The sequence below is a fragment of the Ktedonobacteraceae bacterium genome, from assembly GCA_035653615.1.
Taxonomy (GTDB): domain Bacteria; phylum Chloroflexota; class Ktedonobacteria; order Ktedonobacterales; family Ktedonobacteraceae; genus DASRBN01.
This window is the reverse complement of record DASRBN010000019.1, coordinates 1-57,671: the sequence shown is the minus strand read 5'-3', so window position 1 is coordinate 57,671 and position 57,671 is coordinate 1. Positions and strand designations below refer to the sequence as shown.

The following is a 57,671-nucleotide window of genomic DNA, read 5'->3' as shown; positions in this document are numbered from 1 at the left end:
GCAGGATGTCAATGGCGATTTTAAGACGGCGCAGACGATCACGGATGCGAGCGGTGCGCAGAAGACAGGGACCAGCTTCCACTTCACGCAATTGCCTAACGGCGACCCCAACCTGGTCACACTGTTGAACAAGTATCACGTGAGTTACAAGGCTGTTCCACAGCCTGACAATTCAATCCTGTCCAACATCTTGATCGATGTCTTGTGGATTGTCCTGTTTGGCGCTGTCTTCCTCTTCCTCTTCCGTCGCGCCTCCGCGGGGCAGCAGAACATCTTCAGTTTCGGCAAGAGCCGGGCGAAAGTTGTGTTGGAGGATAGGCCGGGTACCACATTCGCGGATGTGGCGGGCGTGGATGAGGCGAAAAATGATCTCATCGAGGTCGTTGAGTACTTGAGGACGCCCAACAAATTCCAGCGGCTCGGCGGCAAGATTCCACGCGGCGTGTTGCTGGTAGGCCCTCCGGGAACCGGCAAGACATTGCTTGCGCGCGCGGTTGCCGGTGAGGCAGGCGTGCCTTTCTTCTCCATCAGTGGCTCCGAGTTTGTAGAAGTGCTGGTGGGCGTTGGCGCCAGCCGCGTGCGCGACCTGTTTGAACAGGCTAAGAAAGCGTCGCCCAGCATCATCTTCATTGACGAAATCGATGCCGTGGGTCGCCAGCGCGGCTCGAGCATCAATAGCAACGATGAGCGCGAGCAAACACTGAACCAGTTGCTGGTGGAAATGGATGGGTTCGATGTACGCCAGGCCGTAGTGGTGATCGCGGCCACCAACCGCCCGGACGGTCTTGATAAGGCGCTCCTGCGCCCAGGTCGCTTTGACCGGCGTGTGACGGTGGACCGCCCCGACTGGAATGGCCGGCTGGCGATTCTGAAAATTCATACGCGTAACGTGCCACTGGCAAGGGATGTTGATCTGATCACCATCGCTCGCGCGACTCCTGGTATGGTCGGCGCCGATCTTGCCAACCTGGTGAACGAAGCAGCTCTGCTGGCGGCCCGCCGCAATCTGGATGCTGTGACGCAGACCTGCTTTGATGAGGCCCTGGATAAGATCCTGCTCGGCGCGGAACGCCCACTGGTGTTGAGCGACCAGGATTTGAACGTGGTGGCCTATCACGAGGGCGGTCATGCCCTGACCGGCCTGCTGACGCAGTATGTCGATCCTGTCAGCAAGGTGACGATTGTGCCACGCGGCCAGGCGCTCGGCGTAACGCAGTATACGCCACTGGATGATCGCTATAACTACTCGAAGGAGTATCTCGAGGCGCAGTTAGTGACTGCCCTGGGCGGTCGTGCCGCCGAGGAAGTGGCAATTGGTCATATCACGACGGGCGCGGAGAACGACCTGCAGCGCGTCACCGCCATTGCGCGCCAGATGGTCACGCGCTGGGGTATGAGCGAGCGTTTGGGCACTATCTCCTTCAGCGAGCGCGAGGACCCATTCGCGGGCACGGCGCTGGCCAATGGCTCCCGGGAGTACAGCGAGAAGACCGCGGCGATTATCGACGAAGAGGTCAATCGTATCGTGAAATGGGCCTATGATCGCGCCGTCGGTTTGCTGTCGGAACACCGCGAGACGCTGGACCGCATTGCCCGTGCCCTGCGCTTGCAGGAGACGCTCGACGCGAAGCAACTGCGGCAGATCATGGAGGAGACGGGCGCCATCAACTCGGCCCCGGCCTCGTACAGGTAACGCAGGGTTGTAAAAAATCGCGGGCTGGTTGACCAGCCCGCGATTTTTTTATACACACCTGTCTTATGTGCTGCTGCCGGTCACCTGGGCAATAATCTCCTCGTCACTGACGTTTGATTTGATTGTTGCCTGACCAACAAAGAAGAGTACCGCGCCTATCAGCAGCGACAGAACGCCGATACCCCCAATCCACAGGTCCCACTGGCTGTTGGTGAGCAGACCAGTCCAGGGATTGGTAAACGTCACATAGACCCCGAAGCCCGTCGCGAACAGGCCGACGACCGAACAGACATAGAATACCCAGTCGGGCGCGAGCCGGATGCGGCTGAAAACATCGTGGTATTTGTAGCGAATGATGACCACGTCGATGAACAGCATCACCATCGATACACACCAGATGACTGTGACTGCCGCTTGCAGGATATCATAGACGACAGTTGAAAGATCAGCGGGTTTGAAGCCGGTCTTCAGAGTATACGGCATAATGATGAACGCGAGAGCAGTAAAGAAGGCGGAGATGATGCTCTGGATCAGTACTGCTACCCAGGGAACGCGGTTGGCATTCACTTTGCTCATGACCGTCGGCAGGCGGCGGTCCAGGCCGGAGACGAAGAGCAAGCGGCCAAACGAATAGTTGTAGACGACGGTGTTGAAGATGAAGAAACCGATGAAGATCAGGTTGACAAGCACACCAAGTACTTTACCGGCCCCACCGAAGCCGAGTTGCACGGCTTCCGCGATGGCCGACGGATTGGGCTGATCTTTGATGGGCACAGCGATTTGCACGCCGAATGTGCCGATCAGATAGGCGGCCATCACGACCACCGATCCCCAGAGCAGGTAGCGAGTGATTGAACGGGAATCGTTGATCTCAACGCCCATGTTCAAGGGTACTTCGATGCCCAGCAGGGCCAGGATGATCAGGCCGTAGAGCGAGGCGGTCGAACCGCTGGGCAGCCAGCTGGTTGAGAAGTTCGTATTTGAAGCGTGGCCCGTCACCAACCAGAGAACAGCTGCCAGGCCGATCAGCACGATCGCGCCCCCATAGGCGACGAAAACGATGTTGACGAAGTTCTGCGTGACCCGGAAGCGCAGCACGGACATAAAGAACGAGAAGGCGATCACCAGGATGATCACCAGTCCCTGCGACCAGGGGTCCGCCAGCAGGCTTGCGTTGAACTGACCACCAAGCTGCTGGATCAGTGAGACGACGACATCACCGGTGGCGATCATCACCAGCACGCCCGGCCACCATGCGCAGAATCCGGCGAAGAAGCCCAGGAACGCTCCGAAAGCTTTGTTCGTCCATACATAAATAGAGCCTTCGCCGGGGAACATCAAACCAAGTTGCCCGGTAACGATGGCGCCGGGGATGAGGAAAGTGATAAAACCCAGTATCCAGTAGACGTAGGCGGCTCCTCCGGTGGGAGACCCATTGATCGCGGTCGCCACTGCCGAGTTACTGATAAAAAGGACGATTGCTACGAAGATAGCGACCATGTCGAAGGAATTCAAGACCTTGGGGAGAATACCGCCTGCGATGCGCTCGGAACGCAGGACTTCGCCGCTGCCACTGCCGCTTTCAGCAGTTGTTGCCATGTGTGAAACCTCCTGAACAATTCCGTAAAGCTGACAAAATGTCATTAACGCTCAAATGAACGAAATCAATACACGCGAGATTGACACAGGTAGATGAAAAATGCGGGGTAAGGTTTTTCGTCTCTCCTTTCTAGCTAAGCTGACGTGTAAATGCTCCATTTCGACCGGTACCCGCCGGTCGAAATGGAACAGGCAGAGATATTATTCCTAATGGTAACTTGTGTACTCTTGTAAGTCAAGTAGCGACAGTGGCCTGTCCCTGTTCCCTGCCTGGTGCCTGTCCTGAAACTCCGGAGAGGACAAGGACAGGCCATTGTCCTTACAGTCCTGACGTAGAACCCCGAGGGGACAAGGACAGGCCATTGTCCCTACAGTATTCTCCTTGAGTCGGAAAATTTCATCCGCGTAGAGAACGGGGCGCTATTTTTTAGGTGTCGATGAGGGTTTTGGCGTTACAGTTGGAGTCGCCTGGCTGTTGAGGAGCGCCTGCTCTTGCTGGAGCTTTTTCTGTAAGGCTCGCAAGTAAGACTGGGCGCCGTCCAGGTCCGTATCCGTAGCAGCCTGCCAGTGCTGAGGCAGGTTGTGGGCTTGCTTGACCCAGCTATCGACGACCGTTTGTAGCGCGTCGAGCGTTGCGCTGCCGTAATTGATTTTATTCAACCAACCCCGGCCAGTCTGGAGCGCCAGGCTGAGGGCTGAAAGAAAATCTCCGGCGATGGTGGCGGAAAGCGTGACGATGGGAGAGACAAACACATCATACGCGGTGCGCGTAAGTCTGGCTGCTCCAATAGCGGCATCGAGGGAAACACCTTCAAGATCATCCAGGGCATTGATGAATTCTTTGCGCACTGCCTCTCCACCGGCGGCGACTCCACGATTGAAGGCATCCTGAATCTCGTGTTCAATATTTGTTCCAGCGTTCTCAAGTGCGGTAGGTATATGGGGCGCCAGTTCGTAGGCCGCGACGGCAGTCCCGCCAAGCGCGATGGCGCCGATCAGCAGTTTGCGCCTCGAGACTGACTTCTTTTTCTTTTTGCGAGGTGCTGGCCGGTCTTCTATCTCTTCACCGGCGTAGTCTTCTTCATACTCGTCGTATTCAACCGGTGCGCTGCGCCGTCTTCCTCGCTCGTAAGGCTCAGGCGCATACTCTTCATCGATGCGGCGAGAAGGTGTCCTGCTGCGCTGCGACTCAGGCCGCATCAGGCGGCGTTCAAGCGGATCTTCATCTCTATATTCGTCTTCTTCGATACCAAGGTCAGGGTCAAGATACTCAGGGACGCCAGCATCATACTCGCTCTCGACCATATCCTGCCTGGTCTCAACGTAGCTTCCGGCGCGAGGATGAGAGGGATATACCTGAGCAGAACGGGCACGGCGACTGCTATACAGCGTGTCGTCCTGTTCATCGTCGTACATATACTGATTATCATTCGGCGAGAGATGATGAGTCTGTATGTCAGGGACAAGCTGATCCGTTTCAACCAGCGGGGCCGATTTTGATTTGCTGGCGAGGATATTCTGGCGCAAAAGCTGGCGCGTGCGGCGCGGATCAGGACGGGGAGCCAGTAGTCCCGTTGTGCGAGGACCGGCGGAAGCGCCCGCAGCTGCCTGAGAAGACCATGCATCGCGTTGTGAGAGAACATCCGTGTGTTCTATTTGACCGGAGCTATTCTGCCCGGAAGAATGTAGTGGATCATACTCGTAGCCATATTGCCGGCCCGGACTTCTACGATACATTCTTCTCTCAGCGCGATCTCTAATCATGGGGTCCTTCTCCTCAGAGGTAAAAAAACAGCCAGTTGAAAGTTAAAATACGCTTTTTACGTATTCTACATTACTTCCGACAGAATTTCAACTGTTTGCCACTGAAAGCCAGTTCGGACTTGTCATTCTGAGCGCAGCGAAGAATCTGAAGCAAGTCCCTGATCGACGTGGCTCCTTGCAGATTCTTCCGCGTTCGCTGCGCTCAGGGCTTCGGCATTTTTCGCTCAGAATGACATGCCTGCGGCTGGTCGCGTGCCTGTTCAGGCGGTGGGATAGAGATTCTTCGCTGCGCTCAGAATGACATGCCCCGGAGACAGCCGGCTGTCTCCGGGGCATGTCATTCTGAGCGCAGCGAAGAATCTCCGGCCAACTTCCGTGTAACTAGCAGTTTAGCCGGATACATTTGTGTCTCGTGGCGAGAAGCATAAGCATTTCGTTACCTATTTTTCGCCTTAATCTTTGAAAAAAACCCTTGATTTCTCACTTGACTAAGCCGGAGAAGTCTGTTGATTGCCTCTGCCCGACCCAAAAAGCATACCCACACCTCCATTTTATATAATCTCTTCATTATGAATCATATAGCCTATTTCTCCTATTTTCAGACTGCTTCATTGTGTTTCATCGTGTGTATGCTACTATATGCAGCGTTGTCTATGCGACGCGATTGCGGGTTGTTGGAGTTTGTATCCTGTAATCGTGGAGCAGAAATGCAACAGCTTGCGGGTGCAAGTTGTAAATCAAAGGAAAGGTACAATGCAAAAATACCAACAATGGTTGGGGCTATTTGTCAATCGTAGTGCGTCGAGTTTTGTAGCAAAGTGTAGTGTAGCAGCTATACTGGGACTGCTGTTTCTGGGAGTCACGCTGGGTGCGAACACGGGTAAAGCGCATGCGCAGTCATTCGCGACCTGTGGCAGCGGTGATCGAACTTACATAGTCGTTGGGGGAGATACCCTTGCAGGGATTGCCGGCCGGTATGGCACGACCTATATGAATCTGGCGTCCTACAATCATATCTCCAACCCCAATCTCATATATGTCAACCAGGTTATTTGCATTCCTGGTGCAGGCTCAAATGGCGGAAGTTCCTCCAATCCGCCGGTCAGTCAACCTCCCACCTATAGCCAGCCGTCGAATAATAATCCGCCCGTGGGTGGTTCGTACAACGTTTTCCCCTATGGTAGCTGCACGTGGTGGGCAAATGAGCGATATCGCCAGATGCATGGCTACTACGTGCCATGGACCATTAATTCCGAAGCCTGGGAGTGGACGGCGCGCGCGTACCAGTTTGGCTGGCACGTTTCCAGCCTGCCCACGGTCGGCGCTATCGTCGATCTGCAGCCGTGGGTAGAAGGCGCTTATGGTGGCGGCCACGTGGCAGTCGTCGAGCAGGTGCTGCCGGGCAATCGTGTCATAGCCAGCAACATGAGCTGGGGCAGCGATCCCTGGCAGGTCGTCGATGTCCAGTTTACGCCAGGACCTGGCGTGACGTTCATCACCCGGTAGCGCAATTTTCTGACTCCATCTGAGCCAGAATCTCCGGCCAGTGAGATACTTACGTACTTGAGCAAGTACGTCCGGCATCCGTAGGGACCGATTGATCGGCTCCGGTAACCGGAATCTCGTCACAGTACATAAGATCGTTAAGCAGGCACCCGTAAGGCAAGGGCCGGCTCTCCATAAGGGGTAGCCGGCCCTCCTACATTTTTGGCAGAGGTACTATTAAGTTATGCAGCGTTTTCGAGTGAGGAAAGCATCCCTCATTTGAAAAAGAGCGATTGACTACAGTTGACAGTAAGCACATCATCAAAGAGCTGGGCGAATTTTTCAATTGGAAGTGGCTTTTTGAGTTGTCCGGCCTTTGGCTCCCAGAGCAAGAGACTGCCATCTTCATTGATTTGAAGGATGACATACTGGTGGCTGTCCTTAATCTCATACGCTTCATCCAGGAAATTAGTATCGTTCTTGCTTTTAATCAAACTTCCTGCGACGAGGATAGCGTCGGCATTCTTGCTGGCTTCGCGTAATACCAGCAAGAGGTCCGCCGGGTCTACATTTGGCAACTCCGCTTTCATCTTGTCTTTCATTTCGTCTTCTTGCTCTTCGAAAGCAAAGGTTCTATTATTCCATGTTATTTTTGCCTGCTTTGTCGAGGTGGGATTCCAGTGCAGAGAACGTGGCTCCAGGCCTGTGAGATGAGCAATCGCCCGTGAACAGGCCTGGTTATCTAAGCCCTTGTATCCGTCGGGGTCCCACTGAGCATATGCCTTTTCCAGAACGGCTGGCCAGATAGGAATGCTCGTATCGTGGATTGGCTTTGCGGGACAATAAAGAAATGTTGCTGGTTTTGAGTTGTCGCTACTGGCAAGAGGAAACCAGCTATCTACTATCACTGAATCCTCTTCCTGGTTGAGATACACTTTATTTTTAGAGTTGATGTTACAAAATGTGACTTGAAACAGACCCGGAGCCTTTGGTCGGAGCATGGCCATTATGAGTTTTTTCCCATCAAGCGTATTCGCTATTGCTGCCAGCGGAGCGAGAAAGTAGCAATCGCCGAGGTTCCCTTGCCGCACGTCATCCGGGTCGGGGGCACCATTCTTTCCGTAAAGAGGGCCATTGCTCTTCGACCATGTAATCTTTGTCTGTGCGGGTTGAGGTTGGAAGGCCACGTGTGCAACAGGCATCCATCCATTGAACTCTGGCCTTTGCACCTGGCACCATGCTTCCTGGATTTGCGAAACCTTGACTGCCTGTCCAATCGAAGCCTTCGTCGCTGGCTCTCCTTGTCGACGGTCATAGACAGGGACCTCTTTTGCTTCAGGGTGCTCTGCATCGCCCACTACAATGTAGTAGCCCGTTTGGGGAGGTGCGTGCGAACCTGATACTTTCGTTGGTTGCTGGTTGATGATGCCTTTCTTGTCGTCCATTATAGGTCTCCTGTCTATGCTCTGATAGCTGTTTCAATCATGGAAGTGGACAAATATCCTGATGACTACCTCGGCCTTTATTCCTTCATCAAGAGTATAACCGGGAATCCCAACAAAGATCAAGTAAAAATCAAACGAATAACTTGAGCATCTGAAAGAAGGTAGCGAGGTGCTTCGAGCAGTACTTGCGCATGCAGGTAGAAATGTGGATAAGTATGTGGACAAATGTTCTAAATTGTGGAAAAGTACACACATTGAAGCAGCGTTGACTTCTATGGTAAAATTGTGGTGCCGGGGCTGTAGCTCAGTGGATAGAGCAACGGTTTCCTAAACCGTGTGCCGGAGGTTCGAGTCCTCTCAGCCCCACTTGTCGAATCCAGCACTATACTACCTCGTTTTACCTTTGAGGCTGATATTACAAGTAGCGGCCAGACAATCTGGGATATCAAAGTTTGAGAAGCTGGGAAGATATGTAGCGGAATGTTGCAACCTTATTGAGCAACATCCCCATAAATAAAGGGTCGATGAGCGTTATAGAGGGGATGCGTTCACCGACCCGGTTATCGTAAATGAGTATGTGATAGTATTGCTTAAAGCTCCTCGTATTCAATCCGATTAACCACCTCCAGGACTTCCAACCCCGGTCTCTCCATCACGACGAACGACGGCATCCCTAACCCTTTCCAGAACGCAAACGACTCTATCTGCGCGTGAGCGGCCACGAACAGCGTCATCACGGTCCCGTGTGCCACAATCGCAACGTTGCTATCTGGGTACTTTTCAAGCACACCCTCGATGGCTCGCGAGAAGCGTTCCCGCGCCTGGGCAGCCGTCTCGCGTCCGAAGACCAGTTCCGTGGGTTGCTGGAAGAAAGTGGCAACCGATTGCTCGAATACCTGGGGAGAATAGAAAGGCACGTTGCTTCGATCATGCTCGTGCAGTCCTTCGACGATCTCGAAAGGCCTTTGTAAGCGTTCGGCAACGATCCTGGCGGTCTCTACCGCTTTAGGTTCGGTACTGGAAACGATCACGTCCGGCTCGTATGCCGCTAATTTATTCGCCAGTGTCCGGCAGAGCAGTTTGCCTTCTGGTGAGAGAGGCCATTCGCGCGCCGGCATAAAGGGGTCAATTTGTGGTTGGGCATGTTTTACGAGTATCAGTTTTGGCAATTTGCTCTCTATCTTTTCTTAGAGGGATACAAACCAGGGCAACCACCAGGGGCATCCCCTGGCGGTCGCCCTGGTTTCTGTCGACCTTAAGTATCATCAGGTTACAGGCAATAACTTTCCACTTTTCACGTCATAGATGAAGCCGCTGATGTCGATGTTCTGAGGAATGAACGGCGAGTTTCTGAGAAACGCAACGTCATCGCGCACCGACTGTTCCAGGTCGCTAAACGGCAGGAAGTCGATGTTGCCGGCATCGGCGTGCAGGTCCTGTTTCACTTTTGCCTGCAGGTCTGCATTGCTGAAAGTGAGCATACCACAGTCTGTATGGTGAATAACGACGATCTCGGTAGTGCCGAGCAACTGTTCGGAAATGATCAGCGAACGAAGCGCTTCTGAGGCACGCCCACCGGCGTTACGGATAACATGCGCGTCTCCCTCTTCAAGACCGAGGGCGCGGGCGGGATCGATGCGCGCATCCATACAGGTAAGCACCGCTACATGCCTGGCAGGCGGCATAGCTAAATCACCTTTCTGGAAATTGGCGGCATAAGATTCGTTTGCTTTCTGAAATTCCTGCGCTGCTGACAAGTTATTTCTCCTTTGCTAATCGAGACGAACGAAATAAAACAGCTTCCCGGCGCTATTCCACTCACGAAGAGGCCTGAAAGCCTGTCTTGAGATAGAGCCATCTCATTTACGAGGCCGAACTTCTGTGAAGAAGGCTTTGCCTCTCAGATAACAATACCATAGTCTGTTACATTCTTTCAAGTTATTGGTTATATTTATTTTTGTTATGGTTAAGATTATTCTTCCCTCACTATCCTCCCCTCCACCAGTTCCCACACTTTCCCCCCGAACCGCTGTATGAACCAGCGATCATGTGAAACCGCGATTACCGGACCGGGAAAGATCAGAAGCGCGGATTCGAAGGCTTCCAGCACGTCCAGGCTGATGTAGTTGGTTGGTTCGTCGAGCAGCAGCACATTTGGGCCTTCGGCCATCAGGCAGGCGATCTCCAGCTTGCGACGCTGGCCGGCGCTTAACTGGCCGACTTTCTTTTGCATGTCCTCAAGCCGGAACAGGCCATAGCCGATCAGCCTGCCTACGAATTCGGCCTCGTAACCTACCTGGCCGTAGCGATACGTCTCGATCACCGTTTTGTTGAGGTCCATCTCCGGGTCCTGGGGAAGGTAGCCGATGCGGGCGCTGTCTACTACACGCACTTCGCCGCCGTCGGGCTGTTCCTGGCCGGTGAGTATCTTGAGCAGCGTGGTCTTGCCCGCGCCGTTGGGGCCGAAGAGCAGGATACGCGCATCAGAGGCTATCGTGAAACTGACATCGCGGAGAATGCAGTTGCTGCCCCAGCATTTCGTGAGTTTCTCGGCGCTGATGACGACCTGGGATTGCAGCGGCTCCACGTTGAAGTTCGGGCTGACCTGCATCAGCTTCGGCGGCTTCGGGATGGGATTGGCTTCGATGCGCTGCAGCTGTTCCTCGGCGGCCCGCACGTTGCGCGAGATGGTGTTCTGGACGCGCCCGCCGAAGAAATCATAGGCCATTTTATCGCCATCCCGGGGTGGGCGATTATGAGCAACATTGCGCGCCGTCTCGCGGATGCGTTTGCGCAATTCTTTGATTTCTTCCTGCTGCCGCTCGTAGTCCTCCTCCCATTTCGCGCGTTCAGCCGCCTTCGCCTGTACGTAGGCATCGTAGTTGCCCTCGTACTTTTTCAGGTGGTGCGAGTATTCATCGATTTCGAAAATCGCGTTGACGGCGCGGTTGAGGAATTGCCGGTCGTGCGAGACGAGCAATATACCACCTTTGTAGCGCGCGAGATAGGACTCGAGCCATTCCAGGCTAGCGACATCCAGGTGGTTGGTCGGCTCGTCCAGTAATAGCAGATCCGGCGATCTCAGAAGTAGCGTTGCCAGTCCTACCCGGGCCTTCTCGCCGCCCGAAAGCGTCTGCATCTCGCGATTGCGCGGCAGGTAGGAGATGCGCAGCCCATCCAGGATAGTGTCGATCTTGTGGTCAAGTTCGTAGCCGCCGCGATCCTCGAAACGCCCTGAGATGAGGGCATATTCTTCCATCAAGGCGGCGAGTTGCTCTTCGCCGGCGGTGGACATAGCGGTTTCAAGCTCGCGCATGCGCTCTTCCAACTGGCGCAAATTGCCGACCGATTCCAGGATCAAATCCTGCATCGTGTGCCCGTAAAATTCGGGCGTTGTCTGTGGCAGGTAGCCAATTTCGGTTGAAGGCGCGAAAGAGAAGGAACCCGAGTCGGCGCTTTCCTGTCCAATCAAGATTTTGAGCAGCGTTGATTTGCCGACTCCGTTGGGGCCAACGAGACCGGTGCGCTCGCCTTCATTGAGGACGAAGGAGACATCCTCGAGTACGGTGATGGCCCCGTAGAATTTTGAGATGTTGCGCGCCTGCAATAGCATAGCATACCTCGCATATCAAAAAGTTCGTGCGTATGCCATGCTACTGCTGCTGAAAAACAACAAGGGTTTCCTGTTCAGGAAGCAGCGGGGGATGCGCGGGCCGGGGCAATTGGTCGATGAGAAAGGAAGGAGCCTGCTCAATCCCACGAGCACGGCATACGGCAGTAAAAAGAAAATCTCGCAAATTGCGGCGAAACTATGATCCGCTTATCTATAAAAGCGGTCTACAAGTTTTCCGCCATGAAGTGATAGCGTTACTGCCTGTATGATGTGCCCGTGTCTTTCAAGGGTGTCTCCTTTTTGGTGAGATGTGATTGTTTATGATTGGAGTATAAATCATGCAGGATGGGGAAGTCAATGAAACTTTGTTCTGCATGTAGCGTGGGGCGTGATTGTCAAAGAATGGTTCCCAGGAATTTGTGGGTGGCATAGATATCTCAAATTTTATAAGTTATTGCCAAAGAGTTACCTCTTGAGCAGGTAGCTCCTGTTGTACTTTAAAGCAGCCCCCCCCCATCTGATAAGATCAGTATCAATTATAGGGAAGGCAGAAAAATCCTTGAATAGAGAAAAAGTTACGATCTGGTTGAGATTAAATAGGAATCTTAATGGTTTGAGTGATTAGCCTGGGTTACCACCCGAATCATACAGCGCCCGCCCCGTCTTCGCCACAATCAATGACAGCAACGCGCGCAAGAGAAACCAGAAACGTTGCGAACGGAGCGTTGTTAGAGCAGGATTGGCAAGAAGTAGATTTCTATCACGAGGAAAATCTTTACTATCCACGTTTCACCGGTCCGCATTCAAAAACAAAATATACAGCAGAGGCAATATATGCTGCCTCTGCTGCTTACTACAACATTTAATCCATGCCAAAAATCACGCCTGGATTATTCGTCGGCGTGGCATTTGCTGGTGGGGTGATCGTCACGGGTGTGTTGAAGTTGCTCAGGTCGACGATTGTATCGAGGGTAATCGTCGCGTTCGACGGCAGTTTAACGCCGTTCTGGGTATCGGGAGTAGCCAGGGAACTCAGGTCGGCATTCGCGTTGACCTTCAGTTCCGTGCGATGAACGTAGAAGTGAGTCTCGTCAATCCAGAGGTCCAGGGTCGAATTGAACGATCTGGTGGAGTTGAGAATTTTATCGATGTTCTGCTTACCGATGGCATTGCTGAGCTGGCTGTTGGTGGTCAGAATCTGTTGCAGCGCGTTTTTGTCGAGTGTCGCGGTGATGTGGCGCAGGCTTTGCCCGTTTAGCATCTGATCGCCGTGGTCGGTAAGCTTGACCTGCTCTAGAATGGACATCAAGGTGTTCATGTTGAACAGATTGCTGCCGTTCAACAGATCGCCCGATTGACCTTTCAAATCGCTTTTATTCAGCACATACCACTTTCCCTGTGTATTCTGGACGTAGACCTTGTCGGCTGTCACGACTTCAGCTATGTTCATCATATTGTTCAACGAAATTTGTGCCTGCTCATTCGGAGACTGCTGGTCGCCGGTCGCCTTCAAGTTGACGGTGATAGCGCCTGGAGACGATGCGGATGACGATGATGAGCCTTGAAAAGAGGCCTTTGTCGTTGTATTAAAGTGGACGGACTTGAGATTCTGCATCGCCTTCGCGCTGTTCTGCAACACCTGCATTACAGTGAGCGAACTACTGTTACTACTACCGGTGGTACCGGGCGCGCTGCACGCGCTCACTACCAGCAGTATTATTGCCAGCGCCAGGCCGATAAAAATCGAAGAGATTTTATATGTTTTCAACGGAACCCTCCTTTGTTCTGCAAAGCACACAACAACAACTACCCACTACATGTTATACGAGCAGTCAGGGTTTCAAGTTGCTGAATTTGGTGGGAATGAGGAGCGAGCGGGGCGCAGCAAAAAATCCACCCGTGTAAGGCCCCATTGTGGCCCTCTATGAGAGAAAGCTAGCGGCCATGAATTATGCTCGTACTGTCTCCTTTTGACCGCGTTCTGTGGCTGGAGCATTCCCGCCAGGCGCAGGTGATGCGGGCGTTCTTGTCCTGAGCCGCCCTGTCATGTACACGAAGAAGGCCAGCATGACGAGCGCCTCCACGATATTGATGATCTCGTAAGCGGGTATTGGGTATGGGCCGACCGGCACGTTTGTGTTGTTGAAGTAATTGCCGATTGGCCCTGGGATGAGTACCAGGCCCCATGAGCCGTTCCAGAGGGCATGTTGCAAGACGGCATAGAGCCAGCAGAGGAAAGCCAGCAAGAAACGGCGGTTTTTGCCGTGGATCAGGTAATACCAGCCAAGGGTGACCATGGCGGCGCCAAAGCCATGCAGCAGTCCAGAACCGGTACGAATCAGCGCTACACTGAGCCAGTCATTGTAGCCGGAACTGATGTAGCCCGTTGTCTCGATCAGGTTAAAGCCAATGCCGCAGGCGAGACCCAGCGTGAAAGCTTCGGCAGCGCTGCGAATGCGGCCCATCAACACCAATGCTCCTATGGGCTTGACCGTCTCTTCGACGATGGGCGCGATGACTGCCACCATGATCAAGAGCAGCGTATAGACGCCTGGATTCTGGCAGCCGGGCGCGTTGGGCTGGTCGGCGCAAATTAAAGGATTTGCGGTCTGACCATGCACCAGCAGCACGCCTGCCACAAATTCTAGCAGGCCCGCAATGATAATGCTCAGAGTAGCCCCGCTGAGTAGTGCCAGCGTAAAACGCCGCCAGGTCGTCGGCCAGGCAGCGCTTCTAGGGAAATGCAGCCGCCTTACGCCAAGCGCCAGGACAGCGAGCGCGGGAAAGAGGCCCGCGAGCAGGATCAGCACGACGGTGAGCGCGGGATACGCTACATCCTGTTTTTGAGTATGCAGCAGGAAGCCGGCGCCAACGACTATCAAATACAGGATCACAAAAATCCAGAAGCGCGGTAGCGAAAAGTCCCGCGATGGTTTTCTTAAAAATACCTGGCGAATACTATGGTAAAGGCCGGCAATGCCACCGGCAACACCCGTGATGGCGAACGCGATGAACAGCACGACACTGGCGAAAATGCTGCTCGGACTCAAATTCTGCTTTGGCGCAATGCTGAACAGCGCGAGCAGTCCGAGGCAGCCAAGTCCGGCCAGCAATAACAGGCTTGAACCAACCAGGGCCGCGATGCCAACGCTTAAAAGATAGGGGTCGCGTTTTGGTTGCGGCGGCTGCCATGCATAAGGAGCATATGGATAATAGCCGGCCGGTGGATACGGTGGATAAGGCGCATAGCCGTTATAGCCCGGCGGTGGCCCATAGGGAGGCGCGTAGGGGCCATAACCTTGATAGAATGGATACTGCGGATTCCCCGGATATGCGGGATAAGCAGCTCTCTGAGGTGGATAGCCCTGCCCCTGTGGGGGTGGCGGCAACATGGGAGACGATGCCTGCGCAGGCGGATTAGCAGGCCGCTGTCCCTGTTGTAGCGGAATCATCCCTTGAGAGGGGGGATAGCCGGCACCAGGCGTTGGATTTGCCTGCGCCGGAACCTGCCTCTGTCCCTGGGCCGGATACTGATATCCTGGAAAAGGGGGATAGGGGGCATTCGCGGGCCGGAACAGTGGAGCTTCTGATGGATGAGAAGGCAAAGCGCCCGTCACATGCTCGCGGTGAGTAAATTGTGGATCGGCAGGATTAAATTGAGAACCACCTGGTGTTGGCGGTCGCCAGAATTGCGGCCGGGGCGCAGGCTGCCGCGGCCTGGTATCGTCCGGCGTCTCCCAGGCTCCCCATAATTCCGAGGTGGGCCGCTGCCGCTCATTGTCTGGCGATGGTTCCCTGTGCTCTGAACTCACGTCTTCTTGATGCCTTCTCTCAAACATGCTTGTGATGCTGTTGAACAACAAAATTGTTCTCAGACAGCATACAGCACAAATCCGAATTTGGGAAGGGTGAGTTTGTGAGGCACCTGTCCCTACAGGACGGGTGGCCCTTGCATTCCCTGATTCGATTGGCAAATTCATCAGGGCTTCTACTCGCTTTTCATGTTTCATGCGCAACGAAAAAGCAGGCATTGCGAAATGCAGAACGCGGAGACAACCCTGGCTCTATGCCTCTGCAGAAGTTGGCCAGAGATTCTTCGCTGCGCTCAGAATGACAGGCCCCGGACGTGTCTGGACATGTCCGGGGCCTGTCATTCTGAGCGCAGCGAAGAATCCCTGGGGAACAAAGGGAAGAATCACGCGCCCTATACAACCACCTTTGCCTCCACCATGCCGGGGCCGAGCACCTCTTCGAGCCTGGCATGGAGTTCTGGAGTGTAAAACATGGTATTATCGCTGGGGGTCAGCAGAGCGTGCCACTCGCCGTTGGAGACCAGGATCTCATAGTGGTCGCGCCCCGGGCGCTCGCGAATATAGCGATGGATGTCCTGCACCTTAATAATATCGTCGGAGATGGAGCGTTCGTCTTTGCCGCTGAGTTGTAGTTTGAGCCACACCTGGTAGCGCTTGCGGTCCATCTCTTCTTCTGCCGCGTGCAATTGTTCGACCGCGTTGCACAGAATGCCCGGTTCGTCGCGCCTCACCTGCACCTCGCCGCGCACGATCACCACCGTATCCTCGTTCCAGAGTTCCGCCGTCTCCTCGTAGACCCTGGGGAAGACCGTGACGCTGACGGAGCCATACATATCCTCTAACTGCACGACGCACATTGTATCGCCCTTCTTGGTCGTAATGCGCCGCGCCTCGCGAATAGTACCGCCCAGCACCACCTTTTGCTTATCAAGTTCCTCCGTAATCTGCGCCGTTGTATGCGTCACGCGCTCCTTGAGCAGGTCGGTGAGGTAGGCCAGGGGATGCTTGGAGATATAGACGCCCACCAGGTCTTTTTCCCATTGCAGCAACTGCTTGCGGGGAATCTCCTCGGCATGGGGATTGAGGGCGAACTCGAAGGCATTCTCAACCTCTTCGATCTCTCCAAACAGGCTGATCATGCCGCGCTCCTTCGCGGCCCGTTCGTTCTTGCCGAACTGCATGGCACGTTCCACGGCATCGAGCAACTGGTGGCGCTTGCCACCCGCCAGCGAATCGAGCGCCCCGGCCTTGATCAATGTTTCGAGCGCTCCCTTGCCTACGAATTTAGGATCGACGCGCGTGCAGAAGTCTGCCAGCGATTTGAAAGGACCGCCCTCGGCGCGCGCGCGCGCGATTTCACCAATCGGGCCTTCACCGATGCCCTTGATGGCGAGCAGGCCGAAGCGCACACCACCGTCTTCGACAGTAAAGCCCCGGTCGCTTTTGTTGACATCCGGCCCCAATACCTCAACGCCCATGCGCTTGCACTCCGCGATAGCGTTAGCAATCTTCTTCGTATCCGAAGCCTCGGTGGTCATGGTTGCGGCCATGAACTCGGCCGTATAATTGGCTTTGAGATAGGCGGTATAGAACGCGACGACGGCATAGCTGGCCGCGTGGGCCTTATTAAAACCGTAGCCGCCAAACGGCAAAATCAGCGTGAAGAGCTGTTCGGCCACGTCTCGCTTCACGTTGTTTTTCACGCAGCCCTCGATGAAATCGTTCTTGTAGCCCTCGACCTCGTCCATCTTCTTTTTACTGAGGGCCTTACGGAACTTGTTGGCCTTGCCCCAGGAGAAGTTCGCCAGTCCGACGGTAATGAACAGCACCTGGTCCTGGTACACGATGACGCCGTAGGATTCGTTCAGCCACTCTTCAAGGCGTGGATCAAGATAGGTAATTTTCTTGCGCCCGTGCTTGGCGTCGATGAACTCGGGAATGCTATCCATCGGGCCGGGCCGGTAGAGGGCGATCATGGCCATGATATCCTCGATGCACGTCGGCTTAAGTTGTTTGATATACTCGGTCATCTTCGCGCCCTCTAGCTGGAAGATGCCGGTAGTCTCACCGCTCGCCAGCAGATCGAAAGCCTTTTTCCGTTTAGCATCCTGCACGGGGTCGCCCACCGGGTCAAGCGGCACCTTCTCCAGAACCACCTCTTCCCCACGCGATTGCTGAATATATTTGAGGGTATTATCGAGGATGGTCAGGTTGGAGAGGCCGAGGAAGTCGAATTTGATCAGGCCGAGCTCTTCCAGATGTGCCTGCTCGTACTGCGTGATGCGTCCCTTGCTGGGGTCTTTGGGGTCGCGCAATTGCAGCGGCACGAAGTTTTCCAGCGCCTCGTTGGCGACGATAACACCGGCAGCGTGTACACCTGTGGTGCGCACCGCGCCTTCCAGTTTCAGGGCCTGGTCGATGATCTCCTGCGCGACCTGGTTCTGCTTGTACAGGTCCGCCAGTTCTTTGATACTATCAAGCGATTTTTGCAGCGTGACATTTGGGCCGGTGGGGATCAGGCGCGTGATGCGGTCCCCCATTTCCTGCTCGCCCATTACACGAGCCACGTCTTTGACCGATGCTTTAGCTGCCATGGTGTTGAACGTGACCATCTGCGCCACGCAGTCCTCACCATATTTGCGTGCGACATACTCGATCACTTCTTCACGGCGGTCGTCAGGGAAGTCCATATCAATATCGGGCATATCGGCGCGTTCTGGATTGAAGAAGCGCTCAAAAGGCAGCTGGTAGCGCAGGGGGTCAACGTTGGTGATGCCCAGTGTGTAGGCCATCAGGCTGCCGGCGGCAGAACCACGCGCCGAGCAGCGAATACCATGCGAGCGGGCGTAGTTCACAAAGTCCCACTCGATCAAGAAATAGGGGACGAAGCCTTTTTCGTTGATCAAATTGATTTCGTAGTCGATCTGCTTCTCAATTTGCTCGGTCAGCTCGCTAAAACGTTCTTTGACGCCTTCCATACACAGGGCGCGCAAATACTCCTTTTGCGAGCTATATCCAGGGGGGATGTTATAGTTGGGCAATTGCGCTTTGTAGGCCAGGGGATCTACGCTGCACTGCTCGGCGATGCGCACGCTGTTCAACAGGGCGTCGGGCAATTCGGGGAAAAGTTGCGCCATCTCTCCCGGGCTTTTGAGGTAATATTCGTGGCTATCGAACTTCATGCGTTTGGGCGTATTCAACTGTTTGCCGGTCTGCACGCACAATAGCACGTCATGCGAGGCGGCATCGTGCGCATCGACGTAGTGCAGGTCGTTGGTGGCCACCATCTCGATCTGCAAGTCCTTGTGCATTTGATAAAGCATCTGGTTGAGCCTGCCCTGTGGCGAGGGCTGGCCATCGTCAAATGTACCGTGATGCTCTTGAATTTCGAGATAGAAGTTTTCAGGGCCGAAGACATCCTGGTACCAGCGGGCCATGTTATAGGCCTCTTCCTGGTGTTCTTTGAGCAGCATCTTGGGAATCTCGCCGGAGAGGCAGGTAGAGGTGACGATCAACCCCTCGGCATACTTCTCCAGGACTTTTTTGTCGATACGCGGGCGCAGGTGGAAGCCCTGGGTATTGGCGATAGTGGTCAATTTCAAGAGGTTATAGTAGCCGGTATTATTTTTAGCCAGCAGCAGCAGGTGATGGTAGTCGTCGCTGTAGCGTTTCGAGTGATCGTGCATATCCTCGGTCAGATAGGCCTCGATGCCGATGATGGGATTGATGCCTCCAGCTTTACAGGCCTTGTAAAACTCGATAGCGCCATACATGACGCCGTGATCGGTAATGGCCAGGTGATTCATTCCCAGGGCTTTGGCCTGCGACACGAGCTTCTTCGTGCGGCTAAAGCCATCCAGCAATGAATATTCGGTATGGACGTGCAGGTGCGCGAAATCGGCCCCCATGATATTCCCTCCAGAAGGTATTCTACATAAAGCATAAGAACGGGTATTCTATCTGTCAAGTGAATAGCCAGAAAATTTGGACATAAATCGGCTTAGTCCAGATATCTGCCTTTAAAACGATCCCGTTTTAAGCAACGCTACTGTGATGCTTTTTAGAGGGACTTTCGGGGTCGCCTGAATAACCGTAGAAAAACCGGCAAAACTCAGGTACAATTGCGACAGGAGGGTATTATTGATGTTTGAGACTGCAAAACGAGGAGGCATTATATGTTCAAACAGGTACTCGATCCGACGGGGAATCTTGGTCTGACAGTATTAGCCGCACTCATTCCGGTCATTGTGTTGCTCGTGATGTTAGCAGTATTCCGCGTCACTGCCTGGCTGGCGACACTGATTGGCTCCATTCTCACTCTCATTGTAGCCATCGCGTTGTGGCAAATGCCGCTCAGTAATGGTATCCAGGCGTATCTCATTGGGAGCGCCAATGGCATCTGGGCGGTCGACTGGATTACCTTCTGGGGGGTGGTGATCTTCAACACGCTGAGGCTGACCGGCCTCTTCGATACCTTCAAAAACTGGCTGGTCGAGCAGGCTACCGCTGATGTGCGTGTCCAGACGATTTTGCTGGCCTGGGCTCTCGGCGCGCTGCTAGAAGGTCTGGTTGGCTTTGGTTATCCGTGGGCAGTCGTTGCCCCAATCCTGGTTGTCCTGGGCGTAGCTGAGCTGGACGCACTGCGCGTAGCGGCGATAGCCAATAACGCTCCCGTTTCCTATGGCGCGTTGGGAGCGCCGATCATCGCGCTGGCTGCCGTAACCAATTTGCCGCTGATATCGCTCTCGGCCTCGGTGGGAAAGATTGTAGCGGTACTGGCCCTGCTGCCGCCCTGGGTGCTGATCTACCTGGTCACGGGCCGCAAGGGATTCCGCGATGGCTGGCCACTGGCGGTGGTAGGCTCGCTGGCCTACATCCTGGGCCAGTTTCCGGTCTCGCAATTCCTGGGGCCTTATCTCCCCGATATTGTTGGCGCTCTGGTTTCCTTTGGCGCGCTCCTGCTCCTGCTGAAGGTCTGGCGTCCCAAAACAGTGTTGGGCTACGGAGGGGTACCGCTGAGCGTGGAAGACCAGGCGATACAGCGTTCCTCTGGAATCGGCGATCCCAACCCGGCATCCCGGCACTCAGTACTGGAAGCCTGGCTGCCATTCTTAATTCTGGTAGTAGTGGTCGTGCTATGGACGGGTCCCTGGTCCAATTTGCCGAAGATCACCGCGCCCAGCCTGGCCGTCAAGACGGTCTCATCCATCAGCCATAAGACCACTTCTGTCTCCTTCGCATACGCGCCCTTTATTGGAGGAACGGCTATTCTGGTCTCCTGGCTGGTCATGTTATTGTTTATCCGTCCCAGTCTAACGCTATTGGGGCAGGTGTTTCGTGATACTTTCCGCCAGATGTGGGGGGCGCTGCTGGTTGGCGTCTTCATCTTTGGTCTGGCATACGTCTTCAATTATTCTGGTATGGGCGCATCTCTGGCATACGGCTTTTCCAAGGTAGGCCCGGCCTTCATCCTGCTCGCTCCCATTCTGGGCTGGATAGGCGTGGCGCTTTCGGGCAGCAATACATCTACCAACAGCCTGTTTGGGCTGGTGCAGGTGCAGGTTGGCAGATTGCTCGGTTTTCCTGTGCTATTACTGCCTTCATTGAACTCGGTGGGAGCCGAGGTCGGAAAGCCGGTTGCTCCACAGACGGCCAGCGTAGGCGTTTCAACCTCCAAGTTTGTGCGTGATGAAGGCGAGGTCATTCGCCATAACATGGGCTGGACGCTGGTCCTGCTGGCCTGGCTGATCCTCATTGGACTCCTCTATTACTTCTTCCTGCCCGGGCTGATGAAATAAATAGGCCCGCTCATACCCTCCTGACGCGGGGAAGCGCTGGTTGAGTTCAATTTTTGTACAACGGTAGAAAAAAAGGTGTCAATGGTCTTGCAAGGCCATCTGGCACCTTTTTAGCATACCTCCAGACATCGTGCTTCCATCTCATTAGCGTTCACCGATTGCAGGGATGAGCGAGTTTTTTAAATTTCTTTCCCGATACGTCTATTATTAGAAAACAATGCCTCATTTTGTGTTTTTGACGAAGAGATGATGATAGTAGAACATGATTGACTAGAATAACAGGAGAGCTTATTTTGCAAAGGAATCTCAATTTCGGCCCACACAATAAAACCATGGCGATTTATACTAAGAGTTTTTTACTGTAAAATCATTTAAAGGATTTACTAGACAAATCATTGACAAATTTATCTATATCGTTTATCTTAGGAGGTGGGTAGAGGGTATATGTAAGATTATTTTTTCGGACTCTTGACACAGGTTTCGCAGAGATGAGAAAGGGAGAACTATGACTGCACTTTCTCAACATGATGCGGCGCATCTCAAATTGCATCTCTTATCAGAAGGGGTTTCCTTTGATAACGAGTTTTTGGAGCAATTCGCCCGTGATCTAGAGCGTATGGAGAAACGGCGTGCCTATGATGACAGCGATGAGGCAGCGTTAGACCGGGCGAAACGCATACCTCAAGAATTGTATATCGGCGATGTTATAGTGGCAGTCAATTACAAGCAGCATTCTCCCTGGAAGCTGATATACGACGCCGGCACATATCGCCTCACAGGCAAGGATGATATCGATGTGGAAGTAACTTTTCCCCGGCGCCCTCATTTCTTTGACTGTATGACGCCCACCGGAATCCGCTGTGACAGGGTTGCCAATCTTTATGGCGGATCATCCCTGGCCTTCTTTACTCCCGCATCCTGTTACTACTTTAACGAAGGTCACGAATGCAAATTTTGCTCTCTCAAGCCGAACCGCAGTTCCCAGCAAATTTTCGTCCCTACCATCAGTCCCTCACTGGCGGCTTCTGTACTTGAGATAGCCCTGGAAACGGATGCCGACCTGCTGAAGCAGATCATGCTGGTGGGCGGAAACCTATCCGATTATGATCGAGGCTTCCAGAGACATTTAAGGATTGCGGTGGCACTTGATAAGAAGCAATCGTTATTAGGTATCGCACATCCCTTGCAGACGCATATTGCGACGATGCCGTCCAATGACTTTGGCCTGTTTGCGGCTTTTGAAGGTTTGAACGCTCGCGTCACTATGAATCTGGAAGTATTCGATGAACACCTTTTCGAGGTGATCTGTCCTGGTAAGACTCAATTGTATGGGCGACGCCGGTTGCTTGAAGCGCTGGAACGGGCTGCTTCTGTAATCAGTGGCAAGCGCGTGCATTCCATCCTTATCGCCGGTCTCGAGCCGGCAGAGTCGACCATTGCCGGAATCAGGTATCTCGCTGAAATGGGAGTGACGCCTATCATCAATGTTTTTCATAACGACCATGGCAGTCAGTTTGAGGATCATCCTCGCCCGTCTTATGACGATTTGCTGGAAATTGCTTGCGTGTTGCAAAAGGTATACAAGGAATATGAACTGACACCTTACTGGAAGGGCTGCGGACGTAATGCGCTGGACTATGAAGCGCAGCAGGGATGGTTTTTTTCGTAGCTAGCTCAGAAAGAGGGGTCTATGACATCTCATCGTATCCTGGCTCTTGTACGCGATGTCTGGCCTGAAATAAGGGCAGCATTAAACACGCCCTGGGAGACACCCAAGGCCATTTCTCATGCGATCTTCGCACAGTTGCGAGCGTCGCGCCTGTGGGAAGAGATGAAGTTCGATGTAGCGGTTGCCGGCTCGCCCGATCAACATATTCTCTGCCTTCAGGGTGATGGGCAGTTGATGCTGTGTAGCCCTGGTATCAGTCTAACCTCGCATCCATTTGTGAGCGAGCTGGTTGACGAGCTTGAAGTAGACTTTGAGGAGCATTCCCTTAGTGTGGCCGGTGATTGCCTGATCGCACCTTTGACAGAAGCCCTGAAAGCCAGGCTTGCGCTGCCCTCTGTTCTGCTGGTAAGCCTGTTCCATCCAGAGATGTACCCGGCGGCGCGCCTCACGCTTGGTATTGCCTATCTGGCTTCCTATTTACGATTACGCCATCTCGCCACCGTCAAGCTGATCGATTGCCAGTTTGATGCTACCGTGGATGACGTGCTGGCGGAGATACGCGAATCTCGCCCGGATTTTCTGGGGGTTTCGGTTAACTTCGGCCAGTTTGATCTGATGGAACAACTGCTGGATAAGCTCTATACAGAGAAGGCCGCCGGCGAACCACCTGTAGTCATCCTTGGAAATATACTGCCCGCTATGTGCTACCGCGAGATTCTGGAAGCGTATCCAGAGGTGGTGATTTGCCGCAAGGAGGGTGAACTTTCGCTGGCCGGTCTCGTCAGGGCCGGAAGAGATCGCTCGCGCTGGAGCCAGGTACCGGGTATCTACTACCTGAGCAAGCAAGAGAAGCTTGTCAGCACGCCTCCGACCTACCTGCCCATGGAACAACTGCCAACCCCCGCGCTTGATACGGTGCCAGAACTTTTCGCGCGAGATGGTGTCATGACGGCGGAGTTCAGTCGGGGATGCCAGTACAACAAATGTAGCTTTTGCCCGCGCTCTCACAAGGGTGGCGTGTGGAGATCGATTCCGGTCACGTCTATGTTACAGCAATGGGAGACCTTTATGCAGGTCTTCCGGCATTTTGGGCGCACTCCACACATCTTCCTGGCCGACGAGGATTTTGTCGGCGTGGAAGATGGAGACGCAACGGTGCGGCGTCTTACCGATTTTTTAGACGGAGCGCGGGAGCGAGGCTTACAGATAACATTCGATGCCTCTTGCCGGGCCGATCAGATCTTTCGCGAAGGTCGTGATAGAGACTGGCACCTCCAGCGAGGCAGGTTGTTCAATCGCTGTGTGGAAGGTGGCCTGTCCCGGCTCTTTCTGGGGGTCGAATCGGGAGCATCCGCGCAGCTTGAACGCTACAAAAAGGGCAGCACAGTAGATGAGATGATATCCGCGATCCGTTATTTAAGCCTGCTGGGCGCGCGCCTGCGTTTTGGCTTCATCTTCTTCGATCCACTGATGTCTGTGCAAGACCTGGTCGATAATATCGAGTTCCTGGGCAGAACAGATATTGTGCTTCCGGCGGCGCGCAATGCGAGTGTAGAGGAGATCTGGGATATCGTTTGCTCTAACCATGGCCAGGTTATGCACGAGGCCTCAGGTAGGCCCATCTATGAGGATGTCTCATACATGGTATCGCCGCTTGAGGTGCTTTCAAAGAGCAAATATCTCTATGATTTGCGCCAGCAGGCACCACAGTTGATAAGTAATCAGATAGATGTCTCTTTCGCGCGCTATCGCACAGACTATGCTATCCCGGAATTAGGCAATATCTGTATGGCTTGCCAGTACTGGGTGAATTACTGTTTTCCGATTGTGTACGCCTTGAAAGGGCTACAGAAAGTCTCAAGTGACGCGGAAAAACAGTTACTACATGAGGCGATTAGCGGTCATCGCTATCTCGGATACATGCTGATTCGCAGCCTGGCCCAGGCCTTTGCGCTGGTCGATGATAAAACTGTACAGCATTGGGAGCAGGCGCATGCCAGTATGGAAGGACACCAGGAAATTTGTGCTAATGCACGCAAGCTGGTTGGGGACGGACAAATTGATAAAGCCATCATTAGTATTTTAATGTGGTATGAAGAGCAAATGCGACGTCTGATGGAGACGGTTAACGAACATGCGTCAACACTGTCACCATCAAAGCAGCAGCACTGGCATTCGGCGTACAATGGCTGGGCAACCTCCTCCCTGGTTAATACGCAGGCGCTGAGAATGGCTTGAAAGCGAGAAGACAATGTTCGACCTGTGCGCAGTAGGCGACCTGAAATGGTTGATTATTCTCTCCGTTTCCTACTTCCCTCGCCAGGGAGAGATGACCTTTATCACAAAAACTGAGCGGCAGATCGGCAATGACGCCTCGATTGTAGCGCTGCTCGCCTCGCGGCTGGGAATGCGCTGCCGCCTGCTGCCCACTAATGCGATTGCTCGCCATGATGGCTCGCCGCTGCTCGACCTGCTGCAACAGAACGGGGTCGATATCTCTCAGATCGATACGAACGGAACTTCTACCCCGAATACCTTTTGTCTGTTGCCGGTTGATGCAGATGAGCGTACCTGGTTGGTGGAAGATTGCCCTTTTCGTGACTTCGCGGCTCTTGATAGGCCCGCCGATTATCGATTTGCCTACCTTGATCTTTACGAAGAATACCTGGAGGAGCGCCTGGCGCTTCTGAACAGGTGGTCGCAGTCAAATGTGCGCTGCCTGGTCAATCTCAGTTCGTCGCATCTTGAAGAGAAATTACAACGGCTTGCGCAACTTTCTTCTGTCGATATCATACAGATGAGGGGTAGTGGAAGCATCAAAGAGGCCATAGCATGGGGGCGGCATGTGCTTCAGACGTGCAGGGCACGAGCAACAGTCATCACCCTTGGGAGTTCTGGTGCAGTGCTGCTGGATCAGCATAATGAGCATGTCATTCCGGCTGAACCCATCCAACCTTTGAGGACAGTCAGTGCCGGGGCAAGCTTTGCCGCCGGGTTACTTTACGCTTTATCAAATGGTTCCAGCTACCTGGATGCGGCAACTTTTGCCAGCAAGCATGCCGCTTCGTTCTGTACGTCCGGCGAGAATCCAGTAGAGGTAAAAAGCATATGAGAGAAGAAATGCTCTTACCATTGACGAGGGCGGAAGAAGCCGGAAAAAAGCCGGTGCGCCTGGTGCGCGCCGCGGCAAGGATTGCGGTTATAGCGCCGTGGCCTGATAAATACAAATGCCTGTTTGTGCGCCATCAGTCAAAAGGACTCGAATTGCCTGGCGGGGCCATCGATCCTGGCGAGACGCCGTTAGAAGCCGGTCTGCGGGAACTTGGCGAGGAGGCCGGAATACAACTTCCCCAGGATCAAAACTTCACACTCATCACTATGACACCTATCAGGGATCATCGTGGCGGAAGCTGGTTGGACATCGTTTATGGGATATTGATAGCGCCTTCACAGATGACGCAACAGCAGGAGCCTGAGTTGCCGGTACGCTGGTTGACAGCCAGCGAGATTGAGAAAGAGGTCAACCGGCAAATGAGCAGCTACGCGGCGGCGCTAGCAGCGTTAAAGGATTGCTCACGGTGGAACAAATAGATGCAATTTAGAACAATATTAGACATCTTGAAAATTTGTACTGTTTTCCAAATCCTTTGCATGGTTTGCTCTAGCATTTGTAATTACCTGTGCGGTACTCTTCTCCATAACGGTAATTCGATGGTGCAGAGTGCCGGACGAAGAGTTAGCAGCACCGGGGCAACCAAAGGAGAGCAGGATGGATACTCAAACAATTATCATTATCGGACTCAGTTGTTTCCTTGCAGGATTGATTCTGGGATTATTGATAATGCGTTCGCACAACTCTTATCCACCCGGATCACGATACTAGTGAGCAAGGCAGAACAGGCACCGCTACGGCAATGGTCTGTAGTGGTGCCTGCCTCTTGTGAGAACAATATTGTATTGACATAACCATGGATTGATTTCGAATTATTCCAAAAAATTCGCATCTTTTTCGAGATAATACGATGTTTCACACTTGTACTTGCAGGAAGAATTATATTAATCTTAATTTGGTATCAACTTTCTCGCATTAGAATTAGAAGATTTGTAAAGAAGGAGAATAGAATGAGCCGTCGCTATCCGCAAAAAGATCTTTTTACCGATGCAGGCAAACTTATTGTCTTGCTCACACATAGCGTGGCAAAGACGCAGGACTGGACGTTGAAACGAACAATGAAGCATATAGGCGAACAAACCGGGCGCAGCAGCGATATGGTGTATCGCTGGCAAGAGGGGCATACGCTACCCAAACCTGAGACTATCAAGGTGCTGGCGCAACTCGGTCACAGCAAAGGCGGTTTATCGCGTGAGTGGTGTGAGGAACTGCTGGATGCAACGCATTATCCCGATCCAATTACCCTGTTAAACGAATTATACGGAGCAAAAGAACTCAAAACCATTCCCCATCGATTGCCGAGTCAGGAGCATACACGCCTGATCGGGCGCGAGGAAGAGATAAAGAAATTATTAAAATATCTCTCACCGCATCATGCAGCCCCCTTGATTCCAGTAGATGGAATCGGAGGCGTAGGTAAAACATCTCTGGTGCTGGATGTAGCATATCAATGTTTGCGAGCAAGCACAGGCGAAATCGTTAATCCGAATATCCCCATTTTTGACGCCATTATCTTTGTTTCCGCCAAACAACAATTACTTACTGCTCAAGGTATACGCGAGCGATACCATACACATGGAACGCTTAGCAAAATTTGCAACGAGGTAATAGTCACGCTAGAACGATATGGTATTAAAGCGAATCCATCGCAGGATCAACTGGAATTGGTTCGGGAGGCGCTAGCCTACCAGCGGACATTACTGATTGTTGACAATATGGAAACGATGGAAGATAAGCAGACAATTATGTCTTTTCTGTATGAGCTACCTCCATCAGTCAAAGTCGTGGTAACAACGCGAGAGCAACAGTCAGTCTATACACCCATCCGGCTTGAACAGTTGGAAGAAGAGGCAGCGCTGGAATTGATCAAGCAACAGGCAGAAGAGAAGCAGGTGAAGCTGAGTCCAAAAGAAATCGCGATGCTCTATGAACGTATTGGCGGAATACCGGCAGCGCTGGTCTATGCTGTTGGTCAGCGAGCAGCAGGCTACTCGATAGAGACTGTGTTGAAAAATGTACCAAAAGCCGGCGGCGATGTAGCCCGCTTTTGTTTTCAGAGTTCGGTTGAGACTTTACGTGGCCAGCCAGCACACGCAATGCTCATGGCATTTGCGCTGTTTCCTCGCATGCCTTTACGTTCGGCTGTGAGCTACGTAGCAGGGCTGGAAGATCCACTGATCGCAGATGAAGCTCTTGCCCAGCTACAGCGCCTCTCGCTGATTCGTGAATTCAACGATCGCTTTCGCATGCTGTCGCTTACGAGGGAGTATGCAATGGCAGAGTTGATGGCAAATCGGGCCTTTGAGGAACAAGCGTATGAACGCTGGATCGAGTGGTATCAGAAGTTCACACGTCAGTATGGAGGTCACGATATGGGAGAGTGGCATCTGAAATATGATCACCTGGATGAAGAGTGGGAGAATCTGCTGGCAGTCTTTGATTGGTGTGCTGCTCATGATCGATATGATGAGATCAAATCGTTCTGGTGTGCTGAAGTGCCTGGTAGTGTCGTTGATTTCACACATCTCTACGGCTATTGGGATGATCGCCTCGCCTGGTTGGAGTGGTTGAGGGATGCGGCAGGAGGGCGAGGAGACTGGCCAACTATGTTGGATGCCATTGCCAGTATTGTCAATACCCACGCGCTAATGGATCATAATGATGATGCTGAAGATCTTTTCAAGCGCGGTCAAAAGTTAAACAGTTATGGGGATCCAACAGTACAGGTCAGGCTGCTTGTCAATCATACCTACCTGTACATTTTCATGGAACGCTTTGATGAGGCGAAACAGTTACTTGACCAGGCGAGGGAACTGGTACCTAAATTGCAGGAGCCCTTGCGAACACGCTACACGGTTAATATTGATTACAACTATGGCGCGACGCTTTATTGGGAAGGCGATTATGCGGGGGCAAGGGCGGCTTTTACCCAGGCCATGAAGGAAGCAGACAGTTTCGGCTGGCAATCGCTGGCGAATAACGCGCGGAACTACCTGGCGGATATTGAGAGGATTGAGGGGCACTACGATGAGGCAGAGCGCCTGCTGGAAGCCGGCCTGACATTGTCCGAGCGCAACAAGGATAAGCGACGCACCAACGCCTACAAGCGTTCATTAGCATACCTGCGCCAGAAGCAGGGTAGGTGGGAAGAGTCGCTTAAATTCGCACAAGAGGCCCGCGAAGGCTTTGAACGCCTGAGTATGGAACACGAAGTGGAGCGAATGGATAAGCTGATCAAAGAGTTACGCTCACATTTTAACTCCCATCGTAAGGAAAAGGAACCTGTTGGTTCGACCAAATAAGGCTAGAAGCGAACGAGGAAGCTGTACGACAACCTCCTCGCTCGCTTCTATTTTTCTACTCTGCTATCTTCCCAATAATGCAATCTGGCCTGCTTCATAGCATTCCACTGGTCCATCCAGGAATCCATCTTACTGGCAAGGTCATGTTCAGGTTCGGAAATAATTGAGAGCGAGGTAATTTTCTCTATATAACCATCGGGAAGAAGCGAGGGGGAAGGTAAAGACTCTTGGCAGGGATTTTGTTTACACAGGCAGCGTAATGCCCCATAGAGATCATCGTTCTTGACCCAGACGACACATTTGATGCGAGCTAAGAGGATTGCGCCGCAGCACATCAAACATGGTTCCAGCGTGGTATAGAGCGTGCAGGCATTATAGTTCGGCTTCTTCATAAGCCGGCATCCTGCATTCCTGATTGCCTCCATCTCGGCGTGCGAAGTATAATCTCCATGATGATAGACATGGTTATGACCTCGACCAATGATCTCTCCCTCCGGATTAACAATGATCGCCCCAACCGGGTATGTAGTGGCTTTAGAAGCCTCTTCTGCTTCTTGCATGGCCTTTTCTAAAAAGTACGATAGCTCTGGATCTGAATCCACAATACGATACTCCCTTACTTCAAAGAACAATGAAAGGATTTGGTTGCTGGATGAAAACAGAATTGCCCAACTCGGGCAGTTGTGGAGTGGCTGATTCCCCCTCGGCCATTCCGGTACCGTAGAAAGCCCTGCCCTTCCACCTGAACTGTATTAAGAAAAAAAGCTCGAAGTCTTGCGTTAGTAGACGAATCGACTGAGCTTTTACGAAGCCGAAGAGCTTATTCTCTCACTCCTGGCTTGTGGCTGGTACTATCAACTATCCGTTCACTTACTCGCTCCCTTCCTTATTATTATATTTACTATACAGTATACTCTTCACGACAAGCTATCTGTATTTTTATTATTCTATTATTGAAGGGATACTGTATAGGGGCCTTTTGTATCATAGGCTCTTATTCAAGTAGTGTCAAGGAAAAATCCCCCCAAGTCTTTTGAAAATGATGCGAATTTTTTGGAATAGCATCATGATCTCCGTTCGCCTGTTTCAATTGTGCTCAGCACGTTTCAATTTGTTCAAGAAAGTTCGCATCATACCAGCAAAGATTTGATCGTATCCCGCTAGCTTCTACTTACTTAATTGCTTAACATTACATCAAGTAAGTGGTGATCAGAAGATTTTTGTGACAGAGAGCGAAAGGCATTATTGATAGGAGTACAGCGAAAACAAGACGAGGAGCTAGATTATGCAATACTACAGCAGAAAACCTGACGGTCGACGTAAGCAACGATTACGACGCTGGTATAGGTACACACCGAGAAGGCGAGTTGATACCTGGCAGCAACCTCCAACTCCAATACGAACACCTACCCCGCCATCCCCTTCTGAGAGCAGGTATGCGGCGGGCTATGCACCTGCCCAGAGGCAGGAGCCAACTACCGCGCCGCCCCTCAGACGAAAGGTGATGGACACGGACCCTGAACTGCCAAGGATAGCCGCCGGGCAGAGCCATGTACCGCCTCGCGCCAATCAGGTACATACACAGAGGTTACCTCCTGGAGAAAATGATGAGTCTTCTTTGGGGACGCAGCTGGAGCGTTTTGCTCTTGAAATCGAGCGCGCTTTCAAGAGGATGGGGTCTAGGGCTCGTTTCGTGACTATAATCATCCTGATTTGCCTATTCCTGGTCCTACATCTATGGTTGCAAGTGTTCTGGCTCTTGTTTCAAGCTTTATGGCAGGCACTTGCTTCATGGATCAATCCCATTTACCTCCTCTTCGGGATAATCGCGTCGGCTATCGTTATCTACGAATTTGTGAGACAATTTTTTGAAAAGAAATAGCGCATCCTTACCTGCCCTTGCTCGGCTGGCCCTATCGTACTTGTACATGAAGAGCAGCCCTCGCGGCTGCTCTCGTTTTTCACCCTCTCATAGGGCTTGCTTCTACCCTACCATCCTATGTTATAATGCCGGAAACGGAAACCTGTTCTAATTTGCCTGCGCAGGGACGGGAGCAGAGAGATGAATATCGGCAAGATCGTCAAATCGGATTCGCATATCAATTATGTCTGTCAGATTTATGGGCCGCTTGAATGCGAGCAGCAGCCGGACCCGGCCGATTACGCCTTCGGTCGCTTTGTGCGCATCGCCATCCGTTCTGAACAATCAGAAGAGGCTGACGATATGCTACCATTCTCGGCCGGTAACCGCTCCGAAAGCCAGAAGTATGCCGTGGGCGTTATTTATGACACCATCCTGGTCAATCCTGCCTTCGGCTCGCTGGGGCCGCGCCTCTCGAATGAGACGCAGGTAGAGCTGTTCTCGCCCGATTATATTTCCGAGAAAGCCGTTATCATCTACATCATGGTGCTGGGCATGATCGAGCAGGTCGTGAGGCCAGCAGGCAAACCTGAAGTACTTTCGGTCATGCATGGCGTGCCGCTGCTGGCGTTGGAACTGGGCAGCGTGGTCGAGACGATGACCGATGACGAGGTCTGCGTCTTCCACTACTTCAGCGATCCCGAATCCACCAGGAAAGGGCCGTATTTGCACATGGGCTACCTGCCGCATATTATTGCCCAGCGCAGCAGCCTGTTGCCCATGGTCACACTGCAAATTATCGACCAGCTAGAACGTTTATTTCCCCAGAATCTCTCGCTGCTCTCGATTGTCAAACGTAACTTTGCCTGGCGGCTGAAGGTGGAGACGACCGGGTGAGGCCGAGTGATGGAGGCATTTATTTATGCTTGATGCAACAGATCGCCGCACAACTTTCAAACCGGTCGGTATTACAAAAGGGCCAGGCGAAAACGCGCACGAATATACATTTGTCTCGCGCGACGATGACCAGGTGCTGAAAAATGGTGAATACGTGTATTATGAACTCGACCAGCAGGTAAGCGAGGGACAGGCGCAGAACGGGGCGATGAGAAGCGTATCGACCCGCAGAGTGCTGGGCCGCATTATCCGCCGCCTGCCCTTGCAGTTGTACCCGGATACGTTCCTGGCCGAGCCGGAAATACCTCCCTCGGATGTCGCGGCCATGGTCGGCTACGATGCGCGCGCCAACGAACTGTTTGAACTACACGTTGCCATCATGGGCTATTATGATGCGCCAACCGCCTCCTTCATCAATCCCTGGATTCCGCCGCAGTCCGGCAAGCAAATTTTTCTGGCCGACGACGAGATGCTGGCAAACATCCTGAGCCGCAAACGCCAGGGACAGCCGGGGTCCGCGACCATCGGCTCGCTGCTGACACGCGCGCCTGGCGCCGTGCCGATTGTCCTCTCCGTCAAAGACCTTGTCAGCACGCATCTCGCCATCATCGCCAGCACCGGCGCGGGCAAAAGCTATCTCGCCAGCGTGATTATCGAGGAGTTGATGCAGCCGCATAACAAGGCCTGCGTCCTGATTATCGACCCTCACGGCGAATATGGTACCCTCGATCAAATCGCCAACTTCCCCCAGTTCGCCGAACAGTACGACGGCACCCATCCCGGTCGATTAAATGCGCTCGATAGCGAACAAAGTGACGATTCCCGTAGGGGCCGATTGATCGCGCCCAGCGCCGATTTATCGGCCCCGGCGCGCCCTAGAGGTGCCAGCTACAGAGCCGAGGTGAAGGTCTATAAGCCCGAACAGGTGAAGGTGCGCATCTCGACGCTGGATATGGGCGATATGCGCCACCTGCTGACCGAAATGACGGAGAAGCAGCAATACCTGCTCAGCCGGGCGCTGCGCAAGGTGAAAGATGACAGGAAAGGCGCTCAGTGGGGTGCGAACGACCTGAAAAATGCCATCAAGGCCGTTTCCAAACAAAAAGGCGACGAGGATAGCGAGGGCGCGGATGACTCCAGTACGGTACATGCCCTGACCTGGCGCATCGAGCAGCGCTTCGTCAACAGCTTCACCTTCGATGATACGCAGCACCTGGATTTGCAGGAGATCTTCAAGCCAGGGCAATGCACCGTCTTGCAGCTCAATGAAATCGATGAGCGCGACCAGCAGGTGATCGTGGCCACGCTGCTGCGCCGCTTATATAAAGCGCGCATGGATACCGAGCGGGGGAAGGTTCATGCGGGCGAATCTTACCTGCCTTACCCTGTCTTCGTTCTGCTGGAGGAGGCGCACCATTTTGCGCCAGGAGGGACCGAGGTCGTTTCAACCTCGATTCTCAAGCAGGTGCTGGCGGAGGGGCGCAAATTTGGTATCGGCGTGGGTTTAATCAGCCAGCGCCCGGGCAAGCTGGATGCCGATGTGCTGAGCCAGTGCCAGACGCAGTGTATCATGCGCATCGTGAACGAGATCGACCAGAAGAGTGTGGCCGCCGCTATCGAGGGCGTCGGTCGCGACCTGCTGGACAACCTGCCGGCGCTTTCCAAGGGCCAGGTGATTATCGCGGGGGCCGCGGTCAATACGCCGGTGATCTGCCGCGTGGGTCAGCGCATTACGAAGCACGGTGGCGAAAGCAAGGATGCGCCCGATATGTGGCAGCAGTATTTCAGTTCCGAAGCCCAGCAGAGCCGGCGCCGCAGCGAGGCCCCATTGAACGGCAATCAGGGCTTTAATTTGTTCAGGTAATCGATGAAACCAGTTGACCAGGTACGCACACAACCACAGAAAATTCGCCGCACCGGACGCCGCGTGAGCAGGCGTACCGCGCTCTATACGCTGGTGGTCATTGCGCCCCTGGCCTGGATTGGATTGCTGCTTTTCACACGCTTTGTGCCCCCGCGGACGACGACGGCTTTTGTTACCGTGTTTGTTCTCCTCTATGTTGCGCTTACCAGTACCATCGCTCCCCTCGCGTATGTCATTAGCCTGCGTTTCCTCTCCTCACGCCTCTATCGTGCGACCGTGCGGCATTCGCTACGACAGGGGGCGCTGCTCTCGCTCTGGGTTGTCTTCAACCTGGCATTACGCGCCTGGCACAGCTGGAGTATTTTCACAGCAATGGTGAGCCTGGGCATCGTCGCTGTGATAGAATTGCTGGCGCTGGCACGCAAATGAAGCAGACTCGTATCCTCGTTATCCGGACCGGCGCCATTGGTGATGTGCTGCTCGCATTTCCTGTGTTGCAGGCGTTAAGAGAAGAATATTTCAAGCCACACGTTACATTGGTGAGCAATGCCGCTGTGCTGCCATTGGCGCAGGCATGGGGAGTCGCGGACGAAGTTTTTGATTACCAGGATATGTGCTGGAGCGAACTCTTCGCTGATGGTGGTATTCGCTCGCCTGCTGTGCGCGAACTGCTGGCCGAAATCGATCTGGCTATTTGCTGGTTGCGCGATCCCAATGGTATCGTTGCAAGAAATGTGCGTGAGGCCGGCGCGAGGCAGGTGATTATAGCCCCAGGACGCCCACTGGAGGGTGTGAGTGTGCATATTGTGGAGTATCTGGCCGGGACGATTGGGATGCGGATTGGGCGGGGAGGGGCCCATAAATCGGTGATGGGCACGATAAATCGGCTATCACGGGATAATACCATTGCCATCCATCCCGGTAGTGGGGGTGCGACAAAGTGCTGGCCGGTGGAACATTTTGTTGCGGTGGTTGAACGTCTATGGCGGCAAGATCGCCCTGTGCTGCTGCTCGCGGGGCCGGCGGACGACAGGCGGTTGGAAAGTATGTTGGGGCGGATTACTCGTGCGCCAAAGGCGGGACTATTACAGGTGCTTGCCAACAGGCCATTATTGGAGGTTGCAAGCCGGTTGCAGGCCTGCCGGTGCTACCTGGGCAACGATTCGGGCATTACTCACCTGGCCGCGCTACTCGGCGTTCCGACCATCGCGCTCTTCGGCCCGAGCGATCCCGCGATCTGGCACCCGGTTGGACCAGCTGTTAAGGTTATTCAGGAAAGGCCTTTAGAGCGGCTCCCGGTGGATACGGTAATGGAGGCAATCGAAGCGTTTTATAAAGATACATAGATAGAAATTCATGGAACTTCTGGCCTATATAACTGTACATAAGATTGAAGATGAAGTATACTCCGTATTATTAGAAGTTACTTGCTTGTAGGAGTACATGTTAGGAGTACGTGCGATGATGCAGTACCCGGGTAATCAAGCGGAAGAACCAGGAGGTAGCACGCCTGCGGGAGCTCAGCCACCACTTGTTTTACCTGCGCCACCCGATTCAGCATATCCTCTGCCTGGGAATAAATATCCTGATTTGACTTCCAGCGGGAAATATCCGGCAAAGATACGTCCTGAACAGCTTGTTCGTCCTGAGCCTGAAGTGGTTCCTAAAGGCGGCCCGCTTAAAAAACTCGGTTATTTCTGGCGCAAGGACCCGGCATACAAGGCGTTCATTATAGCTATCGCATTTGTGCTGGTCGCGGCAATCTTTTTTGTATCACTGGCCGGCATCGCATTTTTCGGCAATGCCGGATTGTCAGGCAATTATTCGCTTTCTCAGAATCCGGCAGGCGGTCCATCTCCTACGGCTACGGTCGATCTGCATCCTGTCTTTCCCACTCCGGGAGGGGCTAACGGCAGCACGCAGAGCAGCCAGCCCCCGGCACAGCAAACGCCTGTGCTGCAACAGACTCCCAGCCCGGCGCCTTCACCAAGTCCAGGCCCAGGCGGACTTACGGTAACGATCACGAATATTCCGAACCACGTCAATAACTTCAGCTTAGTACAGGTGAGTGTCTCCACGAATCAAGGAGGGGTGAACGTCAGAATACATGTCACCTACAATCCACCTTCTTCTCCTTATACGAGCATGACCGTCCAGACCGATGACAATGGAAATGCAACTCTTCCCTGGTATGTGGGAATTTTTCTCCGCGGTAGAAATAGTATCGCCACCGTTGTCGCAGTCGCTATAGATCCGAATGGGCAGGTAGTACGCTCCACTCCCGTTACAGTCATAGTAGTGCCCAGGGGCGGTTGATGGCTGGCTATAGGCGTGAAATATTGTTGACGATGTGCGTATAATTCAATACAATACCACTAGAGTCGGGGCGGAAGTACTTGCGCCGCCTGGAGTTGGGTGCCGGATACTAAAGGGCTTGATTTTTTATGACACAGATAACGGATGAAATCCGCCAGGTGCAGGAGGCTGCTCGCTCCCTCAGGCAGAATGTCAGCCGCGTCATCGTGGGCAAAGAGGCGGTTATCGACCTGCTGATGGTTGCTTTGTTATGCGAGGGGCATGTTCTTTTTGAAGATGTGCCGGGCATCGGCAAAACAACGCTGGCTAAATCCCTGGCTAAATCGCTGGGATGCTCTTTTCAACGTATTCAGTTTACCCCTGATCTTCTCCCTTCAGACATCACGGGCATTACTTTCTTCAATCAGAAAAAGGGAGAATTTGAATTTCGCCCGGGGCCGCTGCTCTCGCAGGTGGTGCTGGCCGATGAGATCAATCGCGCCACGCCGCGCACTCAGTCAGCTCTGTTGGAAGCGATGGAGGAACGCCAGATCAGCGTCGAACGCGAGACGATGCTCTTGCCGCGCCCTTTCATCGTGATCGCCACGCAGAATCCCATTGAACTTGAAGGCACCTTTCCTTTACCCGAGGCGCAGCTTGACCGCTTTTTAATGCGCCTGCGCCTGGATTATCCCAATCGAACGGAAGAGCGCCTGATTTTGCAGCGTTTCAAAGAAGAACAGCCATTGGCTGAGCTGCGACCCGTCCTCGCCGGTGAGAGCTTGCAGGCATTGCAGGCGATGATCCGCCGGGTACGCGTCGAACCGGAAATCGAGAGCTATGTCGTTGAACTGGTTAGAGCGACGCGCTCACACAACGGCGTTGAATTGGGCGTCAGCCCGCGCGGAACACTGGCTTTGTATCGAGCCTCACAGGCCTACGCGGCCATCCATGGACGTTCTTACGTCATTCCCGATGATGTGAAAAATGTCGCGCGTCCCGTGCTTGCTCACCGCATGATCGCCACCAGCCAGACGCGGCTGCATGGTCGCGTGATGGAACAGATCATCGATGAAGTGCTGCATAGCGTGTCGGTGCCGGTAGAATCATGAGCAAACAATGGTATTACATATCCCTGTTGATCTTCCTGATCAGCTTTCTGCTCCGCCAGCCTTTATTGCTGGTGATCGGGCTGCTGGGCCTGCTGGTTGTGGGGATGGCCGATATCTGGATCAACTATTGCCTGCGCAACCTGCGCTATACGCGTCAATTCAGCGAGCGGCGCGTGCTTTTTGGAGAGGACATCACGCTGTCGCTCTCGGTTGAGAATGCCAAGTTGCTGCCATTGCCATGGCTGGAGGTCGAAGATAGCGTTCCGAATTCGCTGAGCTTTTCTGATCCACGCGTGCGTATCAGCTTAACGACTAACAGGGCGCTGTTGGAAAATCTATTCAGCCTGCGCTGGTATGAGAGGGTGACCCGCCGTTACACGGTGCGCTGTACGGCGCGAGGCGTGCATTCATTTGGGCCGGCAACGCTGCGCAGCGGAGACGTGTTCGGGTTTCAGCATCGCGAAGAGACGATGGGTGACCGGCAATACCTGCTTGTCTATCCGCTGGTTGTTCCGCTGACACGATTTGGGCTGCCCGCGCGTTATCCCTTTGGAGACTATCAGACCCCTCGCCGGATTCTGGAAGATCCCTCGCGTGTAATTGGAGTGCGTGATTACACCTATGGCGACGAGCTGCGGCGCGTGCATTGGAAAGCTACGGCACGAGCGATGAAGCTACAGAGCAAGGTGTACCAGCCAACTACCACCTATACGCTGGTGCTTTTCCTCAACGTCATGGCGCAGATGGATGTCTGGTATGGATTTCACCCGGAACTGACGGAACTGTCAATCTGCGCCGCCGCTTCAGTAGCCGATTGGGCGCTCGATCATGGATACGCGGTTGGACTGTACGCGAACACGGTTATGTATATGCCGGAATTGTCTACATCTCTTTCCGCTGCCGAAGTGCAGGCGTTCTCCACAATAGAGGCAGCGGCAGGCGGGCAGGGAGCGACGGCAAGAGAACATAATGTGGATGCGGTCATTGCCGAGCAATTGAAGCGGCGCCGCATTCACCTGCCGCCCGCAAGCAACGAGGAGCAAAGAAAGCGTATAATGGAGACCCTGGCACGCATCCAGACGTATTTTGGTAATGCCATCGAAGACGTGATTCGCACCGAACGCTCGCGGCTGCCTGCAGGGGCGACAGTGGTTGTAGTAACGGGTACCATCAGCGAGGCTTTGTTGGAGACGTTGGAACGAGTCAGACAATCTGGTCATGCTGTCACACTACTCTTCGTAGGTGATGGTCCCGCGCCACGCAAACTGGCGGGCGTGAGTGTCTATCGCCTTGGAGGAGAGTCCACCTGGCAAGAGTTGGTGGCAGGATATACCAGGATGCCGGTGGGTACAACACCGGCGGAGGAAGATGCGGACGGTACGCGTCAACCATTGCCGGCCGGCTTCAGGTTGTGAGGAGAGGCTGGATGCACAATCTCAAAAACAACGATGAGATGGATGATGATTTCAATTTCAAGGACGAGGATAGCAAGAATATACATTTATGGTCTCACTCAGGAACAGGCGATTTTGACGGAGAGAACGAAATAGATGCAGCTGAATTAGACGGCGATGATGATTTCGATGTGAAGATCACCGATCTGCCGCCGGATGGCAAGGTTGACTCCTTGCTGGCTAATTTCAGGGCATGGCGAGGACGGCCCCATCCTGGACGCGATCAATCTGGTTCCTACACCCCACCTGAATCCGGGGAGAGCGATGACGATTTTGAGCTGGAGATTAGCGACCTGCCGGAGGGTGAAAAACAGCCATCTTTTCTGGTGGCGAGGCCTCTTACATCCCTGGTTACTCGCTTTTCACCTCGGGAACGCCGGAGACAGGCTCTGTCGCTGATTACGGCGGTATTTGTCGCAATACTGGTAATTATGGTTATGCTGGAAGGAATGCCATCAGCCTGGAATGGCGCTTTGAGCTTATTGACCGGATCAACTGCGACCCCTACTACAAACAGCAATGCAACGCTGACATCTGGCGGCCCTTCTGCCGTAAGCGGCTCCGGCAGATTCATCGGCTCCTCGCCTGCCAACAAATTTACCTGGCACCAGGGAATCTATTCATCACAGGTAACACCCATTCAAGACCCGCTAGAGGCTGCTCCCCAATACTGTCCCGGTAGTACCGGGTCAAGTTCCAATGCAGGGCCTGAGCCTGGTGCTATTGGACGCCCACCTCTCTGGATCAGCGGTCTCGATAAAAATGGGGCAGCTTTGACGCAGCTCAAGCGCTCACAACGGAGCAGCCTGGGCTGGTACGAGCCAATCACGCTGCTATTGCAATCCAACTACACAAATGTTGTCGTGCTGGAGGGCGCCAGCAACGACAACGATGCGCCGGTCTTCCTTGATAGCGTCCCCTCGGGCCAGGGAGTGACCGCTCTTCTCCTCTTAGATCCCTCTGATCCAACCCTCTCGAGCCACACTATCGATAATGGGTCATGGATCATCATAAACACGAATGTGTATATTCCCGCGGCCGGCTGCTACTCGCTGACGGCGGAATGGGCCGAGGGCAGCTGGACGGTTTTCTTCGCGGCGGGAAGATAATCCGAACGCTTGAGGACCGCGGGGGCCATGTCATTCTGAGCGCAGCGAAGAATCCCTCCCTCCTTACATTAAGCTGAGTCACTTCATCCGAGCTAACGAACTTCTGGTAACCTCCGCTGATGTTCCTCTTGAAAATTCCCCATTTATATGGTAATATTTACTATTATGTTGATCATAATTATCAAGTCGGATCTTTTTTATTAGAACAAAAGTAATAGAGCCTTTGAGGTCGTTGAAAGGATTTTTGTATGCCTGCTACCAACGAGGAACTGACCGGGGCCGAAGAGGTGAATTCAAAACGTCCGAAATCATTGTGGTTAAACCTGGATTATATGCTTTTGTGGAGCGGGCAGATGGTTTCCAATGTGGGCACACAGGTTTCCACGCTGGCCTTTCCGTTGCTGATCCTGGCATTGACTCGTTCTCCTGCCGATGCCGGTTTTGCGGGCGCGCTGCGAGCGTTGCCATATCTCATCTTCAGCCTGCCTGCCGGCGCGCTCATTGATCGCTGGGATCGCAAACGGGTCATGATTCTCTGCGATACGGGTCGCGCAATTAGCCTGGCAAGTATTCCGGTCGCGCTCGTGCTGGGGCACCTGACAATTTTCCAGATTTACCTGGTGTCGCTGATCGAGGGCACGCTCTTCGTCTTCTTCAATATCGCCGAAGCTGCCTGCTTACCGAGGGTAGTGCCGAAGGAGCAGTTACCTGCTGCCACAGCACAGAATATGGCGACCGATGGCATTACGCTATTGCTCGGCCCGTCGCTTGGTGGCGCGCTCTACTCGGCGGGGCGTTTGCTGCCGTTTATGGCTGATGCTGTATCATACGTGGTTTCAGTGATCTCGCTTTTCTTCATCAAAGTGAAATTTCAGCAGGAACGGGTTGCCGCGCGGCGTAATCTGTGGATCGAGATTCGAGAGGGATTGAGCTGGCTGTGGCACCAACCGCTCATTCGTTTCATAGCGCTACTGACCGGCGGAAATAATCTGATAAACTCAGGTTTTATCCTGATCATCATCGTGCTGGCACAGCAGCAGCATGCCTCTTCCTTCACGATTGGCCTGATCTTTGCCGTTGCCGGTATCGGCGGCATTGTAGGCGCTTTGATTGCGACTCCGCTACAGAAGCGTCTGAGTTTTGGACAGGCGATTATTGGCACCTCGTGGATCTTCGCAGTATTTATACCGTTGTATATCATCGCGCCGAATCCGGCTGTCCTGGGCATTATCACGGCGGCAACCGTGGTAGCTGGTCCCGTCTATAACGTGGTGCAGTTCAGTTACCGCAGCGCGATTATTCCCGACGAGTTGCAGGGGCGAGTCAATAGCGTGTTCCGTTTGATTGCATTTGGCGGTCAACCCCTGGGGCTGGCGCTAACCGGCCTGCTCATTCAATATATCGGCGTCATACCAACGATCCTGGTAGATACAGCCGGCATGACCATCCTGGCATTAGCTGCGACGATGAACACGCATGTTCGCAATGCGAAACCCCTGTCAGAAATTGAAACAGTGTAATATTTTGGTTGCTACTTGCGATGTAATGAATTTTTCACAAACTAGTCCGGCGGTGGGCGCGGGCCGATCAATCGGCGATGGGCGCGATGAATCGGCCCCTACTGCTTCGCCGGGGCGCCGATTCATCGCGTTGTTGCCGGACTAGTTTGTGAAAACTCATCATTCGCTAAAGAGCATTTCTTTACAGTAGAAAGGATTGAGGGCGTGCTATGCCCTCAACAAGGGGGGATACGACGAAACAAGAAGTGCTGAAACAACGTGCAGCAAAATCTTTATGGCGCAATCGGGATTACATGCTACTATGGAGCGGGCAGGCCATTTCCTCGACCGGGTCGGGCGTCTCGCAGCTCGCGTTTCCGCTGCTGGTGCTGGCATTGACAGGCTCTCCAGCACAGGCAGGTCTTGTGGGCGCGCTACGTCAGTTGCCGTATTTCATCTTCACATTGCCGGGCGGTGCTTTGATCGACCGTTGGGACCGCAAAAAGGTGATGATGCTGTGCGACACGGGACGGGCGCTAAGTCTCGGCAGTATTCCGCTCGCGTTTGCTCTTGGGCACCTGACCATTCTACAACTTTATCTTGTTTCGCTGATCGAGGGGACGCTGTTCGTTTTTTTCGACCTGGCGGAAACAGCTGCTCTGCCCCAGGTCGTCTCTAAAGAACAATTACCGGCGGCCACGGCGCAGAATCAGGTCGCATTTGGCATCACTTCGCTGCTGGGTCCGCCGCTGGGTGGCCTAATGTTCAGCTTGCAAAAGATATTGCCGTTCCTGGCGGACGCTCTTTCGTATGCAGTATCCGTGTTGTCGTTGCTCTTTATTCGCGTCAGATTCCAGCAGGAGCGGGTAGCCGGGCGGCGCAGGCTGGTGGCTGAGATTGTCGAAGGACTTCGGTGGCTGTGGCATCAACCATTATTGAGGACGATGGCCTTTCTCAATAGTGGTTTGAGCGCCATCGGTTATGGCACTCCATTGATTGTGATTGTGTTTGCCCAGCAGCAACATGCCTCGCCGGCAGTAATTGGTGGAATCTTTGCCGTTGGCGGCGTTAGCAGCATTACCGGCGCGCTCACCGCGCCTCACATTCAGAAGCGCTTTCGTTATGGACATGCGATCATCGGACTGTGGTGGCTCTATACGCTGACGTTGCTGCTGTACGCGCTGGCAAGAAGTCCCCTGGCTCTCGCCATAGTTCTGGGGGCATTTGCCCTGGTTGATTCCAACTACAACATTATACAGTTCAGTTATCGCCTGGCGCTTATTCCTGACGAGTTGCAGGGGCGCGTGAACAGTTCTTTTCGCCTGATTTCATATGGGCTGCGGCCCGTGGGAATTGCGCTGGCAGGCGTGCTGTTACAGGATATCGGCGCAATTTCAACCATACTGGTATTCGGCGGCTGCTATATAATGCTGGCTTTGTGGGCGACTTTGAGTCCGCATATACGTCACTCTGGCCGGCTGAGCGAGGTGACTGAACGATGATGAATTTTCACGATCAAAACCGGTCATCCGACTGGTTCAGCCGTGTCATTCTGAGCGAGAGCGAAGAATCTGTGTCCATTGCGCCAGAGATTCTTCGCTGCGCTCAGAATGACACGGCCTGGAGTACTTTCCGATTGTGGTGATAAACCCTGGTAATCCCGCAAGGCCGATAAATCGGCCCGGCGTCCATTGCTATAATAGTTTGTCAAAAACCATCATTATGTATATGGAATCCAGTCCTCGGCGAGCGGGATTTCGGTGAGTTTTCTTTGTGGCGCGGCATCATCTCTGGTCTGCTTTGGAGGAGTCTGCGGCAGAGGAACATCGCTGGGACGCAGGCGCAGTAAAGCCTCAAGCTCGGCCTGCTTGTAGAGGCGCTGCCGCTTGATGCCCTGTTTGTAGCTTTTGAGAATCCCCCTGCTCACGTAGGCGTAAAGCGTCGACATCTTCACGCCCAGCAAGCGGCTGGCTTCGTTACCATCCAGGTAGTTTTCACCGTCTAGCTCGATCATCGTCTGCCTTTTTCCTGCAAGTACATCATGTTCCTGCTATCTAATCTTCTATCTACATAATAGGGAAGTACAGGCAATTTTGTCAACCATTTTGGGTATCGCGTCGAATGAAATCAATATAAATCAAGTATTATCGATTATCATCAATAACCATTGACTTTCATAGAAATTCATGGTAATACCTAAGTACAGCGAGTTAAATGTAAACCGTTGGTTTTCCGCAAAAGCAAAGGAGCAAACTAAAATGACAGCGGAGACATCGACAGCGATTCAAGAACCGAGGCAAAATCGAGGTGGTTTAGAGGGGGTGGTCGCGGCAACAACGGCGTTGAGCAAGGTGGAGGGAACGGAGGGACGGCTGATTTATCGTGGATACAACATCCATGATCTCGCCCGCACTACCTCGTTTGAGGAAATCGCTTACCTGCTGTGGTTTGGACAACTGCCAAACAGGACGCAGCTGGTGGATTTGAAAGTGCGCTTACTGGCGGAACGCAGCATGCCAGCAGACGTTTTGCAGGTGTTGAGAAATTTGCCGGCGACAACCGAACCGATGGACGCGCTGCGCACAGCAGTCTCGGCGTGGGGCGCGGCCACGATTCATGGCCAGCCGTCGCTTGAACAGGCAATCGCGCTGACTGCTCGCTTTCCGGTCTTCCTGGCCGCTTTCCATCGCCTGCGCAATGGACTGGAACCACTGGAATCGCACCCAGAGCTTGGCTATGCCGCGAACTACCTCTACCTGCTGACCGGGCAGGTGCCAAAGGAAGAGCATGTGAAGGCGCTGGATGCCTACCTGGTCCTGCTGGCCGATCACGGTATGAATGCTTCGACCTTCACGGCACGCATTGTAGCGAGTACGGGTTCGGATATTGTTTCAGCAATTGTGGCGGCAATTGGAGCGCTGAAAGGACCATTGCATGGTGGCGCGCCTTCGAAGGTGCGCGATATGCTTCAGGCGATTGGGACGCGGGAGCAGGCTGAAGAGTGGCTGAAAAACGCGCTGGCACGCGGTGAGCGCCTGATGGGCTTTGGTCATCGAATCTATAAAACGGAGGACCCGCGAGCAGAAGAATTACGCGAGCTGGCACGTCTGGCCGATCCACAGGAGTTCGCGCTGGCACGGCACGTCGAAGAACTGGCGCTGGCGTTGTTGCACGAGCAGAAGCCAGGCCGGCGTCTCTATACCAATGTCGAGTATTATTCCGCTGTGCTGCTGGCCTCGGTTGGCTTGCCGGGCGATATGTTCACGCCGACGTTCGCCGCGAGCCGGGTGGCAGGTTGGACCGCCCATATCCTGGAGCAGGTTGGCAACAATCGCCTGATCCGCCCAGAATCCGAGTATGTGGGGCCAATGAATTTGCGGTTCGTGCCAATTGAGCAGCGATGAAAGCAATAACAAGACGAATGCAGATACATTTCCCGCGCCGCGCGGGAAATGTGTCTGCATTCGTCTTGTTACCTGTATATTTTTTCCGCAAGGATCAGCTATGACCGCATCACAACAACTCTTACCTGAGAGGCTTGCGTGGCACTTCAAATACTTTGCCACGCGTGAATTACCAGGCATTTCGCCGCTCTATGAACGATTATGCGCGGCTATCTCCAATGATACGGAGATGCTGACATATGCAAGAGGTGCCTGAAGAGCCTGTGCTATGCCTCTACCACACGTTCGTGATCAACCAGTTCGCGCGTGAAGCCCGCGAACGATTTGCCGCGCTCATGGACGCCTATGGCAGGAAACGCGACCTTTATTGCGTTTCTATCGACGCCATCAGCACTGAAGGTCCGCGATTGAGGCTGCTGGCATACGAGAATGGAGCGAAAATCGAGCGGCTGCTTGCTTACTGCAATGGACATGCAACCTGGCTGGAGTGGTTGGGGACGTAGGGGCAACAGGTCATTGTTAATCTGGGGATTCTGCCCTATCATATACTTCCAGGTATATCAATTAAAGGAGTCTCTTTCATGGAATTACAGGACCCCAGACCTACGATATGGCAGCTTTTTCGTATCTGGGTGGGCATCGGGTTGCAGTCTTTTGGTGGTGGGGCATCAACTACCTTCTTGATCCAGCGTACTTTTATTGAGCGGCATAAATGGCTCACGATGGAAGAGTTTTTGCACCTGTGGAATTTATGCCTGCTGACTCCCGGTATTAATCTGCTGGCGCTGACAGTGCTGCTGGGCAGAAAATTGGGAGGAACACGCGGCATTCTCGCATCTCTGGCCGGATTACTGCTGCCAAGCGCGGCGATTACCTGCTTGCTGGCAGCGCTTTTCCAGCAAATAGAACACATCGCGGCAGTGCAGGCAGTGTTGAGGGGAGTAGTTCCGGCTACCGGCGGGGTCATGCTGCTGGTTGGGCTGAATTTCGCGCTGCCTTTGATCCGCAAGGGCTATAAAGAAGGGATGATCTATTTGCTGGGCAGCGGCATTCTCATGCTTGCCTGCGCGGCAGCGGTCATCTTCTTAAAACTCTCGGTTGTGATTGTCATCATTGGGACAGTATTCCTTGGCGCGCTGCTCTTTTCACCACGTCCTGCGCCTTTACTGAAGGAAGGGCAGGAGGAGCAGCCGCATGATTAATCCCCTCATTTACTTCCTGCTGTTCTTGAAGGCATCGCTTTTTTCGAGTGGGGGATTTAGCAATTTGCCGAGTTTGCACCAGGATTTGCTGGCGAATGGCTGGGCAACGGAGGCGGATTTTGGGCAATCGATTGCTATCGGCCAGATCAGTCCCGGTCCGAATGGTTTGTGGGTGATTAGCCTGGGATATCTGACCTATGGCTATCTGGGGGCGCTGCTGGCCTTGATTGCGATTACGATTCCCGCGCTGCTGGTGCTGCTCATCTCTGCCGGTTACAGGCGTATCGAACATAGAACCTGGGTGCAGGGTGCGATGCATGGTATCTCGCTGGCGGTTGTCGGCCTGCTGCTCGCCGTGGTGTGGACGATTCTGCGCCAGCCCGGTGTGGATTGGAAAGGGCTGCTGATTGCAGCGGGCGCCTTCGGGCTGGCGCTGAGTCGCAAGGTCAATATCCTGCTGATCCTGGGACTGGCAGGAGTGGTGGGATATTTTTTGTATCGCTGAAACAGTTCCGTAGGAATAGTGGCTTGTCCCTGTCCTCTCCCCTAAAGATGTCCCCCGGTCATGAGAATGCCCAACTGCTCCTCTGTCGCATCGGGCGAGACGATGTCAACGATTTTGCCCTCGTACATGACGGCGATGCGGTCGGAAAGCGAGCGGATTTCATCCAGTTCGGCGGAGACGAGCAAGACGGCTTTCCCGGCGTCGCGCTGCTCGATGATGCGGCGATGGATGAATTCGATGGCGCCGATGTCGACGCCGCGTGTCGGCTGCGCGGCAATGAGGGCCATGGGATTGGCGGAAAATTCGCGCGCGATGATGATCTTTTGCTGGTTGCCGCCGGAGAGCGAGCGCGCCGGGGCCTCGGCAGAAGAGGTACGAATATCGAATTCAAGGATCAATTTTCTGGCCCAGTTAAGAATACGCTTCAAGAGAAGCACGAAGCCACGCCAGGTGAACTGCGGCCAGTTCGCGCGTCCCAGGATCATATTATCGGCGATGGAATCGGTCAGCACCAGCCCGCTGCCGCGACGATCTTCGGGAATATGCGCCAGACCTGCGCGGCGTTCCGCTTTCGCATCCATTGTCGTCACATCATATGTCCTGACGGCCTGCCCATCTTCGACCTCGGTGAGCGTGATCTTGCCACTAGTGATCTTGCGCATGCCGGTAAGAGCTTCAACGAGTTCGGACTGGCCGTTGCCTTCGACCCCGGCGATGCCGAGAATTTCACCGGCCCGCACGTCGAAGCTAACGCCATGCAGAATCTCCAGGCCGCGGTCGTCCTGCGCGTGTACATCTTCTACGTGCAGGACGACCGGGCCGGGGTGAGCGGGGGTTTTATTGACGCGCAGCAATACCTCGCGCCCGACCATCAGGCGGGCGATTTCGGCCTGGTTGGTTTCGCGGGTGATGAGTTCGCCCGCGTTTTTGCCGCGGCGCAGCACGGTAACGCGGTCGGTGAGTTCCAGCACCTCGCGCAGTTTGTGGGTAATGAAGATGATGGTCTTGCCCTGGGCGACGAGGCCGCGTAAGACGCCGAAGAGTTCGAACGTCTCCTGCGGAGTCAGCACGCCGGTGGGTTCATCCATGATGAGGATATCGGCGGCGCGATAGAGAACTTTCAGGATTTCGACACGCTGTTGCAGGCCGACGGAGAGTTTTTCGACACGCGTATCGGGATCGATGGGCAGGCCATATTGTTTGCTGATCTGCAAGATCAGCTCGCGAGACTTTTTGACATCATAGACCGAGGCTGGACTACCGGGTTCGTGGCCCAGGACGATGTTTTCGGCCACGGTCAGGGGCGGGATGAGCATGAAGTGTTGATGCACCATACCGATGCCAAGGTGGATGGCGTCGCGGGGGCCGGTGATATGCGCGCGCTGGCCATTGACAAAAATCTCGCCGCTATCTGGATGGATAAGGCCGTAGAGGATATTCATCAACGTCGTTTTGCCAGCGCCGTTTTCGCCAACGAGGGCGTGGATTTCGCCCCTACGGACGATGAGATCGACGTGATCGTTGGCGACGACCCCCGGCCAGGTTTTGGTGATATTGCGCATCTCTACGGCGATGGGCGAAGATTGCGCTTTTGTTGGCTCAACCATTGTGCTTTCTTGCATAGGTGTATCCTCCTCACGAGGCCGATCAATCGGCCCCTACGGTGTTATTCCGAACCTGGGTCATAGGGTATGCCATCGGCGGCAGGTGGGATGGTACGCCCGACGAGGCCAACCAGCGCGATGATGGTCAGTATATATGGCAACGTGCTGAGCAGGTTGGGTGAGATGCCGGTATCTTGCAGGCGCGTGCTGAGGGCTTCGCCCAGGCCGAAGATAAGGCAGGCCCCACCGGCTCCTAACGGATTGTATTTGCCGAAAATCACGGCTGCCAGCGCGATGTAGCCCGCGCCCGCGGTCATATTCGAGTTGAAGATACCGGCGATGCCCATCGCCAGGAATGCTCCTGCCAGGCCGGAAAGGAAGCCACCGGCGATGACGCAGAGATAGCGCACGAGCCGGACATTGACTCCAGCTGTATCGGCGGCCTGCGGATGCTCGCCCACGGCACGGATGCGCAGGCCGACGTTGGTGCGGAAGAGGATGAACTGGGTGGCTATCAAGATCACGATGGCCACGTAAAAGATAATATTCTGTTGAAACAGGACGGGACCCAGGAAAGGTATATTGGCGAGCGGCCCCCAGGTGACAATCGGCAGGCGCAGGGCATTCACCAGGTGTGGCACGCCCTGACCGTTGGTCTGTACAAGCAGCAGATAGTTCGTCAATCCTAGCGCGGCGATATTGACGGCCAGGCCGCTGACGATCTGGTTGGCGTGAAAGTTGATGGAGACGACGGCATGAATGAGCGCCATAACACCTCCGGCGATCATAGCGCCGAGAACGCCGACGAAGACGTTATTTGTTGCCAGCGCGCTCATTACCCCCACGTAAGCGCCGGTGAGCATCATGCCTTCCATGGCGATATTGACGACGCCACTGCGCTCAGAGATTACGCCTGCCAGGGCCGGTAGGACGAGCAGGGCTGCGAACTGTAAGGTGGCCTGCCAGAGGTCGCTGGAGCCGAGGACGCGAAATAGCACTTGAAAGAACATGATTAATCCTCCGCAATTCTATTTGAATCATCGACTGCTGTAGAGGCCTGGCCGGTTGATTCAATTTCGCCAGGGCTGCCCCTGACAACGCCGGGGGGCCCGGTTAGCGCTCCCTCCTGCAGGGTACTGCCGTTATTTTTGTCATTTTCGGGAATGTCGCTGATGGTTGCTCCTTCAACGGGTGGCACGAGGGCGGGTTTGCGGCTGGCGAATATTCCCCTGGGCAAAGCACGCTGGATGGCGGGCAGAAACTCGGCTGCGATGGTGAACAGCACGAGGGCCTGAATAATATAGACGAGATCACCAGGCACATTGGCGAATAATTGCATGTATGACCCACCGTACAAGAGACCGCCGAAAAGTAGTGAGGCGAGTAAGACACCGATGGCAGTGGTGCGGCCAAGCAGGGCCACGCCGATGGCATCAAATCCGGTTGGATCAATACGGAAGGTGGAACCAATCAGTTGGTAAGGGAATTGCCCCATCAAGTGCAGCGAACCCGCCAGACCGGAGAAAGCTCCGGCTATAGCCATGACGAGAAAGATGTTGCGCTTCGTGGGGATGCCGGCGTACTTAGCGGCTTTAGGATTCTGGCCGATCACGCGTACCTCATAGCCAAAGGTTGTGCGGGAAACGATAAACCAGTAGACGACGAGGGCAAGCAGGGCGATAAAGATGCTGATATCGATAGGATACTGCTGGGGATTGGTGATCTGTGGCAGAAAGGTGCCCAGGGTATGATTATAGGCGCCGGCAACGGTGGGAAAGGTAGCCTGCTTAGGCAGCGCATCGGTCTGGTCTGCCTGGTTGGGCGCCTTGAAGGGCCCTTCTATCAGGTAGTCGGTCACATAAAATGCGATCCAGTTCAACATGATGGTGGTGACGACCTCGTGGGCGCCGCGCCACGCTTTCAGTATGCCCACGATACCACCCCAGATGGCGCCGGCCAGCATACTGGCGACGATCATCAAGGGGATCAAGGCCCAGCCTGGCCACGTGGGAGCTTTGAAGGCGATAATAGCTGCCACCATGGCGCCTACGGCCAGCTGTCCCTCGGCTCCAATATTAAAAAGGCCGGCGCGAAAAGCAATCGCAACGGAAATACTGGTAAGAATGAGCGGGGTAACTGTGACCAGGGTAAAAGAAAAATTCTGCGCGTTTCCAAAAGAACCAACAAAAAGGTCTTGATAAGCAGTGAGCGCCGCGCTCAATCGATCTCCGGGAGAGCCTTGCGAGGTGATCATAATGACGATGATGCCGGCGATCATCGCCAGGATAAATGCGAAGAGAGGACGGCCGACCGCGGAAGTAAACTTGCGCAGCCATGGTGTTGGCCTCAATTTCGGAGCAGGCGGCGATTGCTTTGTTTGCACGGCCATATTTATTTCCTCCTACTTTGTTTCTCATAATCATAACATTCATGTTTACGAGAAACAAGCATAGTACAAGAGGGGAAGGTAAGGAGATTGTTGTAAGATAGGGCGACCCTCACGGTCGCCCTATCTTACAACAATCTCCTTACCTCAAGCAGCGAAGCCTACGGGATCGTGGTGGGCGGAACAAGCGTGCCGGCCTTGATCTGGTTTTCAAAGTCCATGGCCTTGGCAGCAGCATCGGCAGGAACAGCGCTGGTAGGCGTTGCATAGCCGACACCATCGTGAGCGATATCAAACGCTACTGAAGCCGGATTGCTGTTGTAGTTGCTGACGAAGGTGCTATAGGTGCCTTTCTCAGCATCATCGATGATATCATAGACGGCAACATCAACCCTCTTGAGAGCGCTGGTGATCACATCGGGATGCACATAGCTCTGGTCAGCATCGACGCCGATGCCGTAGACATTCTTCTGGTAAGCTGCATCAAGGGCGCCGACGCCGCATCCACCTGCTACCTGGAAGATGATATCGGCGGAGTGCTGGTTGATCTGGCTCAACGCCACGTCTTTACATTTCGCCGTATCTGAGAAATCCTGCGAGTAGTTGACCAGGACGTTGATACTGGGGTCAACCTTCTGCGCGCAATACTTGTAGCCGGCAATGTAGCGGTTGACGGGCGGAATGGAGAGGCCACCCACGGCAGAGATGGTATTCTTGCCGAGGAGATTCGGTACCTTGGCCTTGCCATCGACTTCCATCTGGCCGGCTATTGCTCCAACCAGGCACCCGGCCTCTTGCTCTTTAAAGAACAATGGAGCAACATTGGGGAGATTCTGGCAGGCGCCGGTATTCGGGTTCGGTACGGCGCAGCCATCAACGATTGCAAACTTCACGTTGGGGAACTGCTGGGCAACCTGGTAGAGCGGGGTTTGCATCAGGAAACCCACGGCAATGACCATTTGCGCGCTCTGAGCTGCCAGAGTCAGGTTATGCACATAATCATTCTGCGACTGGGTTTGAATGATGTGCGAAGCGAAGTGATACTGGTTCATGGCCTTGGTGTAGCCTAAGTAGGCCAGGTGATTGAAGCCCTGGTCATTCAAGCCTCCAATATCCGTTACCAGCGCCACTGTTACGGCAGGGGCCGTAGGAGTGCTGCCACCACCACCTGAACCGGTGTTTGTGCTGCTGCTGCCGCATGCAGAAAGCAACGCGGCAAATAACATGAGGAATGTTGCGATGCTGGCATAACCGCCTGTTTTTCGCATGTGAGCTTCCTTTCTCTCCAAAAGAAAATAACCGCCACAATACCATGTGATACATGAACAGCGGAACTTATCAAGATAAACGTCCTGCTCTCACCAAATAGAATAGATTCGGGGGAACCGGGAACATTTCTCTCTAGCTTTCAGTATACCATGAAAGCTACGGCAAGGAACGCTATTCCATTGTACGGAACAGTTTATCCAGGCAATCCTTGCCCTGCAATACATACGTAAGGAAGAGGGTGTTTCTCACAGAAAAGGAATGGCGAAACGATGCCGCCGGTATCGTTTCGCCATTCCTTTTCTGTGAGAAACCCCGAGCTTATGCCCGGATTTCGTCTAGCATGGCAAGGTTGATGAAGAGATCGCAGCTCTGCCGCAATGTAGCGGACATCGACTCATCGAAAGCTGCCACCTCGACACGCACCCCGTGGTCGGAGCAGTAGTCAAGCATGGGCATAAAATCGCTGTCGCCGCTGACCAGGACGATGCAGTCGACGGCGCGGCCATCTACGAGACGCACGACATCCATACATAGATCGAGGTCGAGGTCGGCCTTTTTCGCGCCGCTCGAGAAGGTCTTGTAGTTCTTGGTCGTGATGCGATAGCCGAGTCCCTTGACGGCCTGCAAGAACATCTGCTCGTCGCCCGGCTGCGGGCTGGTGGGACAATAGGCATGCGCCCTCACCAGGCGGCGATTGCCGCGCAGGAAGTCAAGCAGCTTGCCGAAGTCGATGGTTAAGCGCTGCGTGCGCGCTGAGTACAGCAGGTTCGCAACATCTACGAATACGCCCACGCGCTCCGTCGATGGGAACGGCGGGAAGGAGACGGAGACGTTTGTTGGAACCTGGTTTGCGCGCCGCAGTTCCGCTACGATGCGGTCTGTCTGCGATTGAAACGCCTGCGAGATGACGTTCGCCAGTTGGCCGACCGAGGCGGGTGAAGCCATTGATTCGCCATGACGAGCAACGTGTGACGCTCCGCGCTGCGTTTCACGAATGGGTCGCGATTCTCGTGATATCGTGCTGCCGCGAGCGGGAGATGGCTCGGGTCCCATGAATGGGCCTGTTCCATCGTTTCCTTGATTCATCTGGCTTACGGTGTAGCCGGAGATGATATTATACTGGGGCGCGGCGCTAGCGGGTGACGATGCATTACGCGGCACCGCTACAGGAGATGCAGGCATCGGTGTTGGTCCTTGCGCCAGCCCCGACGTTGTACTCCCCAGAGATGGCTGCTCGGATGGCGCCGGTTTCCCTGCTACACCAGAAGCAGGAGTAGAGGTTGTACTGGCAGCCGGCGAGCTCGCGTTGCCAGAACGGCGGCGGCGGCGGCGGCGCGAAGTGGCGGCCTGCAATTCCGAGTATTCCAGCGGCGGCAGTTCTTCAGGTGGGACCTCCTGAGCAACAGGAGCAGCAGATTCCGCTCCTTCGGTAGCAGGTGTCATATCGGCCTGGACCGCGGATGCAAGAGATGGCTGTCCCTTCTCCTTTTCATGCGGGTGTTCCTGCGCGTGGCGTCGTCCATGAGCCGGAGTGGGAGCTGGCGTTGGAGTCGCGGCAGCTTCGCCATTGACGGCTGACGGCTCCTGAGTGGATGGCTGTTTTGCAGTTTGTTGCTCGGTATGCTGAGCAGCGCCGCCATTTTGCCGGGCTGCTTGCGCTTCACGCTCGAGAGCCTGTCCATTTTCCGAGCGAGCGGGTGCGCGGTTCTCTTTGCCTTCTTCCGGGCGAGGCTGCACGGAATGCTGTGTTGGAACAGCAGGAGAAGTGGGTGCCGGTCGATCAAAGCGATAGCGGCGAGCGGGTTTGGGCTGTTCCTCTGCCGGTACTCCGGTAGTGGCGGGTTCCTGCTGGGGAACACCAGGCATAGCAGGGGCGGATTCTGCCGCCGGGGATGTTTGCGCATCTTGCGCGACTGAACTCAAATCTCTTTCCTCCTGAGTACCCTGACCGCCTCGGGCAGGCCTCGCGCCGGCTCGTTCAGGAGTTGCGGCAGCGGCGCTTTCTCGCTGCCGGCTACTGCCATGACGTGAGCGCGTGCGCGTGGCGGGGCGCAATAAAGGCGACACCGGGCGCTCTTTGTTGGTGACAGGTTTCGCTTCCTGGGCAGGGGCCTTCTGCTCTTCCTCCACTGTGGGCGGCTCAGGTACAAATGCTGTAGTGCCCGCGGCCTCGTCAACCGGTGGGGATTGAGTTGAACCAGGTTCGGCTATGGAAGGAAACGCCGCAAAAGCCTCTGCGCCGGGTTCTTGTCCGAAGGAGCCAAAGTTTACTTCCGTCTGGCGGAATTCTTCAATGAAATCGGTGAAAGGGCGCACAACCCCTTCAGCCATCGAGAGAGCCTGGTCAGGATAAGTGGTAGCGAACATCTCTTCAGCCATCATCTGTGCCGCAGGTGTAATAGATGGCTCGCTGCTGCTCGCTGTATCTATGGCAGGGGTTTGATGTTCAACATCTGAACTGCCTGTGCCGGCAAATTCACTTTGAGTATGCCTTTCATCATGTTCCGCTGTTGGAGAACCAGCGGCCTGGCCTCCATGCTCCGGCACGCTATCGGATGTGCCGGACTGTGTTGCGGCAACCTGTTCCCCGCCGGATTCTGCAACATCTGAAGTTGGTGGGGTTTCAGAGGCAGGCAATTGCTCAACGGCGGAAGCCTGCATGTCGCCGTTGTCGGGATGAGTATTTTCTGTTGTCACTAAGGTCTCCAGTCTCAAATTTCCAGGTTATCGACCGGAGCGCGGGCTATTGCCAAAGGAGAATAGTTGATCGAATGTATATGAGGCGGATTTTGTCTCCTACCATCTTTATGCTCAGAGTTTAGCGGCTATGCCAGTCCCCATCCGGGCGGTCCTCGCTGGTCGCCATGCGATGGGTCTATTCCCTCGTCACTCAAGTTCATGTGTATGAGGCTGATCAATCAGCCCGCGCCGTCCCCGGCAAGATGGATAGGCAGTATATGTACGCCAATCGTCTCATTCTAAGGCAACGGGTGTTCGGGAGCATGCCATAGAAAAGGCACACCTTCACCGATCCGCGTTGCTGGCCGGCAGTTGAATCACCTGCCGCTCTTGTATTCTCGGAAAGGCTTCCACCTGCATCTCACGCTGTTGCAAGGCGAGACGAACAGGTAGGCATAAGCCACATGCACGATCCGGTTTGATAACACTTGTCTACGCCGTCATGTCACACTGAACGCACATTACCAGTGGACGGCGGACTACTGGTATGTACGGTAAGCTATTCCTCTGCATTTACCCGGTGAGGGCCACCATCAACATTGCTATGGCTCCCTGGATTCCAGGTGTTAGCAAGAGGGATAGGAGCCGGTTCCAATCCATCTGAGGCTCCGGTTTGCATCGTATCCAGGTGGAAATGTGATACCTGTCCATCTCCCCCTGTGCTCCCGGATATTTGTACAGGTTCGCTCGTTGCTACGGGCTTGCGTAGAGTGATGCCCCATACATGGGCGATACGCTCTATCGCTGTCACATTTGAAAAGACCGCCAGCAGGATCAATGCCCAGATAGTGGTACCGGTTAATAATCCAAGCGCCAGAATGACGACACGTTCGGGACGAGCGAGCAGTCCGGTTTTACACTCCAGTCCCAGCCCTTCGGCGCGCGCTTTTGTATAACTCACCAGTAATGAGCCGACTACTGCTATATATATCAGCGTAATCATCCAGGGTTGCTCAGAATGAAAGGGCCAGAGCGGGTCTTGCAAGGCTGGCCGCTGTAGAGTGTAATAGAGTAACCCAAACAGGATGATACTTTCCGAATAGCGGTCAAGCGTCGAATCAAGGAAAGCGCCAAAGGTTGTGGCGGCATTACGGATACGGGCTATCGCTCCATCGAACATATCAAAGATGCCAGCAAACAGCATCAGCAGGCCACCGGCCAATAACCAGCCCTGAGCTATCACTACAGCCGTAAGTATACTCAGCAGCAAGCCCAGCAAGGTGAGCGTATTTGGAGTAACACCTGTCCGGGCAAGCGGCCGCATAATCAAAGCTACTAACTCTCGCGCTCGTTGCTGTATGCGTCTGCTAAACATATGCCTATTGTATCACACTTAGAATGTTTTGGATACTACTTTTGCCCTGCTGTTTCCCCAAAAGTTGGGCGAGAGATTCCTCCCCTTCATTCCTCAGGGCTTCGGCTCATTGTGCTCAGAATGACAGGCCCCGGACATATCTTGTATGTCCGGGGCCTGTCATTCTGAGCGTAGCGAAGAATCTCTCGCGCCATTCTCAGACTACGTGGATCCCCCCTCGTTCTGACAGCTTCTGGGAATCACCAGCTTTTTCGAAAGCTGCATAGGGCCGCTTCATTGCAACAAAAGAAGAAAATAGTCAGGCGGCTGAGTTCGGATGCGCCTGATTCAAGGGTGTGTCCTTATGCATGTCAATGCGCATGGTGACGCCGGCTATCGCGTCATTCACGTTGTCCATAAAGGCCTGCACTTTATACGCCAGCTTCTGCATCTCTCGTTTTAGCCCAAGGATGTTTTCGTCCACCTTGATTTCTACATTGCGCTGCGCGGCCTGCAATTCATTGATGTGCGTCGTTACTTCGTCGAGAACGGAGATAACCTGAGAAAGGTTGCCCTCTACCTCGGAAAGACCTCGTTTCAGTATGGCGTTATCTTTTTTCAAAAGCAGGAGATCATCTCTGAAACCGGCAAAACTTATTTCCAGCACCTCAACTCTTTTTTCCAGATTGATGAGTTGTGTTTTGACTGATGAGACATCTGATTTGAGCGATGAGACATCTGATTTGACGGATGAAAGATCGTGTTCGATGCGCCCCAGGGTGTCGCCCAGGCGCTGCTCGCTCGAATAGACTGCGGCGTTGACCTCCTCGCGCAGGAGCAGGCGAAGAGCGTTGAGATCAGCGTTATCCATTGTCCTCTCCAATTTAGAATGGCTGAGAGGAGTATACCACCAATACGAGCGATTTTCAATGCATTTGTAGGCTTTATCTCAATGAACAATCAGGCAATACGCTGGCGGTGCTTGTTAATATGGTGTCCTGCCAGCACCAGGTAATCATTCATGCGCCACAATTTTCCACCTGGAGCGGTAAGCCCGGCCTCGATAGAGGCGCGCACGTCCTGCGCGTTGCTGCCTTCGAACCAGGTGCAGCCGCGCCCGATGGCTTTGAGGGTATGGGCATCGCTATTGCCAAGTTCCGGCCAGCCAAACACCTCGCGATTGGCGCTCATCGCCAGTCGATTCGCGTAAATGCCGCAAAAGCTGGCGTTCCAGGTTTCGATGCCATCCAACCAGACATCATCTGAGGCGGCGATACGATCCAGTACCTCGCGCTGGCAGCTGTGCCGGAAGATGCGATTCAGCGGGTGCGCTACGATGGCCAGCCCTCCCTGCTCATGCACAAGTTCAATGCTGCGCTCGATACTCAAACGCGGTGGAATGCGCTTCTCAATGAAGAGGGCGAGCATGTGCCCTTCCCTGGTGCTGATCTCTTCGCCCACGATAAAATCAAAACGGTAGCGGCCTTTTGCCCAGAGATCGCGCGCGCGCAATGCTCCCTCGATCACATCATGATCGGTAAGCGCAATCACATCTAAACTCGTCTGATGCTCTACATAATCGAGAATCTGCTCAATCGTACCCATGCCATCGCTGTAGGTGCTGTGCATATGCAGGTCAGCCCTGCCCAGCTTGCCGGATGAATGTGCCTGCTGCTGCGTCATCTGCCTGCGCCTTCTCAGCATCGCGGTACCGCTGCTTGCATTGCTTGATAGCCTGGTTATACCCTCATTTGTGTTGTTCGCCATTGTTTTCCTTACTAGACACTGCTCGCACATCTACCTGTATTCAGCATGCACGTGGCGC

Annotated in this window: 42 protein-coding genes and 1 tRNA gene (1 of these 43 running past the window's edge); 24 read left to right on the top strand and 19 right to left on the bottom strand. The window is 53.9% G+C overall.

All coding sequences use genetic code 11. The annotated features are described in order from the left end of the window. Window positions 1–1,693 carry the 3' portion of an ATP-dependent zinc metalloprotease FtsH gene (gene ftsH / locus VFA09_10025; GenBank protein HZU67605.1) on the top strand. The gene continues 302 nt to the left of window position 1, outside the view, so the window shows 1,693 of its 1,995 coding nt (coding positions 303–1,995); the start codon falls outside the window, past its left edge; its stop codon occupies window positions 1,691–1,693. 63 nt (window positions 1,694–1,756) lie between these two features. Here ftsH and VFA09_10020 read toward each other — a convergent pair whose 3' ends face one another. Next, window positions 1,757–3,292: an APC family permease gene (locus VFA09_10020; protein ID HZU67604.1), complete on the bottom strand. Its 1,536-nt coding sequence runs from the start codon at window positions 3,290–3,292 to the stop codon at window positions 1,757–1,759. A 420-nt stretch (window positions 3,293–3,712) separates the two neighbouring features. Further along, on the bottom strand, window positions 3,713–5,056 hold the full coding sequence (locus tag VFA09_10015) for a hypothetical protein (protein HZU67603.1): 1,344 nt from the start codon (window positions 5,054–5,056) through the stop codon (window positions 3,713–3,715). 753 nt (window positions 5,057–5,809) lie between these two features. On the opposite strand from VFA09_10015, the gene VFA09_10010 reads away from it, so the two are divergent. Next, a complete protein-coding gene (locus VFA09_10010) occupies window positions 5,810–6,562 on the top strand; it encodes a LysM peptidoglycan-binding domain-containing protein (protein ID HZU67602.1) in 753 nt (250 codons plus the stop codon). Between the two features lie 254 nt (window positions 6,563–6,816). Here VFA09_10010 and VFA09_10005 read toward each other — a convergent pair whose 3' ends face one another. Further along, entirely contained in the window at window positions 6,817–7,986 is a 1,170-nt protein-coding gene (locus VFA09_10005) for a C2 family cysteine protease (protein ID HZU67601.1), read from the bottom strand. A 293-nt stretch (window positions 7,987–8,279) separates the two neighbouring features. Between VFA09_10005 and VFA09_10000 the strand changes: the two genes are divergently transcribed. After that, window positions 8,280–8,352 (top strand) — tRNA-Arg (locus tag VFA09_10000). Between the two features lie 224 nt (window positions 8,353–8,576). Here the strand turns inward: VFA09_10000 and VFA09_09995 are convergent. The 6 genes from VFA09_09995 to VFA09_09970 all read right to left on the bottom strand — a co-directional run bounded on the left by VFA09_09995 (window position 8,577) and on the right by VFA09_09970 (window position 19,319). After that, the gene (locus VFA09_09995; GenBank protein HZU67600.1) at window positions 8,577–9,155 is read right to left on the bottom strand and encodes a histidine phosphatase family protein; all 579 of its coding nucleotides are present in this window, start codon (window positions 9,153–9,155) and stop codon (window positions 8,577–8,579) included. Between the two features lie 96 nt (window positions 9,156–9,251). Further along, complete coding sequence (locus VFA09_09990; protein ID HZU67599.1) at window positions 9,252–9,743, bottom strand: carbonic anhydrase; 492 nt, start codon at window positions 9,741–9,743, stop codon at window positions 9,252–9,254. Between the two features lie 215 nt (window positions 9,744–9,958). Next, window positions 9,959–11,599 (bottom strand): ABC-F family ATP-binding cassette domain-containing protein, encoded by a 1,641-nt coding sequence (locus VFA09_09985; protein HZU67598.1) that lies wholly within the window; start codon window positions 11,597–11,599, stop codon window positions 9,959–9,961. A gap of 862 nt (window positions 11,600–12,461) precedes the next feature. Further along, window positions 12,462–13,367, bottom strand: a complete 906-nt coding sequence (locus VFA09_09980; GenBank protein HZU67597.1) for an LppX_LprAFG lipoprotein — start codon at window positions 13,365–13,367, stop codon at window positions 12,462–12,464. Between the two features lie 181 nt (window positions 13,368–13,548). Then, window positions 13,549–15,411, bottom strand: coding sequence for a PrsW family glutamic-type intramembrane protease (locus VFA09_09975; protein HZU67596.1), 1,863 nt, complete (start codon window positions 15,409–15,411; stop codon window positions 13,549–13,551). 392 nt (window positions 15,412–15,803) lie between these two features. Further along, window positions 15,804–19,319: a DNA polymerase III subunit alpha gene (locus tag VFA09_09970; protein ID HZU67595.1), complete on the bottom strand. Its 3,516-nt coding sequence runs from the start codon at window positions 19,317–19,319 to the stop codon at window positions 15,804–15,806. A gap of 267 nt (window positions 19,320–19,586) precedes the next feature. On the opposite strand from VFA09_09970, the gene VFA09_09965 reads away from it, so the two are divergent. The 6 genes from VFA09_09965 (at window position 19,587) to VFA09_09940 (ending at window position 29,352) form a co-directional block, all read left to right on the top strand. Beyond that, a complete protein-coding gene (locus tag VFA09_09965) occupies window positions 19,587–21,209 on the top strand; it encodes an L-lactate permease (GenBank protein ID HZU67594.1) in 1,623 nt (540 codons plus the stop codon). A gap of 505 nt (window positions 21,210–21,714) precedes the next feature. Next, the gene (locus VFA09_09960) at window positions 21,715–22,878 is read left to right on the top strand and encodes a radical SAM protein (protein ID HZU67593.1); all 1,164 of its coding nucleotides are present in this window, start codon (window positions 21,715–21,717) and stop codon (window positions 22,876–22,878) included. 21 nt (window positions 22,879–22,899) lie between these two features. Beyond that, window positions 22,900–25,116, top strand: a complete 2,217-nt coding sequence (locus VFA09_09955) for a cobalamin-dependent protein (protein HZU67592.1) — start codon at window positions 22,900–22,902, stop codon at window positions 25,114–25,116. Between the two features lie 13 nt (window positions 25,117–25,129). Beyond that, a complete protein-coding gene (locus VFA09_09950) occupies window positions 25,130–25,990 on the top strand; it encodes a carbohydrate kinase family protein (protein ID HZU67591.1) in 861 nt (286 codons plus the stop codon). Then, complete coding sequence (locus VFA09_09945) at window positions 25,987–26,469, top strand: NUDIX hydrolase (protein HZU67590.1); 483 nt, start codon at window positions 25,987–25,989, stop codon at window positions 26,467–26,469. Before VFA09_09950 ends, VFA09_09945 begins: the two co-directional genes overlap by 4 nt. A gap of 531 nt (window positions 26,470–27,000) precedes the next feature. Continuing rightward, on the top strand, window positions 27,001–29,352 hold the full coding sequence (locus VFA09_09940) for a tetratricopeptide repeat protein (GenBank protein HZU67589.1): 2,352 nt from the start codon (window positions 27,001–27,003) through the stop codon (window positions 29,350–29,352). 47 nt (window positions 29,353–29,399) lie between these two features. On the opposite strand, the gene VFA09_09935 is transcribed toward VFA09_09940, so the two are convergent. Continuing rightward, a complete protein-coding gene (locus VFA09_09935) occupies window positions 29,400–29,954 on the bottom strand; it encodes a nucleoside deaminase (protein ID HZU67588.1) in 555 nt (184 codons plus the stop codon). A 1,460-nt stretch (window positions 29,955–31,414) separates the two neighbouring features. Between VFA09_09935 and VFA09_09930 the strand changes: the two genes are divergently transcribed. From VFA09_09930 to VFA09_09885, 10 genes are all read left to right on the top strand, one after another. Continuing rightward, window positions 31,415–32,110, top strand: coding sequence for a hypothetical protein (locus tag VFA09_09930; GenBank protein ID HZU67587.1), 696 nt, complete (start codon window positions 31,415–31,417; stop codon window positions 32,108–32,110). A 25-nt stretch (window positions 32,111–32,135) separates the two neighbouring features. Next, window positions 32,136–33,974 (top strand): ATP-binding protein, encoded by a 1,839-nt coding sequence (locus VFA09_09925; GenBank protein ID HZU67586.1) that lies wholly within the window; start codon window positions 32,136–32,138, stop codon window positions 33,972–33,974. A 3-nt stretch (window positions 33,975–33,977) separates the two neighbouring features. Further along, window positions 33,978–34,403 carry a hypothetical protein gene (locus VFA09_09920; protein ID HZU67585.1) on the top strand — a complete coding sequence of 142 codons (426 nt, stop codon included), beginning with the start codon at window positions 33,978–33,980 and terminating at the stop codon, window positions 34,401–34,403. Beyond that, on the top strand, window positions 34,400–35,320 hold the full coding sequence (locus tag VFA09_09915; protein HZU67584.1) for a glycosyltransferase family 9 protein: 921 nt from the start codon (window positions 34,400–34,402) through the stop codon (window positions 35,318–35,320). Before VFA09_09920 ends, VFA09_09915 begins: the two co-directional genes overlap by 4 nt. A 115-nt stretch (window positions 35,321–35,435) precedes the next feature. After that, window positions 35,436–36,290, top strand: coding sequence for a hypothetical protein (locus VFA09_09910; protein ID HZU67583.1), 855 nt, complete (start codon window positions 35,436–35,438; stop codon window positions 36,288–36,290). A 128-nt stretch (window positions 36,291–36,418) separates the two neighbouring features. Further along, entirely contained in the window at window positions 36,419–37,381 is a 963-nt protein-coding gene (locus VFA09_09905; GenBank protein ID HZU67582.1) for a MoxR family ATPase, read from the top strand. Further along, window positions 37,378–38,796, top strand: a complete 1,419-nt coding sequence (locus VFA09_09900; GenBank protein HZU67581.1) for a DUF58 domain-containing protein — start codon at window positions 37,378–37,380, stop codon at window positions 38,794–38,796. The genes VFA09_09905 and VFA09_09900 overlap by 4 nt, the downstream gene beginning before the upstream one ends. Window positions 38,797–38,807: 11 nt before the next feature. Next, complete coding sequence (locus VFA09_09895) at window positions 38,808–39,944, top strand: hypothetical protein (GenBank protein HZU67580.1); 1,137 nt, start codon at window positions 38,808–38,810, stop codon at window positions 39,942–39,944. Window positions 39,945–40,192: 248 nt separating this feature from the next. Continuing rightward, window positions 40,193–41,464, top strand: a complete 1,272-nt coding sequence (locus VFA09_09890; GenBank protein ID HZU67579.1) for an MFS transporter — start codon at window positions 40,193–40,195, stop codon at window positions 41,462–41,464. Window positions 41,465–41,673: 209 nt separating this feature from the next. Then, window positions 41,674–42,945 (top strand): MFS transporter, encoded by a 1,272-nt coding sequence (locus tag VFA09_09885; GenBank protein ID HZU67578.1) that lies wholly within the window; start codon window positions 41,674–41,676, stop codon window positions 42,943–42,945. A 218-nt stretch (window positions 42,946–43,163) separates the two neighbouring features. On the opposite strand, the gene VFA09_09880 is transcribed toward VFA09_09885, so the two are convergent. Then, entirely contained in the window at window positions 43,164–43,457 is a 294-nt protein-coding gene (locus tag VFA09_09880) for a helix-turn-helix domain-containing protein (GenBank protein ID HZU67577.1), read from the bottom strand. Window positions 43,458–43,701: 244 nt separating this feature from the next. On the opposite strand from VFA09_09880, the gene VFA09_09875 reads away from it, so the two are divergent. The 5 genes from VFA09_09875 to VFA09_09855 all read left to right on the top strand — a co-directional run bounded on the left by VFA09_09875 (window position 43,702) and on the right by VFA09_09855 (window position 46,554). After that, complete coding sequence (locus tag VFA09_09875; protein HZU67576.1) at window positions 43,702–44,847, top strand: citrate synthase/methylcitrate synthase; 1,146 nt, start codon at window positions 43,702–43,704, stop codon at window positions 44,845–44,847. A gap of 100 nt (window positions 44,848–44,947) precedes the next feature. Further along, the gene (locus tag VFA09_09870) at window positions 44,948–45,103 is read left to right on the top strand and encodes a hypothetical protein (protein ID HZU67575.1); all 156 of its coding nucleotides are present in this window, start codon (window positions 44,948–44,950) and stop codon (window positions 45,101–45,103) included. After that, the gene (locus tag VFA09_09865) at window positions 45,087–45,350 is read left to right on the top strand and encodes a DUF2332 family protein (protein HZU67574.1); all 264 of its coding nucleotides are present in this window, start codon (window positions 45,087–45,089) and stop codon (window positions 45,348–45,350) included. The genes VFA09_09870 and VFA09_09865 overlap by 17 nt, the downstream gene beginning before the upstream one ends. Before the next feature lie 78 nt (window positions 45,351–45,428). Beyond that, window positions 45,429–46,049, top strand: coding sequence for a chromate transporter (locus VFA09_09860; GenBank protein HZU67573.1), 621 nt, complete (start codon window positions 45,429–45,431; stop codon window positions 46,047–46,049). After that, window positions 46,042–46,554: a chromate transporter gene (locus VFA09_09855; GenBank protein HZU67572.1), complete on the top strand. Its 513-nt coding sequence runs from the start codon at window positions 46,042–46,044 to the stop codon at window positions 46,552–46,554. The genes VFA09_09860 and VFA09_09855 overlap by 8 nt, the downstream gene beginning before the upstream one ends. Before the next feature lie 41 nt (window positions 46,555–46,595). Here the strand turns inward: VFA09_09855 and VFA09_09850 are convergent, their stop codons facing one another. The 8 genes from VFA09_09850 to VFA09_09815 all read right to left on the bottom strand — a co-directional run bounded on the left by VFA09_09850 (window position 46,596) and on the right by VFA09_09815 (window position 57,613). Further along, window positions 46,596–48,176 (bottom strand): ABC transporter ATP-binding protein, encoded by a 1,581-nt coding sequence (locus VFA09_09850; protein HZU67571.1) that lies wholly within the window; start codon window positions 48,174–48,176, stop codon window positions 46,596–46,598. Between the two features lie 44 nt (window positions 48,177–48,220). Continuing rightward, window positions 48,221–49,168, bottom strand: a complete 948-nt coding sequence (locus tag VFA09_09845; protein HZU67570.1) for an ABC transporter permease — start codon at window positions 49,166–49,168, stop codon at window positions 48,221–48,223. A gap of 2 nt (window positions 49,169–49,170) precedes the next feature. Beyond that, entirely contained in the window at window positions 49,171–50,547 is a 1,377-nt protein-coding gene (locus tag VFA09_09840) for an ABC transporter permease (protein HZU67569.1), read from the bottom strand. Between the two features lie 158 nt (window positions 50,548–50,705). Beyond that, the gene (locus tag VFA09_09835; protein HZU67568.1) at window positions 50,706–51,812 is read right to left on the bottom strand and encodes a BMP family ABC transporter substrate-binding protein; all 1,107 of its coding nucleotides are present in this window, start codon (window positions 51,810–51,812) and stop codon (window positions 50,706–50,708) included. A 319-nt stretch (window positions 51,813–52,131) separates the two neighbouring features. Beyond that, complete coding sequence (locus VFA09_09830; protein HZU67567.1) at window positions 52,132–54,510, bottom strand: NYN domain-containing protein; 2,379 nt, start codon at window positions 54,508–54,510, stop codon at window positions 52,132–52,134. 541 nt (window positions 54,511–55,051) lie between these two features. Next, window positions 55,052–55,867: a CDP-alcohol phosphatidyltransferase family protein gene (locus VFA09_09825; GenBank protein ID HZU67566.1), complete on the bottom strand. Its 816-nt coding sequence runs from the start codon at window positions 55,865–55,867 to the stop codon at window positions 55,052–55,054. 298 nt (window positions 55,868–56,165) lie between these two features. Beyond that, the gene (locus VFA09_09820; GenBank protein HZU67565.1) at window positions 56,166–56,717 is read right to left on the bottom strand and encodes a hypothetical protein; all 552 of its coding nucleotides are present in this window, start codon (window positions 56,715–56,717) and stop codon (window positions 56,166–56,168) included. Between the two features lie 89 nt (window positions 56,718–56,806). Beyond that, window positions 56,807–57,613: a PHP-associated domain-containing protein gene (locus VFA09_09815; GenBank protein ID HZU67564.1), complete on the bottom strand. Its 807-nt coding sequence runs from the start codon at window positions 57,611–57,613 to the stop codon at window positions 56,807–56,809. Between the last annotated feature and the right edge of the window lie 58 nt (window positions 57,614–57,671).

Excerpts from the sequence above, each read along its gene's own strand:
- VFA09_09855 (HZU67572.1), top strand. The coding sequence starts at position 46,042 with ATGATTAATCCCCTCATTTACTTCCTGCTGTTCTTGAAGGCATCGCTT.
- VFA09_10010 (HZU67602.1), top strand. The coding sequence starts at position 5,810 with ATGCAAAAATACCAACAATGGTTGGGGCTATTTGTCAATCGTAGTGCG.
- VFA09_09825 (HZU67566.1), bottom strand. The coding sequence starts at position 55,867 with ATGTTTAGCAGACGCATACAGCAACGAGCGCGAGAGTTAGTAGCTTTG.
- VFA09_09930 (HZU67587.1), top strand. The coding sequence starts at position 31,415 with ATGAATATCGGCAAGATCGTCAAATCGGATTCGCATATCAATTATGTC.
- VFA09_09885 (HZU67578.1), top strand. The coding sequence starts at position 41,674 with ATGCCCTCAACAAGGGGGGATACGACGAAACAAGAAGTGCTGAAACAA.
- VFA09_10020 (HZU67604.1), bottom strand. The coding sequence starts at position 3,292 with ATGGCAACAACTGCTGAAAGCGGCAGTGGCAGCGGCGAAGTCCTGCGT.
- VFA09_09850 (HZU67571.1), bottom strand. The coding sequence starts at position 48,176 with ATGCAAGAAAGCACAATGGTTGAGCCAACAAAAGCGCAATCTTCGCCC.
- VFA09_10015 (HZU67603.1), bottom strand. The coding sequence starts at position 5,056 with ATGATTAGAGATCGCGCTGAGAGAAGAATGTATCGTAGAAGTCCGGGC.
- VFA09_09835 (HZU67568.1), bottom strand. The coding sequence starts at position 51,812 with ATGCGAAAAACAGGCGGTTATGCCAGCATCGCAACATTCCTCATGTTA.
- VFA09_09865 (HZU67574.1), top strand. The coding sequence starts at position 45,087 with ATGCAAGAGGTGCCTGAAGAGCCTGTGCTATGCCTCTACCACACGTTC.
- VFA09_09920 (HZU67585.1), top strand. The coding sequence starts at position 33,978 with ATGAAACCAGTTGACCAGGTACGCACACAACCACAGAAAATTCGCCGC.
- VFA09_09985 (HZU67598.1), bottom strand. The coding sequence starts at position 11,599 with ATGCTATTGCAGGCGCGCAACATCTCAAAATTCTACGGGGCCATCACC.
- VFA09_09910 (HZU67583.1), top strand. The coding sequence starts at position 35,436 with ATGATGCAGTACCCGGGTAATCAAGCGGAAGAACCAGGAGGTAGCACG.
- VFA09_09820 (HZU67565.1), bottom strand. The coding sequence starts at position 56,717 with ATGGATAACGCTGATCTCAACGCTCTTCGCCTGCTCCTGCGCGAGGAG.
- VFA09_09965 (HZU67594.1), top strand. The coding sequence starts at position 19,587 with ATGTTCAAACAGGTACTCGATCCGACGGGGAATCTTGGTCTGACAGTA.
- VFA09_10005 (HZU67601.1), bottom strand. The coding sequence starts at position 7,986 with ATGGACGACAAGAAAGGCATCATCAACCAGCAACCAACGAAAGTATCA.
- VFA09_09950 (HZU67591.1), top strand. The coding sequence starts at position 25,130 with ATGTTCGACCTGTGCGCAGTAGGCGACCTGAAATGGTTGATTATTCTC.
- VFA09_09940 (HZU67589.1), top strand. The coding sequence starts at position 27,001 with ATGAGCCGTCGCTATCCGCAAAAAGATCTTTTTACCGATGCAGGCAAA.
- VFA09_09970 (HZU67595.1), bottom strand. The coding sequence starts at position 19,319 with ATGGGGGCCGATTTCGCGCACCTGCACGTCCATACCGAATATTCATTG.
- VFA09_09945 (HZU67590.1), top strand. The coding sequence starts at position 25,987 with ATGAGAGAAGAAATGCTCTTACCATTGACGAGGGCGGAAGAAGCCGGA.
- VFA09_09960 (HZU67593.1), top strand. The coding sequence starts at position 21,715 with ATGACTGCACTTTCTCAACATGATGCGGCGCATCTCAAATTGCATCTC.
- VFA09_09915 (HZU67584.1), top strand. The coding sequence starts at position 34,400 with ATGAAGCAGACTCGTATCCTCGTTATCCGGACCGGCGCCATTGGTGAT.
- VFA09_09890 (HZU67579.1), top strand. The coding sequence starts at position 40,193 with ATGCCTGCTACCAACGAGGAACTGACCGGGGCCGAAGAGGTGAATTCA.
- VFA09_09905 (HZU67582.1), top strand. The coding sequence starts at position 36,419 with ATGACACAGATAACGGATGAAATCCGCCAGGTGCAGGAGGCTGCTCGC.
- VFA09_09860 (HZU67573.1), top strand. The coding sequence starts at position 45,429 with ATGGAATTACAGGACCCCAGACCTACGATATGGCAGCTTTTTCGTATC.
- VFA09_09875 (HZU67576.1), top strand. The coding sequence starts at position 43,702 with ATGACAGCGGAGACATCGACAGCGATTCAAGAACCGAGGCAAAATCGA.
- VFA09_09900 (HZU67581.1), top strand. The coding sequence starts at position 37,378 with ATGAGCAAACAATGGTATTACATATCCCTGTTGATCTTCCTGATCAGC.
- VFA09_09870 (HZU67575.1), top strand. The coding sequence starts at position 44,948 with ATGACCGCATCACAACAACTCTTACCTGAGAGGCTTGCGTGGCACTTC.
- VFA09_09815 (HZU67564.1), bottom strand. The coding sequence starts at position 57,613 with ATGGCGAACAACACAAATGAGGGTATAACCAGGCTATCAAGCAATGCA.
- VFA09_09845 (HZU67570.1), bottom strand. The coding sequence starts at position 49,168 with ATGTTCTTTCAAGTGCTATTTCGCGTCCTCGGCTCCAGCGACCTCTGG.
- VFA09_09880 (HZU67577.1), bottom strand. The coding sequence starts at position 43,457 with ATGATCGAGCTAGACGGTGAAAACTACCTGGATGGTAACGAAGCCAGC.
- VFA09_09955 (HZU67592.1), top strand. The coding sequence starts at position 22,900 with ATGACATCTCATCGTATCCTGGCTCTTGTACGCGATGTCTGGCCTGAA.
- VFA09_09925 (HZU67586.1), top strand. The coding sequence starts at position 32,136 with ATGCTTGATGCAACAGATCGCCGCACAACTTTCAAACCGGTCGGTATT.
- VFA09_09895 (HZU67580.1), top strand. The coding sequence starts at position 38,808 with ATGCACAATCTCAAAAACAACGATGAGATGGATGATGATTTCAATTTC.
- VFA09_09840 (HZU67569.1), bottom strand. The coding sequence starts at position 50,547 with ATGGCCGTGCAAACAAAGCAATCGCCGCCTGCTCCGAAATTGAGGCCA.